Here is a 57,671-nt window from a genome sequence, read left to right on the forward strand (position 1 = left end):
GTCCAACAGAAATATGGTGTGTTGGACTATCATGAGGCAATGTAATTTTTCCGAATAAATATAAGGTCAAAGCTCCAAAAATAGCAATCCAGATTGCGATGAAAACTTCTCTTTCTAAGAAATGTAATTGTAAAACCAAATCTGCATTTGATAAGAATTTAAATGCTAATGCTAATTCTAAAAACCCTAAAACAACTTTTACCGTATTTAACCATCCTCCAGATTTTGGTAACGAATTTAACCAACCTGGGAACATGGCAAATAACATAAACGGAAGTGCTAATGCCAATGAAAAACCTAACATTCCAACAATTGGAGCAATTCCTCCGTTTGATGCCGCTTCAACTAATAAAGTTCCAACAATTGGCCCTGTACAAGAAAATGACACAATTGCCAAAGCCAGAGCCATAAATAATATTCCGATTAAACCGCCTTTATCAGCTTGTTGATCTGCTTTGTTTGCCCATGAATTAGGAAGCATGATTTCGAAAGCTCCCAAAAATGAAGTAGCAAAAATGATTAAGATAACGAAGAAAATCAAGTTAAACCAAACATCTGTAGACAAAGCGTTTAAGGCATCTGCACCAAATATTTTAGTTACAATAAGACCTAAAATTACATAAATAGCAATAATAGAAAATCCGTAGATAATCGCATTTCTAATTCCTTTTGCACGGCTTTTACTTTGTTTAGTAAAGAAACTCACTGTCATCGGGATCATCGGGAAAACGCAAGGGGTCAACAATGCCGCAAATCCTGATAAAAAAGCAATGAAAAAGATTGAAAACAAACTTCTTGCAGGCGCTGGCGCAGGAATTTCTTCTTCAGCGAGCTTCTGCTGTCTTTTCAACTTTTGGCTGAACTGTTTCTTCTTTTTTAACAGTATCAATAGCCAATCCAACCACTTTGGTTTCATCAGCTTTAGCTTCAGTTACAACTGGAATTTCATCTATTTTAAAAGTCGAAGGCACTGCAATCGAGAATTTCTTGTTCGAATTGATACATACTTCTTTACAAACCTGAAAATCAAAATCTACATCGACCGTTTTTAAGTTCGGGTTTGTGATTTTTATTTCTTGCTCAATGTGTGCTTTCCCTTCAAAGAAAGTTTCATCTACACCAAAAACATCATTATAAGCTGTTCTGGTTTTACCTTCTTTAGCTTTTCCAACTAGTTCGTAATTTCCTTTTTGATTTTTAAAAGTTATTTCTAATGCCAAAGGTCCGCCGTCTGGAGTAAATTGCGAATACATATGCCAGTCTTTTTCGATTGTTCCATCAAAAATTAAAACTGCATTGTTTCCTTTTTTCTCAATTTTAGAAGTCCATTTTACGGGTTCTAATATTTGTGCATTACCTTTTGCAAAAGCAAAGAAAAACACGAACAGTAAAATGGTTTTAGTCCAAATATTTTTTGACAAATTTGTCTGAAGATTTCGAGTAAAGTTCATTATTGTAATTCTATTTTTAGTATTTGATTTGTGGTTTTCTCTATTTTAAAACGTTCGTCCTGTCTTATTCCAACAACCCAGACGATTTCATTTTCAGAACATAAAATCCAAGTTTTTTCTTTTTCAATTAATGATAATTTTTCGTCTTTAAAAAGCTTGCTAACTTTTTTAGATTTTCCTCTCATTCCAAAAGGCTGAAAAACATCTCCTTCTTTCCATTTACGTAAAATCAAAGGAAAGCGGATTTTATCGGAATCGACAAATATAACCTTATTTGAACCGAATGTTGTGTGACCAACGTTACAAAGACTCATTTTTAAGGGAAAATTAACTTCTGTCTCGTTTTCGCCAATTTCATATTCGCTTTCTTCTGGCATTTCAGAAAATGGACTTAAGATGAGCGTTTCTCTATTTTTTAGCAATCTAAATTCCTCCGAAAGAACTTGTTTTCCTGATTGTCCTTCAACTAAATCATAAATATCATTCCATGCTGTAAAACCAAATTCATTAAGCCATTGATACAGATACGATTTATAATTCGGAAGTTTTTTTAGCTGATTTAAATCGAAATGAATGTCATCACCTGCTTCTTTTGCAACTTGTTGATAAATCATGATCGACGCATCTTCAACCATTTCTTTTGACTCTTGAAGAAATGACTGTGTCTTCTGAAAAGCATCTAAGAAATTAGGATTAATTTCTTTTAAAATCGGAACCAAATTATGACGGATTTTATTTCGCAAATATTTAGTAGAAGCATTACTGCTGTCTTCACGCCATTCTATCTTATTCTCTTCTGCATATTTCAAAATTTCTTCTCTAGAAAAAGGCAGAAGCGGACGAATAATTTTATCGTTTTGTTCTGGAATTCCAGTTAAACCTTCTAATCCTGTTCCGCGAGTTAAATTGATAATAAAAGTTTCCAAATTATCATCGGCATGATGTGCTGTGAGAATATAATCGAAGTTTTCTTTTTCCAAAAGTTCATAAAACCAACTGTAGCGAAGTTCTCTTGCGAGCAACTTGAGTTGATAATTTATAATCTTTCGCAAAAGCTTCAGTATCAAAATGAGTGGTAAAAATCGAGATATTATTCTGATCGCAATAGTTTTGAATAAATTCCTGATCTCCAAAACTTTCCAATCCGCGAAGTTGAAAATTGCAATGTAAAACAGCAATCTCAAAAGGCATTTTACTTAATAAATGTAATAAAACCATACTGTCTAACCCGCCACTCACAGCCAAAAAAAGCTTTTTCTGTGCTAAAAAGGGAAACCTTGAAACGATATGATTTTGAAATTTTGAAAACATCTGATAAAAGTAAAAAATTAAATTCGATCTATTTTTAAACGAAATGTTAAGCGAATATATTTTTGCTACGAATTCCACGAATTCCACAAATTTTTTTTTGCTAAATTCTATAAAATAGCCACAGATTAAAAGGATTAAAATGATTAAAAAATCTGTGCGAATCTTTTTAATCTGTGGCAAAAAAAAATAATTCGTGCAAATTTGTGCAATTGGTGGCGAATAAAAATTACTGCAAAACTTCGTGCATTGCTTTTGCCTTTAGCAAACATTCTTCGTATTCTTTTTCTGGAACTGAAAGCGATGTTATGGCGCTTCCAACCGAAAATGAAACATATTTATTTTCTTGATTGTATAAAATACTTCTGATTACAACATTAAAATCAAAATCGCCAACAGGTGTAAAATAGCCAACTGCGCCACTGTATAATCCTCTTTTGGTTTCTTCTAGATTCTCCACAATTTCCATTACAGAAATCTTTGGCGCACCTGTCATACTTCCCATCGGAAAGGTTGTTTTTAAGACGTCTACCGGAGAATATTGCAAATCTAATCTTGAAGTAATTGTAGAAATCATTTGGTGCACTTGCAGAAAAGAATAGATTCCGCAGAGTTCTTCAACCACAACCGAACCTTTTTGTGCTGTATGCGATAAATCATTTCGAACCAAATCAGTTATCATGATATTTTCTGCTCGTTCTTTGGCATCTGAAACTAAAATATTTTTCGACTTTTCATCTTCAATTGGATCAGAAAAACGTTTAGAAGTTCCTTTTATTGGCTGAGAAATGATCTTATCTCCTTCTTTTTTTAAATAGCGTTCTGGCGATGCAGAAAGCAGATAGTTTTTATAGTTTTTAAAGAAAACCGAAAAAGGCGGTTGTGAAATCTCATTAAGCTTCTGAAATTTTTCTAACGGATTAATAACTGCATTTTCAGCATAAAATTCCATGCAGAAATTCGCTTCATACATATCTCCAACATGTATATGTTCCAGCATTTTATTCACTTTCTGAACATATAATTCTTTAGAAATACGTTGTTGAATATTTAGCTTTTCCTTACTTTCAACTTTCGACTTTCGACTTTCGACTATTTCATTAAAATCCTCTTCAAGTTCGTCATCGCAAAACATTAAATATTGTATTTCAAGTTCATTTCCTCTCAGAATAAAAATCTTTTTAGGCTGAAAGAAAAACAAATCAGGAAAATGCAAACCATCAAAATTGCTCGATTGAAGTTTTTCGACATCATTCTTTAAATCATAAGAAAGGTATCCAAAAAGCCAGTCTTTTGTATTTTGCTGATATTGTTTTAAATCTTCAAAAGCATTGTAATAATCTGTTTGTAAAGAAGTAAATGCATCTACTGCCAATATGCAGTCAAAATTGGAATACTGCTGCGGATAAGAATTGCTGTCTAAAAAAACGACTTCGCGAAATTGCTGCGCCCAACTTAAAAGCTCGCTCTTTAAACAGTTTTGGATTAGCAATATTTTTATGAATGGAAACTCTCAAAAATGGTAATTTTAAAGGTCAAAATTACGACAAAATTCTGTCATTAGCGGAAAGCGAAAAAAATAATCTAACGATTTGAATTACATTACAAAACTGTTAAGAAGACATTTATTTTATAAGAAAAAATTCGTTATATTTGATATACAATTAGATTAATCCCAAAACAGCCCTAATTTGATTGTAAAATCCTTAAAAAAGAATCTCAAAAAAAAATAATCTGCGATTCTATTTTGAGCTTTTAGACTGCATCTTTTCCAATGACTTAATTATATTTTTTAACCCTAAAAAAATCCTAAGTATTATGAAAATTGCCACAATTATTGTCCGTGTTTTAATTGGCCTTTTGTTGCTTTTTGCCTCTATCAGTTATTTTTTCCATCTAATGCCTGAGCCAGAAACTACAGGAGATTTTAAAGCCTTTAATGTTGGTTTAATGGCTTCTACGTATTTAATGCCTCTAGCAAAATCTATCGAATTACTATGCGGAATTGCATTTGTAACTGGGCGTTATGTAACTTTAGCAAACATTTTGATCTTACCAATTACGGTAAATATTTTGTTTATCAATTATTTCCTAACACCTAACGGTCTGCCAATTGCAGCGCTACTTTTTCTAGGAAATTTATTTTTGATTTACAGATACTGGGATAATTATAAAAGTGTTTTTACTGCGTAAATCATTTTTAAATAAAAACAAAAAAGCCTGTCAAATTTTATCCGACAGGCTTTTTTGTTTTAATTCATCTTATCGTGTTTCACCCAAACTAAATCGGTTACTTTATATCCAATTTCCTGAGCTTTGATAAGAAAATCTGCTTTGATACTTTCAGGAATTGTTTTTTCTCTAGAAAGTATCCACATGTATTTTAAACTTTCTCCAGCCACAAGCGCGTATTTATAATCTGTATCGATTGCTACGACATTGTAACCAGAATAAAAAGGACCAAAAAATGAGACTTTCAGCATACCAATATTGTCCTTTTTGACAAATTTAGCTTTCCCGACACTTCGTTCCCATTTGTCTTTTTTGACATCATAGCCCTTATTATCGACTTTTATTGTATTATCCTCGTTTAAAGAATATTCGGCAGTTACATTGTTCAAATCTCTTTCCCATTTGTAATCTAATCTGGCAATTTCATACCATTTTCCGAGATATTTTTTGCTGTCAAAGTTTGTTACAGCTTTTGCATTTTTTGGAATTCCGCCTCCACAAGAGTACAATGCGATTCCTATTCCTGCTCCAATTAGAATTGGAGCGATATATTTACTTTTCATAGCACTATCTTTTTAATAATCATAAAGATAGTTCCATAAATACACATCTAATTTACAAAATTTTTGTTCAAGTTTACATTTTTAAGAAGCAAAAAAAGCAACAGGATTCGAAATTTTTAAAAAGATCCCGTTACATGAGCTACAAAGCATTAAATTTGAACGACAATCAATAACACAAAAATGAGAATCCATTTATTACTATTTTTTATTTTATTTTCTTTTACCTGCCAATCTCAAACTATACAAACAGTAGATTCTTTAAATAACGAAATATGCAAGTCATTAATTCAAAATAGAATTTTAAACGATGAGATAAGACTTAATAGCATTAACAAATCTCATGTAATGCCTTTTTTGGCAAAATTTAAAGATACGATAGCGCAACGGGAAGCCTTTGAAAAAATGATCTATCGCCTGCAAAAAAACTGTAATGAATTTAATGCAATTTTCCCTAAAGACTCTACACAAAATGGATGGGGAATGCAAAATGAAAAACCTTTGGATCACATTTCAAAAGAACAATGCAATAGTTTTGACGAATGTAAAAAATTCTATTATTGGGAGGAAAGAGAAAAAAAGTAGAAGTTACTATAAATGGAAATTTTTGGATAGAAAAATTTAGCGACAACACGTTTTCTAAACTTTTCTATAAAAAAAGAGGCAATTGTGAATTTGAACTTGAATTTATTGAAAGTAACAATTTGTCACGAAAAAACCTAAGTGTAAAGGGCGATAAATATCGATATAAAATTTATGATGAAGCAAAAAACGTTTACAGTGTTTATTCCAAAAACAAAGAAACTTATTATACTTTCAAATTAATTAAAGAATAAAAAAACCGTCAGAGTAAATTCTGACGGTTTTTCTTTATTGTTTAACGTAAAAAATTATACGTGTAAAGCTCTATTTTCTGTAGCTGCCAATGCTTGCTTCTTTTACCGCTTCCGCGAAAGTTGGGTGTGCGTGGCTCATTCTTGAAATGTCTTCAGCAGAAGCTTTAAATTCCATTGCAGTAACCGCTTCAGCAATTAAATCTGCTGTACGAGCACCAATCATGTGAACTCCTAAAACCTCATCTGTTTTTTCGTCAGCCAAGATTTTTACAAATCCATCTAAGTCAGCACTTGCTCTTGCACGTCCTAAAGCTTTGAATGGGAAACTTCCAGATTTATATTTCACTCCAGCAGCTTTCAATTGCTCCTCAGTTTGCCCAACTGCGGCAACTTCTGGCCAAGTGTAAACTACACCAGGAATTAAGTTGTAATCGATGTGTGGTTTTTGACCCGCTAAAATTTCAGCAACCATTACTCCTTCTTCTTCTGCTTTGTGCGCTAACATTGCTCCACGAACAACGTCACCAATTGCGTAGATATTTGGAGTACTAGTTTGCAAATGATCGTTTACTTCAACTTGTCCTCTTTCTGAAATTTTTACTCCAGCTTTGTCAGCATTTAATCCGTCTGTGTAAGGACGACGACCAACAGAGACTAATGAATAATCCCCTTCAAGAGTGATTGTTTCTCCTTTTGCGTTTTCAGCTTGAACTACAACAGCATCGCCGTTTCTTTCTACTGATTTTACTTTGTGAGAAACATAGAATTTCATTCCTTGTTTTTTCAATACTTTAGTTAATTCTTTAGAAAGAGCTCCGTCCATTCCTGGAATGATTCTGTCCATGAATTCAACCACAGAAACCTGAGCACCTAAACGAAGGTAAACTTGTCCAAGCTCGATCCCGATAACTCCACCACCAATGATTACTAAGTGTTTTGGAACTTCTTTTAAAGCTAAGGCTTCAGTAGAAGTGATGATTCTTTCTTTATCAATTTTAATAAACGGCAAAGAAGATGGTTTTGATCCTGTAGCAATTACAGTATATTTTGCTTCGATAGTTTCTGAAGTTCCGTCAGCTTTAGCAACAGCAATATGAGTTGCATCTACGAAAGAACCTAAACCATTGAAAACAGTAATTTTATTTTTATCCATTAAGTAGTTAATTCCACCTACGGTTTGATCTACAACAGCTTGTTTACGCGCAATCATTTTCTCTAAATTGATTTTTACATCACCAGAAACTTCGATTCCGTGATCTGCAAAATGAGCAATTTCTGAATAGTGGTGAGAAGATGATAATAATGCTTTTGAAGGAATACAACCTACGTTAAGGCAAGTTCCTCCTAATGAATTATATTTTTCTACAATAGCAGTTTTGAAACCTAATTGTGCGCAACGAATTGCTGATACATATCCGCCAGGACCTGAACCTATAATGACTACGTCAAATGAACTCATAGTTTATCTTTTTATTTTAAGCGTCACAAATTTAAGGAATAAAGTTCTTTTTGAAGTTTAATTTTCAATGTTTTTTGCGTGAAATTTTGGGTGTGGGTTTTCTGCCACGAAGGCTCGAAGACGCAAAGTTTTTTTTGAATTGTTAGTTTAACCGCAAAGTGCGCTAAGAGTCACGCAAGGTTCGCAAAGCTTATCTTTATCAATGATTATCACACAATATTGTCATTTCGACGAAGGAGAAATCCTAGCGAGAAGCTTGACAAAGATTTGGTTCTCGTTGCGGAGTTACTTGCGAGGATTTCTCCTTCGTCGAAATGACATAAAATGAGAACAAAAACCTTTGTCACTTTGAATCTTTGAACCTTCTAGTTAAGGTTTCTTTTCAGGATTTCTTGAAGTGTGAAATACAGAATAAATTACTATTTCATTTCCGATGATCTCATAAATAATAACAAAGGGAAATTTAACCAAAGTCATTTCACGATAACCTGGTTGCTTTTTAATTTCAAATAATTCTGGATTTGTTTTTAAAACCTTGAGATAAGATCTTAAATAAGTTAAAAATTGCTTTCCTAAACCTTTACTTCTGCTTTCGTAAAATTCAATAGATTCATCAATTTCTTTTTCTGCTAATGGTAAAATTTTAATTTTAAAAACCATATTTAGCATTCAAACGTTGCTCGACCTCTTCCCAACTATTTGCCTCTATTTCTCCAGACAGATATTTTTCTCTTTCTTCGGCAACTAAATTGTAATGTGAATCGGGAACAATTGACTCTTTTTCATCATGATTAATGGCATCAAAAACGCTTTCCAAAATTTCTAACTTTGAATCGTCGTCAATGAATTTACCAAAATCTTTTATAAGCTTACGTCTTAATTCCATCGTTTCCATTTTTATTTGCATTTAAACTCAAATTTAAGATTTATAATGATTCAATTATGTTAAAACTTATTTTACGATAGAAAGTCTCAGAGAAAAAACTTAGAATCTAAGAATCTTAGCATCTCAGTATCTTAGAACGAAATCACCGTCGAATTCTTCACTTCACTAATCATAAACATACTTTGTGTACTTCCTATATGCTGTAATGAAGTTAGTTTTGTGACTAAAAACTCTCTGTAAGCTTCCATATCTTTTACCAAGACTTTCAGTATATAATCATAATCTCCGCTTACGTGATGGCATTCAAGAACTTCGTTTAATTTGATGACTTCGCTTTCAAATTTCGTCAGAAATTCTTTGGTGTGTTGAATGAGTTTTAAATGACAGAAAACCACAAATCCCTTTTCGATTTTAGATTTATCAACTAAAGCCACATAGCTTTTTATTATTCCTTCTCGTTCTAGTTTTTTGATTCGTTCGTAAACTGCTGTTACTGACAAATTGAGTTTTAAAGACAATTCTTTATTGGTCTTTTTACTGTCGGTTTGAAGCAGAACGAGGAGTTTTTTATCGATTTCGTCAAGAATCATATCTATTGTTTTTGAAGATGAAAGAAAATCTACAGAATTGCATTTTACAACTCAAATTTAGATTAAAAATCAACATAAAATCATTTTTATAGTTTTAAAATCTATAAAAATAAATACTTATTGACATTTTTTCTAATTAAACTTTTCTTTGACTAAAAATCCAACAGAAACGATTTAAAACTTGAAACAAAAAACTAACTATAATGAAAGATTTTAAACCAGCAGATAAAATTCAGGATCTACAATATTTTGGCGAATTTGGCGGAGTAAATCCGTCGATTTCAGATTCTTCGACTTATACTTTTTTATCGGCAAAAACCATGTTTGATACTTTTGAAGGCAATATGGAAGGCTGTTATTTGTATTCGCGCCATTCTTCGCCAAGTAATTTATATCTGGATCAAGCTTTGGCGAGCAATGGAAGGAACAGAAACAGCAAATGTTTCAGCTTCAGGAATGGGCGCTATTACTCCTACTCTATTACAATTGTGTGGTGCCGGAGATCATATTGTTTCGAGCCGAACGATTTATGGCGGAACTTATGCTTTTTTAAAGAATTTTACACCTCGCTTCGGAATTGAAACGAGCTTTGTTGATATTACAAAACTCGATGTTGTTGAAGTCGCGATAACGTCAAAAACTAAAGTTTTGTATTGCGAAACAGTGAGCAATCCGTTATTAGAAGTGGCAGATATTAGCGGTTTGGCTAAAATTGCTAAGAAACACAATTTGAAATTGGTTGTAGATAATACTTTTTCGCCTTTATCGGTTTCTCCTGCAAAATTGGGTGCAGATATTGTAATTCATAGTTTGACAAAATATATTAATGGAAGCAGTGATACTGTTGGCGGTGTAACTTGTGCATCTAAAGAATTTATTAATTCATTGAAAAATGTAAATTCTGGCGCGAGCATGCTTCTAGGTCCAACAATGGATAGTTTGCGTTCGGCAAGTGTGATGAAAAACTTGAGAACACTTCATATTCGCATCAAACAGCATAGTCACAATGCGCATTATTTGGCTGACCAATTTGAAAAAGATGGTTTAAAAACGGTTTATCCTGGATTGAAAAGTCACCCGAGTCATGAATTGTACAAAACAATGATTAATCCAGAATATGGTTTTGGCGGAATGCTGACAATTGATGTTGGTTCTTTAGAAAAAGCCAATGAATTAATGGAGTTAATGCAAGAACGAAATCTAGGTTATCTAGCGGTAAGTTTAGGTTTTTACAAAACTTTATTTAGTGCGCCAGGAACTTCAACTTCGAGTGAAATTCCGTTAGAAGAACAAAAAGAAATGGGATTAACTGATGGTTTGATTCGCTTTTCTATTGGTTTGGATAACGATATTCAACGCACTTACGAAATGATGAAAGCTTGCATGAAAGAGCTTGGAGTCTTATAAAAACGAAACATTTCTCTATAAATAAATTTGCACGATTTTTTATTAGTTTGTTTAAATCCGCTAAAGATTTTCTTCTCTTAGCGGATTTTTTTCGTTTATAAAAAAAACCATTAAAAACTCATTTACAACAACTTAAATAGTTAAAAAATGAATTACACACTAAAAACTAACAAATTTTACGATTAATGTTTTTTAACTCATCGTTTCTAATAAAGTTGTAAACACTAAAACGTTGTAGTGATTGAATTTCAGATTATTACGTATTTCAAATGTTAATAAAATATATTTTTGTCAGAAATTTAACCACTTAACTAACTAAAATGAAATTATGAAAAAACACCTACTTTTGTTTTATGCATTGTTTGCTCCTTTTTTATTTCTGCAAGCACAAGTGCATACATCTTATTTATGGCATCTTCACCAACCGACTTATTGGGGAGATATAAGTAAGAAAAATCCAAATCGCTATCAAATCGTAAAAGAATCGCAAGACCTGAAAGTTTCTGGTGCCAACAATGACAAAAATGGTCTGGCGCATCCAACAAACAATCTTGAAGAAATTTTTGGTGCCGGAGATCGTGTTGCCGCTTATCAATTTGCACCAAAAAATGCAATTAATTCTATTCGTGATTTGAGCAAAGCAGGAGCTCAAATTACTTACGGTGGTTCTTTGATGGAAAATGTGAATGAATTAGCCCAAGCAAATCAATGGGGATATTCTAATTCTTGGACACAGAATATCAAAGATGCTAAAGCGTGGAAAACTTCTGGCGGATTTTCTCGTATGGAAGTCGTTTCTTTCACTATGCATCATGCGCTTTCGCCTTTATTGAGTGATGAAGCTTTAAAGAAAGAAATAAAAGCGCATCAATATTACAGCGCTCAATTATTTGGAAGCCATGATTCTAAAGGATATTGGCCAGCAGAATGCGCTTTTTCTGAAAGAATTATAAAAACTTTAGCAGAATGCGGTATTGAATGGTCGGTAATTGCTAACAGCCATTTATCAAGAACTTTAGCCGATTATCCTATAAAATATGGCTCTGGCGGAACCATGTGTGATCTTCCAAACAAAGCCGATCAGGTTGAAACGCTTGGAGGAACTTGGTTCTCTGCCCAAAAAGATGCTCGAGGCGGACAGTTTGCAGTACCTTATTCTTATCTTCCATATAAAGCGAAATATGTTGATCCAGAAACTGCTCAAGAATATAAAATTACTGTGGTTCCAATGGCAGATTACGAGAGTTATGAAGATGGATACGCTGCAATAGGCACTTCATTAATTGCTCCAATTGTGGCAAAAGCATCGACTTCGCCTAGACCTCCATTGGTCTTATTTGCTCATGATGGAGATAATGCTTGGGGTGGCGGATCGTCTTATTACAATGAATCGGTAACGGGATTTTCTCATGCATCTTCTGCAAATGGAAACATCGCTACTACGATTCCACAATATCTATATGATAATCCTGTTCCAGAATCGGCGGTTGTGCACGTAGAAGATGGAGCATGGGTAAACGCAGATGGAGATTTTGGACATCCGCAGTTTACCAATTGGCTTTGGCCTTTCTACGATCCTGTTAGCAAGAAATTCAATCCGAATGGCTGGACCGAAGATATGATGAATCAAGCGATAACAACTGCTGGAGAAAACCACGCAATTATGGCTGAGCAATTGGAAGGCAACAATCTTAGAATGAGCGAAATTGTAAATCCGACCTCTGCGGTAAGTCCTGCTGAAAAAGCATGGCATTTTTTAATGGCTGGATATGACAGCGGAAATGCTTATTATGGATTAGCTGAAGATTTAGAAATTAAAACAACTCTTGCTGTTAATCGATGTGTGCAATTTGCAAAACCAACTTTAGACGCCCATCCTGGAGTTGATGCAACGAAACCATCTGTATTTATTCCGCAACGTTGGCCTTATAATCCTGGTGAAAAAGGATATGGAGCTCCTTATGCTTATAAAGATTTCTTAAACTCTGCTGATTTTACGGTATATACTTTTGCTTATGATGTAAGCGGTATTGAGAAAGCCGAATTAAAATACAGAATTGATGTTGATGGAAAAAATAGTCCTAATTCTAATCAAAATGAAACTTATGCTGGAGGAAGCGAAGTAGGAAGTTGGATAACATTGCCTATGGCAGAAAGAGTTTTTCCAAAAGGAAATGTTACCAATAATCCGCAAGCCGATTTATACATGCTTCCAGATGTAATTGCAAATCAATATTCTGCCGAAATTGCAGGAATATCAGAAAAATTATTAGACTATTATGTCGAAGTAACTGATAAAAAAGGAAATACCACTAAATCTAAAATTCAACACGTTTGGGTTGGGAAAAACTTAGATGTTGCACCAAAAATAGCTTTTACGCCTGAGGCCGGAAATTCAACTACAGCCATAGATGTAACAATTACAGCAACAGACAGCACAGATCCGAAGCCAAAATTGTATTATACAATTGACGGCTCTACTCCAACAACAGCTTCGCCAGTTGTGGAGTCGACAAAAACAATCAACATTACACAGACTACAACAATTAAAGCTTTTGCGGTTGACAAAGATGGCAATCAATCTGATATTGTAACCAAAACGTATACGATTGGAGCACTTCCAGAATTTACGGTTTATTTTAAAAAACCATCCAACTGGAATTCTGCTGTAAAAATTTATTATTGGTCACCAACAGGAACTGCTCCTGCCGTAACTTATCCTGGAGTTGCAATGACTCAAGATTGTGGAGACTGGTATAAATATACTTTCCCATCAACAGTAAGCGCTTCAAATTTATTGTTTAATGATGGTTCACTAAAAACAGGCGATCTAAATTCAACTGGCGGAATCAAATTTTATGATAACGGTTGGCTAAGTGCTGAACCTGCAAACAGATGTCCTTCTGTAGCACCAGATTTTACATTCTCGCAAGCAGGAGGAAATTTCACTACAGGAACAACTTTAAATCTAACGCTAACAGCAAACGAAAGCACTTCTGTAATTTATTATACTCTTGACGGAACAGATCCTACCACAGCTTCTGCCTCTGCCATTGGTAGTAAAGCAATTACAATAACTAGCACAACAACATTAAAGGCTTTTGTTAAGAATGCCGCGGGAGTAAGTTCCGCTATAAAAACACAAACTTATACTTTTTCTACTCCTACGACATTTACGGTTTATTTTAAGAAACCATCCAATTGGAGTTCTTCGGTTAAAATTTATTATTGGTCACCAACTGGAACTGCTCCTGCAGTAACTTATCCAGGAGTTGCAATGACGCAAGATTGTGGAGATTGGTATAAATATACTTTTCCGTCAACAGTAAGTGCTTCTAATTTACTTTTTAATGATGGTAATCTAAAAACTGGAGATTTAAGTGCTACAGCAGGAATTAAGTATTATGATTCTGGTTGGCTGAATGCAGAACCTGCGAACAGATGTCCTGTTATTGCTCCAGATTTTACCAATTCTAAACCTGGAGGAACATTTACAACTGGAACTACTGTGAGTGTTGTTTTAACAGCAAACGAAACTTCTTCTACCATTTATTACACTTTAGACGGCGCAACTCCAACAACAAGCTCTGCTTCTGCAATTGGCAGTAAATCATTCGCTTTTACGTCAAATACAACTTTAAAAGCTTTTGTTGTCAATACTTCTGGAGTTGCATCAGCAGTAAAAACAGAAACTTATACTTTTACAGCCGTTCCAACGCTTACTGTATACTTTAAACCTCCTACAACTTGGACAACTACTCCAAAAATATATTATTGGAATGCTGTACCTTCAGGAAGTGCAACAAATGCTACTTGGCCTGGCGTAACAATGACAGCAGATACTAACGGTTTTTACAAATACACCATCACTGGGCCAACATCAATTAATATCATTTTCAATAATGGTTCTAGCGGTTCGGCAAATCAAACTGCCGATTTATTAAGTAAAACTGATGGCTACTCCTATACATGGGGTTCTAGCACTTCAAGAATGGCAATTACCCCAGACACCAAAGAAGAAGAAACCTATGCAGTAAGACTTTATCCAAATCCAGTAGATCATACCTTGATGGTTAATTCTACTATTGCAATTAGCCAATACACTATTGTTTCTGCACAAGGAAGCATTGTTCAGGAAGGAAAATCTAATACAAGCAGTATTGATGTTAGCCGTCTAAGTTCTGGACTGTATTTTATTACGATCCGTTTAGAAAATGGTGTAGAAACAATGCAAAAGATTGTAAAAAAATAAACTTTTTGAATCTCCATCAATTCCATAAAAAAGCCGTTCTGAATTATTAGAACGGCTTTTGAATTTTATTTGGCCTGAAAATGTCTAAATGACTGCCAATATTTATCTTTATAAAGTTCGTAGCTTATTTCGAAAACTCCGCTATATTTCTTAATTAGTTCATCGGCAATTTTAGCTGGTTTTCTAAAGTCTTTACAAGTAAAAAATATTTCTCTTTTATTGTTTGCCGTTTCTCTTCCCAAATTTAAATATCCTTCAGAATCTGGCAAACTAACGATAATTTCTTCTTCAATTTCATCTAGAAGCTTATATGTTTTTTCATCTGGCAATCCGCCATTATCACAATCATCAAAAGGAATTGCAACAATAAAAACCCACGGATGCGATGCTTTTTTATCCCATTCTAAAATTGTAGTATTAATTAAAGCCAAAACAATAGAACCATCTTCTCTTTTTCCTTCAAAATTGGCATAACCGTCATTTTCTGTATTATGTCGAGTTCCTTCATATTTTTCAACAAATTCTTTCTCTCTCCAAATTAAATAGTCTTTTAATTTTTCGATTGGAATTAATTCTTCAGAAACATTTTCTGGTCCTACAACAACCAAATTATCGATTAAGGCAACAGAATGCAATTCACCCAAATAATTGTCTAGAAAAATATACACTCCATTAGTGACATTAGATTTTTTCTCTTCAATAAAATGATCATAAACAATTACCAAATCTATTTCATCTGGGTAAGCTTCATGGATGCGAGGATAAAATTTTAAGTTTTCTTTACTAAATTCAAAATCCTGATAGGTAATTCCAATATTATTAATATCCGAAGCTGGTTTTAAAGCCGTGAATTTCCATCCATTAATTTCTGGGGCAGCATTAACTAATTCTTCAATAACATAAATGTTTTTGATTGCTCCATCTGGCGTAAGAACTAATTCGGCAGTTTGATCATCGAACATTCCAGTAAGAAAATAAATTCCTTCATGAATTTCATCTAGCTTTGGCACTAGTTTATCAAAAAAGCCTTGATGTATATTTTCCCCACTTTGAACGGTTTTAAAAAACTCTTTTTCATTTGCTAAAAACCAATTCCAGAAATCATTATAAGATTTTATTGGAGCTTCATTTTTGCCTAATATTTTATCAAGAAAACTCATGTAATAAAAAAAATAAATTAAAAATTTGAGAGTCCAAATTAGAGAAAAAACGAACTTTCGGCAAGGAAAAACCTCTTTATCTTTTTCTCAAATAAAAAAGCCATTCCAGAGATATCCAGAATGGCTTTTTTATATATTTTTTTGAACTTATATTTTTTCTACAAAGTTCAATTTACTGTTTTTTCTACTATAAGTAAAGTAAATAAGAAGCCCGATCAATAGCCAAACTGTAAAATAAATCCAGTTCCAAACGCTTAATTCGGCCATCATATACAAACAACAGATTAATCCTAAAAGAGGAATTAAAGAAAGATTTTTTCTAAAAGCCCAAACTGCCAATCCAACCAGAACAAATAAGAAAATCCACATAGGAATTTTGTGTTTGAACAACTGGAATCCTGTTTCGTATTTTAATGAATCTTTAATTGGAAGTCCTTTTACAACCTCAGCATATTTAACCTCATCATCTTGATATTGGCTTAATAAATGCTCCAAATCTGAAGTTTCAGAAGTTTTATTATTTACATCGATGCTCTTTAAATAATTGAAAACTTTTTGAGAATCTTCTTTATCTAAAGAAGTTACAATTGAAGTTGCATCAAAAGTTTGTGCCTCATTATTAATGAATGCCATAGTAGCCTTGCTGTTGAAAGCAAAAGCATAATACAAGCCAACAATAATTAAAACTGGTAAAATGTATTTTGAATTGATATAAGGCGTTTTGAATTTTCCTCTTGGAATTTCGGGTTTATTTTGAAGAACTAATACTCCTGCGCAAACCAATACAAAGGCAAATAAAGTTCCTATACTACATAAATCGGTTACCATTGTTAAGTTTAAAAACAATGCTGGAACCGCTACTACAAATCCTGTAACAATAGTAGCAAAAGAAGGAGTTTTAAATTTTGGGTGAACAGTTGAGAATTTCTTCGGAAGCAATCCATCACGGCTCATACTCATCCAGATACGAGGCTGCCCCATTTGGAACACCAATAAAACGCTCGCCATTGCCACAACTGCACTGACAGCAATAATTCCTGACATCCATTTTAAGTTTAATTTATCGAAAACAAATGCTAGCGGATCTCCAACATTTAATTCATGATATTTTACCATTCCGGTTAAAACCAAAGCAATAGCAATATATAAAATGGTACAAATGATAATTGCCCACATCATTCCGCGTGGTAAATCGCGCTGCGGATTTTTACATTCTTCTGCTGTTGTAGAAATAGCATCAAAACCAATATAAGCAAAGAAAACAGCTGATACTCCTTTTAAAACTCCACTAACTCCATTTGGAGCGAACGGATCCCAATTTGCCGTATCTACATAAAATATTCCGACAGCGATAACTAAAAGAACCACACAAAGTTTTACAACAACCATTAAATTGCTCGCATTACGAGATTCTTTCATTCCTCTATAAACCAAAGCAGTAATCAAAATAATAATGAATAATGCTGGTATATCTGTTACAAAATGGAAAGATCCGATCGTTGGCGCTGTTGTCCAAGCTGTATGCGCTTGCTGTAAAGCAACACTTAAATTTTCAAATGATTTTCCGCCTCGCATTAAAGCCTCGGCATCGTTGAAGCCGTTTGAAGCTGTTAAGTAATCCATCTGGATCCATTGCGGCAAATGAATGCCGCCACTCTGGAGAAGTCCTGTAAAATAATCACTCCACGATATGGCCACGGTTATGTTTCCAACGGCATATTCCATGATTAAAGCCCAACCAATAATCCAGGCAATGATTTCTCCGAAAGCCACGTACGAATACGTATAAGCACTTCCCGAAACGGGAACCATCGATGCAAATTCAGCATAAGCAAAAGCGGCAAAACTACAGGCAAGAGCAGTAAAAAGGAACAAAAATATTACGGCTGGTCCTCCATCTGCACTTGCTTTTCCGATCGTACTGAAAATCCCCGCACCAACAATCGCGAGCAATCCCGAAAGCAGTTAAATCTTTGGTTGTAAGGTGCTTTCCTAATGCTTCATGTCCATCTGCCTCGTTTTTTGCAACCTGTTTCAGAATATCCTGCACTGTTTTTTTCGGAATAAACTTGAAAATGCCATATATGTTTTGCTATTATAAATTGATTTAATTCAGTCGTTCTGGTTTTATTTTGCAAATAATGCAAAAATTATCCTGATTTCAAATATATAAAACGATTTTGTTTTTCTGGAGTTTTTTTTCGCCACGAATTCACGAATTAATTTTTCAAATCTTTGTCTTTAAATTTTCTCTCGCAGATTCAGCAGATTTAATTTTAAAATCTGCATAAATATTTTCATCACAGCAGAAATTTGCATTATCTGCCATCCCGATAGTTATCGGGAGCGAGAAATAAAAAATCTTTGCGAACCTTGCGTTACTCTTTGCGTCTTTGCGGTTAAATCGAAAACACGAATGTAACATTTCACAAAATGAGCTTACTAATACAAATAGCATTTAATTTTTAAAGAATCATTTTTATGGAAAAAATCACGAGACGTTCTTTTGTAAATAAATTTGGACTTGGTGTGGGAGCTTCGGTTATCATGACTTCGCTTCCTTCTTTTGTAACCGAAACAGAAAAGATTCATAAACCCTATACTGGAAAAAAAATAAATATTGCTTTGTGTGGTTTAGGAAACTATGCTTCATTATTAGCTGAAGGCCTTCAGGTTTCTGAATATTGCCAACTTAGCGGAATTGTTACAGGAACACCTTCTAAAGCTGAAACATGGAAAAAGAAATATAATATTCCAGAGAAGAATATCTATAATTACGAAAACTTCGATTCAATCATAAAAAACAAAGATATTGACCTTGTCTATGTTGTAACTCCAAACTCGCTTCATAAAGAATTTACCGTTCGTCTTGCTAAAGCTGGAAAACATGTAATTGTAGAAAAGCCAATGGCAATTACTATTGAAGATTGTGAAGAAATGATAAAAGCCTGCAACGACAATAACGTTCAATTGGCAATGGGATATCGTTTGCATTACGAACCAAATCATCTAGAAGTAAAACGATTGGGGCAAGAAAAAGTTTTGGGACAAGTTCGTTATATTGAAACTTCTCTAGGTTATAGCACTTACGATATTCACGACGTAAATAAACCTGTTGATTTAAATGCCCGAAATGAATGGAGACTTACGAAAAAGTTTGCAGGAGGCGGTGCATTAATTAATTTAGGGGTTTATTGCATTCAAGTCTCTCGTTATGTTTTAGGCGAAGAACCAATTGCTGTTACGGCGCAATTTGGAACCATAAACAACAAAAACAGATTTGCACAAGTGGAAGAAAATATCACGTGGCAAATGGAATTTCCGAGTGGTGCTGTTGCCAATTGCAGTAGTTCTTACGGTTTTGGAATCGACCGATTTCATGCTGCCGCAGATGAAGGTTTCTTCGAAATGAGTCCTGCTGTTAGTTATGGCCCATTTATAGGTAAAAGATCTGATGGAAAACCATTTAATTTCCCAGTTATAAATCAACAGCAAACCCAAATGGATGAGATTTGTAAAGTGATTTTAGCAAACCAAAAACTTCCAAATCATATTACTGGTGAAGAAGGAATTAAAGATGTAAAAATCATCAACGCTATTTATAAAGTCGCTGAAACTGGCAAAAAAATTAGTTTGAAATAGTTTTTTTTGCCACAGATTAAAAGGATTAAAATGATTTTTTTAATCTTTATCTAAATAATTTTCACGCACATTTCGCAGATTTAGGCAGATTTAATTTTAAACTAGCAATACTTAAAATCTGCGATTATCTGCTTAAATCTGTAAAATCTGCGTGAAATAAAAATCTTTTTAATCCTTTTAATCTGTGGCAAAACTTTTTCACATTTACGAGACACATCTTACTTAAGGCAATTCCTCAAAATAGTAACAGGATGCTGAGCCTCACGACTAGTTCCATCATAAATTTGATGACGACAACTTGTTCCTGCTGCTGACGATTTTCACGTTTCCTGCTGTAGCACGTACTTTTGGAAATAATGTATCCTCTCCCATTTGCATACTCACTTGATAATGTTCTTTTTCATAACCAAAAGAACCCGCCATTCCGCAACAGCCTGAGTTATAAATCGTAACCGTATTATTTTTTGGCAGATTTAGCATTGCAAAAGTCGCTTCAACAGAACTTAAAGATTTCTGATGGCAATGTCCGTGAATTTTAATTTCTTTACTTTCTTCTGAAAAAGAATCGGCTGTGATTTTACCATCTATGATTTCTTTTTTGAAGAACTCTTCAATTGTAAAAGCATTTCTCGACAACTTTTCCGCGACTTCTTTATCATCGGCTAAACGAAGATATTCATCTCTAAAAGTCAAAATTGCCGAAGGTTCAATTCCAATTAAAGGCGCATTTGCTAAAACCAGATCCTTAAAAACACTTACATTATGATTCGCAATTTTCTTGGCTTCTTCCAAAAATCCTTTTGAAAGATAAGTTCTTCCACTTTCCTCATGATCTACAACCAAAACCTGATAGCCTAATTTCGTCAATAATTCGAAAGCATCGATTCCGATATTTACATCATAATAATTCGTGAATTCATCTACAAACAGATACAATCTTCCGTTTGGAAAATCGGTTTGTGAAGGTTTATTGTTGGCGTACCATTTTCTGAAAGTCTTTTTCGCCAAAAGCGGAACTTGTCTTTCTGGCGCAATTCCCATTGTTTTTTTTACCAAAGAATGATTCGAAATAAAATTCGTAATCGCAGGGAATTTACTTCCCATTTTGTTCAATTTCGCATTGTTGGCAAAAATCTTATTTCGGGTCGTAAAACCGTTTGCTTTTTGGTATTGATATAAAAATTCTGCTTTCAAAGTCGCTACATCCACGTTACTCGGACATTCGCTTGCGCAGGCTTTACAGCTTACACACAGCTCAAAAACTTCATATAATTCTTTCTGGTCAAATTTGTTTTCTTTTTCAGAATACGTCAAATATTCTCGCAACGCATTGGCTCTCGCACGCGTCGTTTCTTTTTCATTTCTCGTTGCACGATAACTCGGACACATTGCTCCTCCGCCAGACGGCAGTTTTCTACAATCTCCAGAACCGTTACATTTTTCGGCTGCACGCAAAATTCCTAAACTATCTGAGAAATCTTGAAACGTTTTAATATCTGGTTCAACTCTTCCCGAAACTACACGATGATTCTCGTCCATTTTCAAGGCATTGACAATCTTCCCAATATTCAAAACCGAATTCGGGTCAAATGCCAATTTAATTCTTTTTAAGAGTTCGTAATTCTTATCGCCAATCATAAACGGAATAAACTCTCCGCGCACAATTCCGTCGCCATGTTCACCACTTAACGAGCCTCTATATTTTTTTACCAAATGCGCTACTTCGGTCGCAATGGTTCTGAATAATTTTAAATCTGATGTTTTCTTCAAATTCAAAACCGGACGCAAGTGCAATTCTCCAGCACCTGCATGCGCATAATAAATCGCTTCTTGTCCGTGACGCAACATCATCGCCGAAAACTCTGCAATATATGCTGGTAAATCACTTAATTCTACCGCTGTATCTTCAATCGAATCTGCTGCTTTATCGTCGCCTACAATACTTCCTAAAAGTCCAAGACCTGCTTTTCTCAATTCATTGGCTTTGTCAATATCATTTCCGTAGATTTTTACTCGAGCGTAACCAAAATTGTTTTGCTCTAAATCAGCAATCAAAGCATCGGCTTGTTTTTCGGCATCTTCTAAAGTGTGCGAGGCGACTTCAAACAACATAATTGCTTTGGGTTCTCCAACCAAAAAGAAACGGTTTTTAATGTGCTCACGATTGGTTTTGGTACAATCCAAAATCGTATCGTCAATCATTTCGCAAGTGTACAAATGATGTTTCATAGCCACCACAACCGATTCTAGAGATTCTTGAATGGTATGATAATGTCCAACAACCATAATACTGTGAGGCGGTGGCAGATCGTCCACTTTCAGCGTCACTTCGGTTGTAAAAGCCAAAGTTCCTTCGCTTCCGCAAAGCAGTTTCCCTAGATTTATGGTGGGTTCAGTTCCGCCAAATAATTCCGATTTCAACAGAATATCAACGGCATAACCCGTATTTCTTCTGTGAATTTCAGGTTTCGGAAACTCCTTTACAATTTCTTCCTGAGCTTCTTTTATAGTAAGTTCGTCGTAAATTGTTTCGTATATTTTATTTTCTAAAGAATCACCTTTTGTTTTTTCAATAAATTCAGCCGAAGTCAAATCTTTAAAAACCACTTCAGAACCGTCGCTTAAAAGTGCTTTTACCTCAGCAATTTTATCGCGTGTAACACCATATCGAATCGAAGTTGTTCCCGAAGAGTTATTTCCCACCATTCCGCCAATCATTGCGCGGTTTGATGTCGATGTAATTGGAGCAAAAAATACACCGTGAGGTTTTAAGAATAAATTCAGCTCATCGCGAATAACACCTGGCTGAACCGTAACCGTTTTCTTTTCGGCATTGTATGAAATGATTTTTGTAAAATGCTTCGATACATCAACCACCAATCCGTCTCCTACCGCTTGTCCTGCAAGTGAAGTTCCTGCGGTTCTTGGCGTAATCGACAGCTTATGTTCTGCAGCAAATTGAATCAGTTTGGCTATATCTTCAGTCGTTTTAGGAATTGCCACTGCATTTGGCCGAATTCGATACACCGAAGCATCTGTCGAATAAAGTGTTTTATGAAGCTCATCGAATAAAAGTGTGCCTTCAAGACTATTGTCTAATTGCTCTAAATGAGATTGGGTCAACATGTAAATGTGCTTTTTATAAAAATATTTCCTGAAAAAACTCAGACCACAAAGATAAAAATATCGCAGGGCAAAACGATTCTATTTTATGATTTTATCTAACAACTCCATCATATTTTATAAAATTCTGAGAGAATCCTGTAAAGCATTCGGCTTACTAAAAAGGTAATTTTAAAATTTTACTTTTTTATGCCTTTATCATTATGGAAAATTTCTTTCAAGACGTTATCAGCCATCTCGAAGGTTACTACAATAGCATTGTCGATCTTACCCCAAAATTTATTCTGGCCGTTTTGGTCGTTCTCGTTTCATGGTTTATTGCAAGCCGTGTGGGTATTTTTGCAGGAAACCGACTTAAAACAAAAATGCATGATCGTCTTCTGGCGGTTTTTATTGCACGTTTAATTAAATCGGTTTTAATTATTATCGGAATCTTGTTTATGTTCCGAATTATTGGTCTTGAAGGCGTTGCGCAAAGCATGCTGGCTGGTGCCGGAATTTCGGCTTTTGTAATTGGTTTTGCGCTTAAAGACATTGGCGAAAATTTCCTTGCCGGAATTCTGCTCGCTTTCAAACGTCCGTTTTCTATTGGAGATATCATTGAAAGCAACGGTGTAAAAGGTGAAGTCATTAATCTTAACCTCCGTGATACCGAAGTAAAAAGCGATTCTAAAATCATTTACATCCCAAATGCGCTTCTTATAAAAAACACTTTAATTAACTACAACAGCGAAGGCTTTCTCCTTCAAACTTTCACCGTCGGATTAGAATATGGTTCTGATTATAAACACGCTATCGAAATCGTAAAAGAAATTCTAGGAAACAGCGAAGACGTAACCGAAAAAGACCATGAAAACGCTGCCGTAATTACCGATGTTATTGCTGGTGGTATTATTCAGCTCAATATTCGTTATTGGGTTAAAACTGCATCAACAACCGAAAATTCAGAATGTCGTTCTAAAATTATTGCGGCGGTTTTGAATAAATTGAAGGAAAATGGGTTTGTACTTAAATAAGGCACATGCTAGCGCGAGCGTCTCGGTCGTGAACACAAAGTATCTAATTTTATATCTAGAATTAGTTTAATAATTAAATAAATTTTTAAATATGAAACATCTTTGCGGGCACGAGCGAGACGCTCGCGCTAGCGGGGGTATTATTCAACTCAACATTCGTTATTGGGTGAAAACTGCATCAACAACCGAAAATTCAGAATGTCGTTCTAAAATTATTGCGGCGGTTTTGAATAAATTGAAGGAAAATGGGTTTGTACTTAAATAAGGCACATGCGAGCGTCTCGCTCGTGAACACAAAGTATCTAATTTTATATCTAGAATTAGCTTAATAATTAAATAAATTTTTAAATATGAAACATCTTTGCAGGCACGAGCGAGACGCTCGCGCTAGCGGGGGTCGTCCAGAACGAAGCCAAAGAGTTTTTGAAAACCTACAAATCTCCCCAATCTTGTCATTTCGACGGAGGAGAAATCTTCGCAAGAAACTCGACAAAGATTGGCTTTTCTTTACAGAGTTACTTACGAAGATTTCTCCTTCGTCGAAATGACAAACTGTGTGGAAATTTAATCGAATTTATCTTTTCTCAGGATAATCGTTTTATATTTACCGCTGAAAGAAGATTTTTCTATTTCTTGTTCATTTGCCAAAGAATAAAAACATATTATTTTTCTTACTTTTTGTTATTGTTTTTTAATACTTTTACAACTCTTAAACTACAACATTAAGAACGAAATAAGATTTGCCCTTGTATTATGTGTGCGGTATCGGAAACGACCGTAAGCGCTGTTGTAGGCGTTAGAAACACTAATCTACAAGGGTTTTTTACTTCTAAAACTACAACATTTATGAGTACCAACACAATTTTAAAACAAACCGAAATCAAGCTTTTGAATTTTTTCAACGACAGAATCGATCCTGTAGAAATGGCTAAAACTTTAAGGCAAGTAAATTTTACACTCGCTTTATGCGTTTTGAGCGAACATGAAACATTTCAAAGCGAAATCATCAAATTAAGAGACAGCTTTTACTGGCTCAATGAATTGGCAGAAACTTTAAATCCTTATTTGGAGGTGGAGTAAAAAATTAAAAAGAAAACCCTCGATTATTTAAGTCGAGGGTTTTCTTTTTATCATTTAAATCGAAATCTATTAAAAGATTTTAAAAAATATTCAAAACCTTATTCCTTCCCCCAAATCCTAGTATTCAAATCTAGTTCATGAATAATGTCCTGCATAAACTGAACTATCGAAAGATCGTAAGTAAGTAAATCTGGTGCCAAAAGCGAAGAATGAATCGGTGCTTCAAAATAATTGTGCGACAGCGGAAAAGCGATATACATTTTAGAATGAATAAAAGAAATCGAAATTGTATCGTCAGATTTTCTATTTAAATCTAGAATTCTCTCCATCATTGCAGGCGTTAGAATGTATCTTGCCTCAATTTGATCTTTAGAAAAAGTTGCAAATTTATCGTCAAATTCGGTATTTTCTAGCTGTACCACTTCACTATTTCCGAAACTAAAAACGTTTTTGGAAAACCACGAACCAATGGCATCTGCAATACCTTTTGGACGTACAACAGTCGAAACATTAAAGTTTTTATTAAAATCGGCTACAAAAATAATTCCTTTAAAAATGGTATGCCAAGTTGTTTTTGTACCATTTTTATCGCGAGTTTCCGTTTTATATTCGGCATGGACTTCGGCAAACCCAAAAGAAGTTTTATCGGCTATTCCGCTTATTAAATCTTGCGTTTTATAGCGATCGGGTTCCGTTGTAAAAAGTTCCGAACTAATAAACTCATATTCTGGGAGTCCGCTTTGTGGTGCAATAGTCAACGTTTCGTTAATATCCTTTAAAGCGGTTCCAACAATGTTCATTTTATAAGCCGATTTGTATTTTTTGGCATCGTCATCTATTCTAAAATACATCACAATTCCAATAATCAAAGGAACCAAACAGCCAATAATGCCCAATGCCGCAAATCGAATAAACAACCCAACAACTAAAATCAATATTGCAAGACCAAATAATATATAGCAAGTCTGATAAGTCTCGGCTATTTTTTTTCGATCAACTTCTAAGCTATTCAGAATTTCCTGCAGATTGGCTTTCGAATTTATTCCTGAATCCATTAATTATTTAAATAGTTCTTTTGCACTAATATTTTTACGCTCTTCTTCTGGAGTTGCCAATACATCAATTTTAGTGTAACCCAACATTCCTGCAAACATATTGCCAGGAAACATCATAATTGCGTTGTTATAATCTGTTACCGAAGCATTATAAGTTCTTCTTCTTCTGCTGCAATTTGTTCTTCGCTTTCTGTCCAAGTTGTTTGAAGATTTAAGAAATTGGTATTGGCTTTCAAATCAGGATAATTTTCTACCGTTACCATCAAACCTTTTACAGCAGAACTTAATTCGGTATCCAAACTTGCTTTTTCTTCATCTGTTAAATTCCCAGAAGTTGCTCTAGCACGAAGCTCTACAATTTTAGTTAATGTGCTTTGCTCGTAATTTGTGTATTGTTTTACAACTTCAACAAGATTCGGAATTAAATCGAAACGTTTTTTCAACATTACATCAATCGCAGAGAAAGCATTCGTAACCTGATTTCTTTTTCCAATAAGTGAATTGTAGATTACGATTCCGATAATAAAAAGGAAAACAAAAAGTCCTATAATAACTAACATGATTTTATTTTTTTGAATTGGTTATGGGCAAATATATAGAAAAGGCAGTAAGTTTGGATTTTAATTTTTAAGATTTATATCACAAATTTTGATTTATTAAAATGTCGTTCAAAAATAAAAATTGTCTAAAATCTATAGCTTTATATCCGAAATAATCCCATTTTAGCGTTATCAATAAACTGACTTCTATAAAACCTCATTTTAAATGAATAAAAATATATCTGCACTCTATACTATAGCTCAAAAAGAAACCAGAAAAATACTTGGTTTAATGTCTGGAACTTCTCTCGACGGTCTTGATATTGCTTTGTGTACCGTTTCTGGTTCTGGCGAAAATACGAATGTGAAAATTCTTGAATTTGAAACCATTTCTTATTCTGAAGACATTAAAAACGAAATCAGAAAGGTATTTGCTCAGAAAACAATCGATTTTCAGCATTTGGCTTTATTAAACGAGTGGATCGGAATATTGCACAGCGACATGATTAATGATTGTCTAAAAAAATGGAATATTTCGTCAAACGAAGTGGATTTAATTGCTTCTCACGGACAGACTGTTTTACACGCTCCAAAGTTTTTACATCAGCAGGAAAAATTTCCAAACGCAACTTTGCAAATTGGAGACGGAGATCATATTGCAGTAAAAACGGGAATTATCACCATTTCAGATTTCAGACAAAAACATGTTGCGGCGGGTGGCGAAGGTGCGCCTCTTGCAGTTTATGGCGATTATTTATTATTCGGAAAAAAAGGAGAAAATAGAATCATGCTCAACATGGGCGGAATTGGGAATTACACCTATCTCCCAGCCTCTCTTAACGCCGAGGAAGTTTTTGTAACCGATACTGGAACTGCAAACACATTAATAGACATTTTTACCAAACATTATTTCCCTGAAAAAAGCTACGATAAAGATGCTGAAATTGCGCAACAAGGAACTGTAAATCAAGAACTTTTAAACGAATTGAAAAGCGATGATTTCTTCCAAAAAAGTTTTCCAAAATCAATTGGTCAGGAGTTGTTTAATTTCGATTTCGTACAGTCGGCTTTGGTAAAATGTGGTTTAGAAAATATTTCGGCATCAGATTTGCTGGCGACTTTAACACGTTTAAGTGCTGAAACTATTGCAGAAGCAATTTATTTCACCATAAAAAACACTTCAATTCCTGCAGAAGATTTTCATATTTATATGTCTGGAGGCGGAACGAATAATCCGTTGTTGGTAAAATGGTTAACGGAATTATTGCCTTGCCAGTTTCATACTAGCGACGATTTGGGCATTTTAAGCGATGCAAAAGAAGCTGTTTTATTTGCTCTTTTAGCCAATGAAACCGTTTCTGGAGGCGATTACAATTTTGGAAACAGCAAAGGAATTCCTTCTGTAACAATGGGAAAAATTTCGTTTCCTGATTAAAGAAATAAAATTGCCATGAATTGGCACAAATTAATGTTTTTTATGCCACAGATTAAAGGATTTCTGAGATTAATCATTTTAATCTTTATAATCTGTGGCTAAAAAAAATGCCACGAATTGGCACAAATTAATGTTTTTTTATGCCACAGATTAAAGGATTTCTGGGATTAATCATTTTAATCTTTATAATCTGTGGCTAAAAAAAGTTGCCACGAATTACACGAATTTTCACGAATTCTTTTTTAAAAGAATAATTAAGAACAAAAATTAGTGCGATTAGTGTAATTCGTGGCAAAAACAAACTATTTTTGATTCCTGTTAAAATAAACATTTGAAATGCATAAAAATCAGCGCTTAATATTTTTTCTTTTATTTTCATTTTTCATTACTTCGATTTCTAATGCACAGGAAAGTAACATGCATCCTAAAAACGAATTTAGAGGTGTATGGATTGCAACGGTTGTAAATATTGACTGGCCGAAAACAAGTATGGATAATGTGGAAAAAGAAAAAGCTGATTATCTTGAAATTTTAGAAGCCTACAAAAAACTAAATTATAATGCCGTAATTGTTCAGGTTAGAAGTGTTGGAGATGCTATTTATCCTTCAGAATTTGCGCCTTGGTCACGATTTTTGACCGGAAAAGAAGGTTTGGCTCCAAATCCGTATTACGATACTTTGGCTTGGATGATTGAGCAAGCACATAACAGAGGCTTTGAGTTTCATGCATGGCTGAATCCTTATCGTGCAACTTTTGATTTGAATAAAAATCTTTTAAGCCCAAATCACGATCTTTTTAAACATCCAGAATGGATGATCGAATATGGCGGAAAATATTATTACGATCCTGCTTTACCAGAAGTTCAAGCGCATTTAACCAAAGTCGTAAAAGAAGTGGTTGACAAATATGATATTGATGCCATTCATTTTGATGATTATTTCTATCCTTATGCTGTTCCTGGAAAAGTATTTAACGATAATGCTTCGTACCAAAAATATGGCGCTGGTTTAAGCCGTGCAGATTGGCGTCGTGCAAATGTAAGCAACTTTGTACATGCCATTTCGGCTACCATTAAAGAAAGCAAACCGTGGGTTCAATTTGGAATTAGTCCGTTTGGGGTTTGGAGAAATAAATCTCAAGATCCAAAAGGCTCTGAAACACAGTCGACTTCAAATTATGATGATTTATACGCTGATCCAATGTTATGGATGGATCAGAACTGGATCGATTATATCTTACCTCAATTATATTGGAGCATGAACAATACTAGAGCTTCTTACTCTAAATTGGTAAAATGGTGGTCTGAAAACGCTAATCCGAATACTGCTATTTACATCGGACATGCTACGTACAAAATTAGAGGCGACGGTGATAAAAGCTGGAATTATATGACCGAAATTCCAACCCAAATTGATTTCTTAAGAACTTTCAAAAATGTTTCTGGAAGCGCTTACTTCAGCTCAAAATGGTTTATGGGCAAAAACTTCGATGTCGTTCGTCATTTAGAAGAAAACCAATATAAATATCCTGCACTTCCTGCAGCTGTTCCAAATTTACGACATGTAATTATTGACACGCCAAAATTATTGGAGTACAAAAAAGACAGTATTAAATATGATTTCACATTCCAAAGTCCTCTAAATACAAAGGTTCGCTATATGGTAGTTTATGGAGCAGAACATATTTCGAAAATTGATACTAATGATGCAACAAAAATTATTGAGAAAGTAACGATAAAAGAAGTTGACGGAAAAATCAATTTCGCAATAGCGGCAGGAAAATTAAACCTTTACAAGGCCTGTGCAGTAACTTTTATTGATTACTATGCCAATGAAAGTACTCCAATTGCAATAGATTTAAAAAAGCCATTTAAAAACTATACACCAAATCAACCTAATGAAAACAGATAACAAACCTTGGTTTTGGATTCCGCTTCTTAACTTCGCTTCTGGATTACCGTATGCTATAATTATTTCCGTTTCGGTAATTATGTATAAAAATTTAGGGATTTCTAACGAAGATATTGGTGTTTACACCAGTTTACTTTATCTGCCTTGGGTTATCAAACCTCTTTGGAGTCCGCTTATTGAATTAATCGGAACCAAAAGAAAATGGTTTTTACTAATGCAATTAATCATTTCAATTGCTTTTCTGCTGGTCGGTTTTACCATTCCGCTCAACGGATTTTTTATAATGACCTTGTCTATATTCTGGGTTGCGGCTTTTGCTTCGGCTTCTAATGATATTGCTAGCGATGGCTTTTATTTATTGGTTCTTCCAGAAGACAAACAATCTTTCTTTATTGGTATTAGAAGTACTTTTTACAGACTTTCGATGTTAGCAGGAAACGGATTGGTAGTGCTTTTTGCAGGTTATTTAGAACATAAATTTGGAGACAATACCAAAGCTTGGTCATATACCATGATTTGTGTTGGTTTACTAATGACTTTCATTACCCTTTACAATTTCATTTTTACACCAAAGAATGAAATCAATGCTGTGACAACTAAAGAAACTGCGCATTCTCAAGATTTTGCAACTATTTTCATCAGTTTTTTCAAGAAAAAACAAATCGGATTGATTCTAACTTTTATCTTAGTTTTTAGACTAGGAGAATCTCAATTGCTTAAAATGCTAAGTCCGTTTTTATTAGATTCTAAAGAATTAGGCGGAATGGGATTAGACACTGAAGCTGTTGGAATTATTTATGGAACTTGTGGCGTTGCGGCTTTAACCATAGGAGGTATTTTAGGCGGAATTGCAATCTCAAAACAAGGACTTACGAAATGGATGTTTCCAATGTTTTTAGCAATGCACCTTCCAATTTTAGGTTTTATATTATTGGCTTTCTTTCATCCTACTTCAATTTATTACATTTATGCCGTTGTAATTGTAGAACAATTTGGTTACGGTTTTGGTTTTACTGCCTTTATGATGTATTTAATTCATGTTGCCGAAGGAGAATCAAAAACAGCACATTATGCACTGGCAACTGGTTTTATGGCATTAGGAATGATGCTTCCAGGAATGTTAAGCGGTTTTATACAAAAATATTTAGGCTATCAAAACTTCTTTATTTGGGTTTTGCTGGCTACAATTCCAGGTCTTATTTTATCACGTTTTTTAACCTTCCCAAAAGATTTTGGGAAAAAATCAGAAGAAGTTTAACACCCAAATCAAACTTTAACTATGGAAATCAATGAAAACTTGCAGAACGAACGAAATCTGAAAGGAACTGAGTTCGAGAAAAATGGAAATCTTGAAAAAGCAATTGAATTGTATGAAGAAAATGTTGCAGAAGGCTTTAAAGGAAATCACCCTTACGATCGACTAGCAACGATCTACAAAAACGAAAACGATTTGGATAATGAAATCCGCGTTTTAGAAAAAGCAATTGTGGTTTACGAAATAATCACTATTGAAGACCGATTAGAAGGATTGCCAAAGCTTTTCCGTTTCAAAAACAGATTAGAAAAAGCAATTGAAACTAAAAAGCAATTAGCCAAACAGAAAAAGGCAAAGTTGAAATAAAAAATCAAACTATATCATAATACCCAATTATCTGTTTTATAAAGAAATGGATAATAGTGTCTGTATGAAAAAGACTTTACAATAATGAAAATCACAGCCGAAGCGTTACGACAAAAAATAGGACAATTTTTCTTTCCAGCAGTATTCATCAATGATACAGAAGAAAATATTCAGGAAACAGAAAAACTTATCAGAGAATACAATATTGGAGGATTAACCTTTTTCCATAGTCGTGCGAGTGCTGCAACCAACTACGAAAGCAAGAAAAAAGTTGTTTTTAATGATGACAGTTACGAAAAAATCAAAACACTTATTTCTCGTTATCAAAAAGTCTGCTTCTACTCCTCTTTTAATTAGTATTGATGCTGAATGGGGTTTAGCAATGCGAATTGAAAAAACACCGCAATATCCGTATGCAATTACGCTTGGCGCTTTACCTTCAACTAAATCGAGTTTGGTTTACGAAGTTGGAAAACAAATTGGTTTAGATTTAAAAGCGGCTGGAATTCAGTACAATTTATCGCCTTTGGCAGACATCAACAACAATCCAAATAATCCAGTTATCGGATATCGTTCTTTTGGTGAAAACAAAGAAAAAGTAGCCGATTTTTCTATTGAATATTTAAAAGGAATGTCAGAAGTTGGCGTTTTGGGCTGTCTAAAGCATTTTCCTGGACATGGAAACACCAATGTAGATTCCCATTTAGGTTTGCCTGTTTTAAAAGAAACTTTAGATGAATTATTAGAAAACGAATTATATCCGTTTATTAAAGGAATAGAAAATAATGTCGATTCGATTATGATTGGGCATTTGGCAGTTCCAAGTTTAAATGGCGGAAAAGACACTTCTGCAACATTATCAAAAGCAGTGATTCAAGATCTTTTACGCGACAAATTAGGTTACGATGGTTTAGTAATTTCTGATGCTTTAAATATGCACAGTGTTTCTAAATTATACGAAACCAAAGGACAATTAGAATGGGAAGCTTTCAATGCAGGAAATGATGTTTTATGCTTTGCTGAAAATGTTCCAGAAGGAATTGAGGCGATCTACAAAAATGCTTCGCCAGACCGTATTTTCGAAAGCTATAATAGAATAATGAAAGCCAAAGAAAAAGCAGGGATTCTTTCTGGAAATACAGCCGTTTCGGGCGAATTAAACTTCGAAAAAACATCTCAATTAAATCTAGAAATTGCTCAAAATGCAATTACGAAAATCATTGATAACGGAATTTCAGATTTAGCTATAGAGGCTCAGAAAAACAACAAATTAGCCAAACTGAGTTTATATAAAAATACTGAAAACACATTTTTCAAAACGCTCAATGCAAAACTTGATTCACCAGAATTTGCTTTTGAAAGCTTAGAAACTTCAGATATTGTTGCAATCAAAAATGAATTAGAAAATTTTGAAACCCTCATCATTTCATTATTTGTTCCAAAAGCAAAACCTTTGAATAATTTTGAAGTAAATGACGAAGTTTTCGAACTGCTTTCTAATCTTCTTCAAACAAAAAAATGCATTATTTACGTTTTCGGAAATCCTTACGTTTTACCACTTATTCCAAATCTAAAAAAGGCTTCAGGGTTAATTCAGGCGTATCAAGATTTTGAAGAATTTCAAAAAACCGTAGGAATTCAATTTTTTGAAAAAAATAGTTTCACAGGCGTTTTACCAGTAAATATTGATATTCAATAAATTACAACCGTAAATAATCAAAATTTATCAACTTATAAGTTTTTATAATCACATCTTATTGTAAGAACCTGTACTTATGCCCTACTTTTGCACCACAAATAAATATTTAACGTAAAACGAAAATTATGTCTTTAGTAGGAAAAAAATTCCCAAGTATTGCAGTAGATGCTATCTCAGAAATGGGTGACAATTTAAAAATCAACATTTTTGAAGAAGCAGTAAACAACAATAAAAAAGTACTTTTATTCTGGTATCCAAAAGATTTTACTTTTGTATGTCCAACTGAATTACACGCCTTTCAAGCTGCTTTACCTGAATTTGAAAAAAGAAATACTATCGTAATTGGCGCTTCTTGCGACACAAACGAAGTTCACTTTGCTTGGTTAAATACTCCAAAAAACAATGGTGGAATCGAAGGTGTTACTTACCCAATCTTAGCTGATACAAACCGTAACTTAGCTAACATTTTAGGTATTCTTGATATCGAATCTACAAGCTACAGCGAAGACACTGACTCAGTTATCATCGAAGGTTCAAACGTAACTTACAGAGCTACTTACCTAATTGACGAAACTGGAAAAATCTTCCACGAAAGCGTAAACGATATGCCATTAGGACGTAACGTAAACGAATACTTAAGAATGGTTGACGCTTACACTCACATCCAAACTAAAGGTGAAGTTTGTCCAGCAAACTGGGAAGCTGGTAAAGAAGCAATGTCTGCTGACAGAATCAGTACTGCTGAATACTTAAGTGCAAACTAATTTCTAATTAGTTTCTAAGATACTAAGATGCTAAGGTTCTAAGATTTACTCTTAGACCTTAGTAACTTAGAAATCAAATCCTCTCTCAAAAAATCTCAAAATTTATAGTTGCTAAAATCCGCAAAGGTTCAAAAAACTCAGAACCTTAGAATCTTAGCACCTTAGAATCTCAAAAAACAAAACTTATGTTAATCGACTTAAACGAAGATACGTTAGCAGATTTAGTTGCTAAAAACGAAAAAGTAGTAGTACAATATTCAGCTTCATGGTGTGGAAATTGCCGTATTATGAAACCAAAATTCAAAAAATTAGCAACAGAAAATGAAGCTATCACTTTTGTTTTGGTTGATGCAGAAAACTCTCCAGAATCAAGAAAATTAGCTAATGTGAGCAACTTGCCTACTTTTGCTACTTTTGTAAACGGACAATTGGTTGGCGAAACTCAAACCAACAAACAAGAAGTTTTAATTGACTTAGTAAACGCTATTGTTTAATTGGTTATTTGTTTATTCGTTTAATCGATTAAACAAAAAAACGATTTAACGCTTAAACAAAAAAATTATGAAATTACCAGTAATTAAGCATTTAACACAATTTATCGAAGAAAACGATCAGGATTACATCATTGAAACGATCGAAGTTCTAGAAGCGATGACTGAAATTCCTTCTCTTAAAGATGAAGAATTAGACGTAATTGGCGAATTGATTTCAAATATGTACGGCGCCCTTGAAGTTCAAAAATTAGTAGCTCAAGGAACAGATAAAAAAGAAGCTTTAAATACGTTTATGAAACGTGTTTTAGGTTCTATCGATAAATAATCGAACCTCTTTTTTCAAAGAAAAAACAAAAAAACATGACGGAGAAAGCGTTTCTATTTGGAGACGCTTTTTTTATTCTCAGGTTTCAGTTCCACGCTTCACACAATCTTTGTCAGGCTGAGTTTAGTCGAAGCCCACACTAGTAACTCCACAATCTTTTAGAGTTTCTAGCGCAGCCCTCCTTCGTCGGTATAACAAACTTTGCGAATAGAACTATGGCAAAGTTGGACATAAAGATGCAAAATAAAGAAGACAATATTTTCTCAAAATAAAAGTTATTAATAGAAATAATTTGCAAAAATAAATCGCAAATTCTTGAATTTATGGCTATCAAAAAGGACTCCTTAATCTCTCCTTAAACCGTTAACAAATACTTTTACATTCAAATATTAATCCTTACTTTTGAGCCTCATTAATTTTAAACAAAAATCATGGCATCTATCACATTAGGAGGAAATCCAGTTCATACATCAGGCGAATTGCCTGCAGTTGGATCACAATTAGCTGATTTCAAATTAGTACAAAACGATTTATCAGTTGCTTCTTTAAGCACTTTCGCTGGTAAAAAATTAGTTTTAAATATCTTCCCAAGTGTTGATACAGGAACTTGCGCAACATCTGTCAGAACTTTCAATGCAAGTGCAAGCGGATTAGAAAACACAACAGTTTTATGTATTTCTAGAGATTTACCTTTCGCTCAAAAACGTTTTTGTGGTGCTGAAGGTTTAGAAAATGTAGTAAACTTATCAGATTTTCAAACTGGTGCTTTTGGAAAAGCAAACGGATTAGAAATCGTTGACGGACCTCTAGCTGGTTTACACTCAAGAGCAATCATTGTTGTTGATGCAGACGGAAAAGTCCTTCACACAGAACAAGTTGCAGAAATTGCAAATGAACCAAATTACGAAGCAGACTTTAGCAAGCACTATAATATTTACCTCTAAAATGGAGTTTCAAAAAGACAACACCTTTGTTACAGGCCGTTTAAAAAGCATGACTTATGCTTTTAACGGTGCTGTAAAATTAATTAAGACCGAACATAGTATTATGGTTCAATTTTCATTAGGAATCATAATGACTATTTTAGGTTTTTACTTTCATATTTCACAAACCGAATGGCTTTGTCAAACTTTAGCCATTGGCTTAGTTTTAGCTATCGAAGGATTAAATACAGCAGTCGAAAAAATTGCCGATTTTATCCATCCTGATTACAGCAAACGAATCGGATTTATTAAAGATATTGCTGCAGGGGCAGTATTTTTCTTCGCAATGACTGCAATAGCAATAGGCTTGATTATTTATATTCCAAAATTTATTTAGGCAAAGGAAAACGCAAGAATGGCAAAAAATAAAAAAGAAACTGTAGATAAAAAAAACGATAAACAAGAAGGAAATAAAAGATCATTTAAGATATCCAAGCAACAAAAATTTGTTCTAGGATGTCTTTTGGTTCTTTTTTCTATTGCCCTATTAGTTGCATTTATTTCTTTTTATGTTAACGGACAATGGCAAAATGATCAAAGCATTGTAAACCAGCTTGGCGATCGTTCTGAAATTGCTGAGAATTGGCTTGGCAAATTCGGAGCTTATCTTGCCGATTTGATTATCTATAGAGGTTTCGGGTTGGCGTCTTTTATTTTTGTACGTTTATTTTTCCTCACAGGAATGTTTTTAGCATTGGAGCTTTCTACTCAAAAGCTTAAAAACACTTGGTTCTGGGATATTTTTGCCATTATTATCGTTTCTGTACTTTTTGGCTTCTTCGCTACTTCTGCACCAGAATTAGGAGGAACAATTGGTTACGAACTCAATCTATTCCTTCAAGATTATATCGGAAAGACAGGTACTTTGCTTACACTACTTTTCGGTTTAATTGTATATCTAATTTTCAAAATCAAATTATCGCCAGAAAAAATTCAGTCCTATTTTGATTCTACTAAGAAAGAATTCAAATCGGAATTAGATACTTTAAAACCTGCTGTTCAACAGCCCGAAAGCGCTTATAATCTAGAAGAATTTTCTATTAAAGAAGAAGCAGAAGAAGAAAATGACCCTGAATTGGATAATATTCATCTTAAAACTGTCGATTCTCAATTTGAAATCAATAAGGAGGCTTTAAAACCAACCATTTCTCATTCATCAGAAATTGAGCTAACTCCAACTTTAAAACCAATTCAACCGCCGCCTACACAAATCACTGCCACGCCAGAAGAAGCATTTGTAATAGAAAAAGCGGAAGAAGAAGACATTATCGAAGAAAATTTGGCTTCTCGTCTAGTTGCCGATTTCGGATTATTTGATCCAACCTTGGATTTGTCAAATTACAAATTCCCAACCATCGATTTATTAAAAGAATATTCGACTGGCGGAATTACAATTAATCAGGAAGAATTAGAAGAAAACAAAAATAGAATTGTAGATACGCTTCGTAATTACAAAATTGAAATTGCACAGATTAAAGCAACCGTTGGTCCATCGGTTACTTTATATGAAATTGTGCCAGAAGCTGGAATCAGAATTTCTAAAATTAAGAGTTTAGAAGATGATATTGCTTTGTCATTATCAGCATTAGGAATTCGTATTATTGCGCCAATTCCTGGAAAAGGCACTATCGGTATTGAGGTTCCGAACAAAAACCCAACTATGGTTTCTATGAAAAGCGTTATTGGAGCAGACGAAGTTCCAAGAAGCCGAAATGGAATTACCAATTGCTTTAGGAAAAACCATTTCAAACGAAACTTTTGTTGTCGATCTTGCAAAAATGCCTCACTTATTGATGGCTGGAGCAACTGGACAAGGTAAATCTGTCGGATTAAATGCGGTTTTAACTTCATTGTTGTACAAGAAACATCCTGCAGAAGTAAAATTTGTTTTGGTCGATCCGAAAAAAGTAGAGCTTACACTTTTCAATAAAATTGAAAGACATTATTTAGCTAAACTTCCTGACACTGAAGATGCTATTATTACAGATAACGCAAAAGTTGTCAATACTTTAAATTCACTTTGTACAGAAATGGATAATCGTTATTCTTTATTAAAAGATGCGATGGTTCGTAATATTAAAGAATACAACGAAAAATTCAAGTCTAGAAAATTAAATCCTGAAGCAGGACACCGATTTCTACCATACATCGTTTTGGTTGTCGATGAATTTGCCGATTTAATTATGACTGCAGGAAAAGAAGTCGAAGTTCCAATTGCTCGTTTAGCTCAATTAGCGCGTGCTATTGGTATTCACTTAATTATCGCAACACAAAGACCTTCTGTAAACGTTATTACAGGTTTAATTAAGGCCAACTTCCCTGCCAGAATTGCGTTTAGAGTAACTTCTAAAATTGACTCTAGAACTATTTTGGATACTCAAGGTGCAGATCAGCTTATTGGACGCGGAGATTTATTATACACTAATGGAAACGACGTAATCCGTGTACAATGTGCTTTCATCGACACTCCAGAAGTAGAAAAAATTACAGATTTCATTGGCGGACAAAAAGCTTACGCTACAGCTTATTTGCTTCCAGAGTTTGTTGGAGAAGAAAGTGGCATTAATCTTGATATAGATATTTCCGAAAGAGATACTTTATTTAGAGAAGCGGCAGAGATTATTGTCAATGCACAGCAGGGTTCTGCTTCTTTATTGCAACGAAAATTAAAATTAGGATACAACAGGGCTGGTCGTTTGATCGATCAACTTGAGGCAGCAGGTATTGTTGGTCCGTTTGAAGGCAGTAAAGCACGCAGTGTAAACATCTTAGATTTAAATGCTCTTGATCAATTTTTTAATAATGAACAAAATTAATCCAATCATGAAAGCAAAAATTCAAGAAATCAACAACAATTCTATCACAAACATGACCAAAAAGTGTTTTCAAATGGCAGTTATATTGCTTTTGAGCTTCACTTCTATTCAGGCTCAAGATAAAAAAGCGAAAGATTTATTGAACGAAGTAACTTCTAAAATAAAAAGCTACGACAATATTGTTATCGATTTTAAGTATTCTTTGAACAATGCCAAAGAAAACATCAATCAAGACAGTAAAGGAAACGTAACAATGAAAGGAAACCAATACGTTTTGAATTTCATGGGCGTTACTAAAATTTTTGACGGTCAGAAAACTTACACTATTGTTCCAGAAGACGAAGAAGTTACTATTTCTAAAGTAAACGAGAAAGATGATAATGCAATCACTCCTTCAAAAATGCTTACTTTCTTTAATTCTGGCTACAAATACAACATGGACATTGTTCAGAATGTAAAAGGAAGAAAAATTCAATACATCAAATTAGTACCAACTAGCGGAAAAGACCAAAGAAAAGAAATTTTGTTAGGTGTTGACGTTCAGACAAAACACATCTACAATTTGATTGAAACTGGAAAAAACGGAACAAAAACAACTTTAACCGTTAATTCTTTTAAAACCAATCAGCCATTATCAAAAAATCAATTTACCTTTGTAGCGAGTAAATACCCGAAATACTACATCAATAAATTAGATTAATCAGAAGGTTGAAAATACTAGACAAATACTTATTAAAAACATTCTTACTTACATTTACTACGGTATTTGTAATCTTATTTTTCATATTCATACTTCAAACAGTATGGCTATTTATTTCAGAACTAGCAGGTAAAGATCTCGACTTAATATTGGTCGTGAAATTCCTGCTTTTTTCTATGCCTCGTATTATTCCTCTGGTTTTACCTTTATCGGTTTTACTAGCATCGATTATGACTTTCGGAAATCTAGCCGAAAACTACGAGTTCGCAGCCATGAAATCTTCAGGAATCTCGTCGCAAAGAGCTATGAGAATCTTGATCATTTTTATTTTCGTTTTAAGTATTGTTGCATTTTGGTTTGCAAATAACGTTATTCCGTATGCAGAATATAAATTTGTTAATTTTAGAAAAAACATCGCACAAGCCAAACCTGCAATGGCCATTGCTGAAGGCCAGTTTAACGATGTTGGCACTTATAACATTAAAGTAAATAAAAAATCTGGCGAAAATGGCAACCGTCTTACTGGCGTAACAATTCACGAGAAAGCAAATAATATGGGTGAAAACAAAACCGTAATTAAAGCTAAAACTGGTTTGTTAGTTAGTAATGAAAAATCAAGCATTTTAAAACTGGTTTTAAATGATGGTTATTATTATCAAGACGTTACTCCAAAAAAATATGAAGATCGTGCGAAAATGCCTTTTATAAAAGGAAAATTTAAAACACAGATCATCAATATTGACTTATCTGAACTAAATAAAGTTGACGACAGCAAAGAAAGCATTGCAGGAACAAATGGAATGCTTAATGTTAATGAATTACGTTATACTTTAGACTCATTAAACAAGAATTTAAACAACGAAATTATTTCCTTCTCAGAGAATATTAATCAGCGTGTCGGAATTAAAAAAATCTACAGAGATACTCAAAAAAACATCAAGAAGAAACCGCTTCCAAATGATCTTTTATCTATTTACTCTAACAAAGACAAGGTAGATATTTTAAAAATGGCTGGAAGCAATATAACGAGCAATATATACTCTATTGACACTACTCAACAAGATTTAAAGAACAAACAACGAGACATTAATAAACACCTTCTCGCATTATACGAGAAATTCGTTATTGCTTTTGCTTGCTTTTTAATGTTCTTTATTGGAGCTCCACTTGGTGCGATTATTAGAAAAGGAGGACTTGGACTTCCTATTGTATTTGCGGTTTTAATTTTTATTACTTTCCATTTCATCAATACATTCGGAAAAAGACTATCTCAAGAAGGCGGAATGACCCCTTTTTTGGGATCATGGATGTCATCTTTCATCTTGTCTCCACTCGCAGTATTATTAACCTATCGCGCCACAAATGACAATGGGCTAATTAATTTTGATGCGATTACAACTCCGATTTCAAAACTATTTCAGAAAATCTCTGAGCGGTTTTTACCTGCTCAAAAGCAAAAATAATTATGTCAACAACAAAAATACAACTGAATACCATTGAAGAAGCTATAGAAGATATTCGTCAAGGTAAAGTAATCATTGTAGTCGATGATGAGGATCGCGAAAATGAAGGAGATTTTTGGCTGCGGCCGAAAAAGTAACACCAGAAATGATCAATTTTATGGCTACTCACGGACGCGGATTAATTTGTACACCACTTACAGAAAGCCGATGCAAAGAATTAGATCTTCGCGCCATGGTGACCAATAATACAGATCATATGGAAACTGCTTTTACAGTTTCTGTTGATTTAAAAGGCCAAGGAGTTACTACAGGTATTTCTGCTGCCGATAGATCAAAAACAGTTCAATCTTTAGTTGATCCAAATACAAAACCTCACGATTTAGCTCGTCCTGGACATATTTTCCCTTTAATAGCTAAACAAGGCGGTGTTTTAAGAAGAACTGGACATACCGAAGTCGCAATTGATTTTGCACGTTTGGCAGGATTTAAACCAGCAGGTGTAATCTGCGAAATTTTGAACGAAGACGGAACAATGTCGCGTTTGCCAGAATTGATTAAAGTCGCTAAAAAGTTTGATCTAAAACTAGTTTCTATCGAAGATTTGGTTGCTTATAGAATGCGAGCATGATAGTTTGATTGTTAAAAAAGAAGATTTTGATATCGAAACTCGTTTTGGAACATTCAGATTAAGAGCTTACGAACAAACTACAAATAAGCAAATACATATTGCCTTAACCAAAGGAACTTGGAATCTTGGCGAACCTATCTTAACGAGAATCCACTCTTCTCAGGTAAATAACGACTTGCTAGGCACATTGACTAATAATGCAGAACAGCAATTGGACGATATGTTCAAAGTGATTAATGAGAACGGAAAAGGTGCTGTTATCTTCATTAATCAAGACATGACAGCTGTTAACCTTTTAAACAGAATTTCTGAACTTAAATCATTACAAGCTAACGGAACTTTAAAAGCGCCAAAAGTTATTATTGACAGCAAAGATTATGGTATTGGAGCTCAAATTCTTCATGATTTAGATATTTCTAAAATTAGATTGGTTTCAAATACAGAACAAACAAAACGAGTTGGTATGATTGGATACGGACTTGAAATTACAGAATACGTTAAATACTAATATGGGAACAGTAGAAGAAAGAATTCAAAAATCAGAAACTCGAATTTTTAAAGCCGTTTTTCCTAGCACAACCAATCATTACGACACTCTTTTTGGAGGAACGGCACTACATCTTATGGATGAAGTTGCTTTTATCTGTGCTACTCGTTTTAGCCGTAAAAAAGTTGTAACGATTTCTACAGGTCAAATTGACTTTAAAAAAGCAATTCCAGCAGGAACTTTAATCGAATTAGTGGCAAAAGTAGATAGCGTTGGAAGAACAAGCTGTAAAATTCATGTCGATATTTTTATGGAACAAATGTATTCTGAGCTTCGCGAAACGGTTGTTTCAGGAACTTTTTCGTTTGTTGCTGTCGATGAAAACAAAAAACCAACGCCAATTTTAGACGATTTGGATTAATTTTTTAAAAAATCTCTTTTTCGGAAATACTGATACTTAGACACTTGAAAATTATTTTAAAAAACTTCAAAAAAAAGTCTAAAAAAAGTTTTCAGAACCAAAAAACCGTCTTATATTTGCACCCGCAATCAGACAATGAGAGCAACATACTGGAGAAATGGCAGAGCGGTCGAATGCGGCAGTCTTGAAAACTGTTGACTGTAACAGGTCCGGGGTTCGAATCCCTCTTTCTCCGCTGAGAGCTTAAAAAGAGACTTTTCAAAGTTTACAAAAAAGGCTAAAATTCACGGGAAACCCTGCAGATCTTAAGATCAGCAGGGTTTTGTCTTTTAAGTGCATTTTCATTATTTTCAAAACCGCACAGAACTTTCGTGGCAGAATCGTGGCGCAACACAGAAAAAAATATAATAAATGCAGTATATAAGAGGAATGAGCAAAAAGTTGCTATCCCTCTTTCTCCGCTTCATGAGATTTCTAAGAAAATCTTCAAAAAACAAAAACCTTTAGATCTTACGATTTAAAGGTTTTTCTGCTTTTACAATTATGTTTTCAAGACTTCTGAAGCCACCTAAATCATAACGCCAGATCTAGCAATCATTTGGAGGTTGATTTACTACTCTAAAAGACATTAATCACTCTTTTTTTGACAATAAAATAGCATTTTGTAACAGTGACACATTTTCTTTTAAACTTTTGTTTTCAATCTCCATTTTTTTGTATAAACCAACCTTAAGTCCATTCTGGAAACTGCGTTTTATTTAAGTCAAGCTTTTCAATTTCTTTTATATCAGCACTATCAAGTTTAAAATCAAAAATGTCAAGATTTTCTATAATATGTACTTTTTGAGAAGATCTCGGAATAGCTACAATGCCACGTTGGTAATGCCATCTCAAACTTACCTGCGCAGTAGTTTTACCATGTTTTTGAGCAATTTTAGTTAATATTTCATTTGTAAAAAGACCATTACGACCTTCTGCAAAAGGAGCCCATGCTTGCATTTGGATATTATGCTGTTTTAATACCTTAAAGTCATTTGTCTGCTGAAAATAAGCGTGTGTTTCAATTTGATTTATCACAGGTTTTACCTCAGCATAAGATAAAAGAGCATCTAGTTGTACCGGATCGAAATTGCTTATGCCAATAGCTTTAATTTTTCCCGCTTTATAAAGTTCTTCCATTGCTTTCCAAGATCCTTTCACATCACCTCTTGGACGATGAATCAGATACAGATCAAGATATTCAAGTTGCAGTTTTCTTAGTGTCTCTTCAAAACCTTTTTTAGCATTTTCATAACCAGCATCATCAACCCATAGTTTTGATGTAACAAAAAGCTTTTTCCTGTCAATTCCGCTTTGTTTTATGCCTCTGCCCACTGCTTCTTCATTTCCATACACTTTTGCAGTATCAAGAAGACGATAACCTGCCGATATAGCTTCAGCAACTGATTGCTGGCACACTTCCCCACTAAGACCATATGTGCCAAATCCTAATATAGGCATTTTGACACCGTTATTCAGCTTGACATCTGGAATCTGAACATCTTTTTTATCTACGACAACATTTCCGAATAGTTCAGGCATTCCAAAAACACCTAAGTAAATTCCTGCGGCCGCGAATTTTGCACTGGTTTGTAAAAAACTGCGTCGGCTTATTTCATTTTTTTGGTTTTGAGAACTCATATTTCTGGTATTAGTCGATTCATAAAATCAATTACTAAAAGTAAATATTATATTTTAAAAATGAAGCTCATTTTTTTGAATTCCTAAGATCTTAATACTCTTAGTTTCTTTTACTAAACAGATATTATTCATTGTTATTTTTTCACGTAATAAAAAAGGCGCTTAAAAATTTTAAGCACCTCTTTTTGTAATTCATTTTACCAATCAATTATTACTTTACAAACTCAATAATAAAACCTCCTTTTGGAGCCATATTGTATTTCCACTTAGCATCAATTGGATGAGTTTCTACTTTAAAATCCATCAACGGATCTTTACCTTCAGAAATGATTCTGAATTTTGAATACCCTTTTCCGTATTTAGTCAGATCAATAAAAACAGGCAAAGATGTGTTAGTTCCGTTTATCCCAATAATATAAGAAAGATTATCTTTTTTACGTGACAACACGATTGATTTTCCTGGTTCTGCCACAATAGCCTCGGTTTTATCCCAAGTTGCCGGCATTTCTTTCAATAAGTTTTTAAGTTCATTAGGCAATGAATTAAACACTTCTTCCGAATCGGCAAAATGAATAATCCCTGAGGTATAAATCATAGCCATTGCCAATTCATGAACCGAAGTATTTAAACGTGTATATTTTCTAAAAGTTAAAGCAAATGGCGTGTAATCAGCTGGACCAGCAACGTTTCTTGTAAAAGGCAATACGGTATTTTGTTCTCTTGCTTTTTCTGGAAATCTTGGTTCATAAAAATAACTTTCTGTTCCTAAAATAGCTTCTGCGGTTACAAAATTCGGCCATGTTCTGTGCCAGCCTCTTGGAACTGTTGTCCCATGTAAGTTTACCAATAAATGTTCTTTTGTTGCATCTTCAAAAACGCCTTGCAAAGATGCCATAACTTCTTGTCTGTCTGAACACCAAAAGTCAATTTTTACTCCTTTTATTCCCATTTCAGCCAATTCTTTAAATCTCTTTTTCTTTTTTCTGAATCAAAGTATTCTGCTGAAAATCCCCAAACTAATGGCTGCACTCCTTTAGACAATGCATAATCTACAATTTTCCCTTCCTTGTTGGCTTTTTCCCAACCAGCATCAAAAAGCGTGTATTTGAAACCAAATGAAGCCGAAACATCCGTAAATTTATTATACATTTCTGGCGTAAAATCTTCTGGATGCGACCACCACGACCAAGCCGCTTTTCCAGATTGAATCCAAGAAACATCTTTAATTTTAGAAGCTGGAGCTAAATCAGTAATCATTGTAGACAATAAAATATTACCTGCATTATCTCCAATCATAATAACTCTCCAAGGCATTGTCCACGGTTCTGCAGACTCAGGATATGCATTTCCTTTATCTGGTAATGGCAAAGTAAATTTCTCATCATTTTTAGCAAAGGCAATGGTGTACATTCCGTTTTTAGAATCTGGCGCTAAATGACAGCCTGGAAATGAACCGTCTGTACCAGATTCTGCAATCAGTACCCAGTTTTTAGCATCGTTTACATTAAAAAGTGCTGGCATACACCAACCAATAGATTCGTTTCGAGCACCGCTTATTGGATCTCCTGATTTTACATTTACATAAAAATCTTCATAACCCGGTGTATAATCTCCAGCCTTATTATAAGGTTGCAACCATCCTTTTGCTTTTTGATCGATATGGAATCCCGTTAGTTCATTTTTAAGAATTTTAGATCCATTCGCTTTATTATCAAACTTATATCTAAAAGCAACGCCTTCTTCTCCTGCAATTAAGTCTATCGTCATCAAAGCACCTTGCTTGTTTTTGAAAGTGATGCTTTTGGTTTTAAAAACATGATCAGCTATTTTATTATTGGCCACTTTAAGTTCATATTTCTCACGTTTTTCTTCTATTGGAGAAACATTTACAACAGATAATCCAGTAGTAAAATCATCATTCTCGAAAGTCAATCCAAGAGGAGAATCAAGTATAACAGCTTTATCATGACGCGTAACTTTATAAGACAATTGTCCGTCTTCGCTTAAAGACAGTGAGATCTGATTGAGATTGTCCTTAGATTTTAGCGAAAGTGATGTATTCTGTGCCTTACAATTCGTCAGCAGAAAAAATACTGACGGCATCAGGACAATTAAAAATCGGTTTACAAACTTTTTTTTCATTATATAAATATTTAAAGGTGATAGTTAAATTTTGTCAGTTACTATATCAAAAGTATAAGCAATGGTTTCATCGTAGATTTGACCTGCTCCAAATAAAGTGTTAGGAAAATATTCATGATTGGGACTGTCAGGATAATACTGACATTCTAAACAAAGTCCGTCAAAAGATTGGTATAATTTAGAATGTTCACCGATTAGTGCACTGTCTAAATAATCTCCTGTATAAAGCTGCACACCCGGATATGAAGTATAAACTCGCATTATTCTACCTGATTTTTCTTCAATCAATTTACAAACAAGTTTTTCATCAACACGATTGCGATCTAAAACATAATAAAGATTTAGTCCCTTGTTTTGCATTACGTCACCCAGTTTATCATTCATAAATAAATATTCATCAGCTAGTATAATTTTTCCTGTCGGAATATAGTCGGCCGTACTTTCTAATATTTTTGATCCTTGAATGGTTAATCTATGATTGTGAATTTTATCTTGACAAGCTGATAAATTGAAATAAGAATGATTGGTAAAATTAAGCGGAGTCAATTCGCTGGCTTCCGCCAAAAACTGAATTTTCAATTCGTTTTGATCAGTCCATTTATAAATCACTTTTAGATTTACATCTCCCGGAAAACCACCTTCTCCACTCCTGTTTTCAAGTGAAAAAATCACAGCATCGTTTTCTATTTTAAAATCGAATATTTTAGAATTAAATCCTGCTGAACCGCTGTGATTGTTATTTTTTCCGTCGTTTTTATCCAGATAATACGTTTTATTCTCAATAGAAAACGAAGCATTATTTATTCGGTTTGCAAAACGCCCGATTGTCGCTCCGATATAAGCCTTGTCTTTTAAATAACCTTCTAAAGTAGGAAAACCTAAAACTACATTTTCTTTCTTCCCATTTTTATCTGGCACAACTATGGATTTTACTATGGCACCAAAATTAAGCGACTCCACATAATTTCCTTGGCTGTTTGTAATAGTAAATTTGAAAATTTCTTGGCCTGAAAACCAGCCAAAAGACTCGTATGCAATTATATTGGTAGAATTCATATTGGTTTAAAAAAGGTCAGAAAAGATTTAAGTTAGATTAGAATTTCAAATTTACTTTTGATAATTGTGCTTAAAATGGACATTTTTTTTGAAAGCATGGATTAAATTATGATATTTGAAAAACAAGATTCAGGAAAATGAAAAACGCATCGCAAAAGGAAAAAATAAAAGTTAAAGAAGGTTTTTTAGGACAGCGCATGATTGTAATTCCTAAAAACATACTTTCCAATATCAAAAAGAATCCGCTTATTTCGGGTTTGTATTTTACCGATATTGGCGTTTTTCCTAATGCGAGCCATCATTCCATGAAGCGAAAACACGGAAGCAAACAATATATCCTGATTTATTGTTATAAAGGAGAAGGCATTATTAGCCGAGAAAACAAAACCATTACACTCAAAGCCAATACCTTTTATATTATTCCGCCAGAAGTTGCGCATGATTATTATGCTTTAAAACAAAATCCGTGGAGTATTTATTGGATTCATTTTACTGGACCACAAGCACCTTATTTTTACGATAAATTCATAACCGAATATCCTGATACCGCTCCGCAATTATCGCTTGAAGAAAGACGTATCGAACTATTTGACAACATATTAGACGTTATGGAAGATGGTTACAGCTCCAGCAATCTCGAATTTGCCAATTTATCTTTATGGCAGCTACTGAATACCTTTTTGTATGAGAAATTTTTCATTCAAAAAAACCGAAAATTTTCAGAGGATAATACTATTGAGTCGGCTATTGATTACATGAAAAAGCATCTGGAACTTTCGCTAAAAATAAACGATGTTGCGACTTATTTTAATTATTCATCATCACATTTTTTTACCTTATTTAAGAAACAGACTGGTTATTCTCCTATACATTATTTCAATTATCTAAAAATGCAGAAAGCCTGTCAATACCTAAGTTTTACGACTATGAGCATAAAAGAAATCAGTTTTAATTTAGGTTTTAATGATCCGTTATATTTCTCCCGTTTATTCAAGAAAATAATGAGTACATCACCTATTCAATATCGAACAGAATATAAGCAGTAACGCAATTGTTTTCGGATTTTAAAACATGATGCCAAAAAATCAGATTATAATCCATCTATTCAAAAAAAATATCCATAAATCAAAGGTTCCGATTCCGCTAATTTTACAAAAGCTATTAAAACCTTTTTATGAAAAATTACAATTATACCTTTTTACTATCAATTAGTCTAGTTGCAGCACTGGGTGGTTTACTCTTTGGCTACGACTGGGTTGTTATTGGCGGAGCAAAACCATTTTACGAAATTTATTTTGGCATTTCAGATTCTCCAGCTCTTCAAGGCTGGGCAATGAGCAGTGCTCTTGTTGGCTGTGTGGCAGGTGCCGCTGTTGCAGGAAAACTAGCCGACACTTACGGAAGACGTCCTCTACTGATTGCTGCCGCCGTATTATTCTCCTTATCGGCAATTGGAACAGGAGCTTCAGAAACCTTCAACATATTTATTGTCTGGCGTATTATTGGAGGAATCGGAATTGGAGTTGCTTCTACCATTTCGCCTTTATATATTGCAGAAATCGCACCTCAGGAAACCCGCGGGCTTTTCGTGTCCATAAACCAACTTACCGTAGTTATCGGAATTCTTGCGAGCACAGATTACAAACATGCTAATCACAGAAGTTATTCCAACTGGTTACTCTCACGCACAGATTCTTGCTTCTTGGAACGGACAAACTGGATGGCGATGGATGTTTTGGGCAGGATTTTTCCGGCTGTTCTTTTCTTTCTATTAATGTTTCTGATTCCAGAAAGCCCAAGATATTTGGCTAAAAAAGACAATCAAAATTCGGCAGAAGACACTCTTGCTAAAATTGGAGGAATTGATTATGCTAGAGAAGAGCTTTCAAAAATTAAAGAAACTTTTACACACGAAAGCGAAAAGACCGATTTCAAAATATTATTCGACAAAAAAGCTTTTTCGATCTTAATTATCGGAATCGTATTGGCCGCTTTCCAACAATGGTGCGGTATTAATATCATTTTCAATTACGCTCAAGAAATCTTTGTTTCGGCTGGTTACAGTATAAACGATTTGTTCATGAATATTGTGATAACAGGAAGCATTAACTTGGTTTTCACTCTAGTTGCTATGGGAACTGTAGACAAATTAGGCCGTAAAAAACTAATGCTTTTTGGTTCTGGAGCACTTGCTGTAATCTATGCTTTACTAGGATATTTTTATTATACCAATGTTACCGGATTTCCATTGTTGCTATTGGTATTATTAGCCATTGCCATTTATGCAATGTCTCTTGCTCCTATTACTTGGGTTATTTTATCTGAAATTTTCCCTAACCGAATTAGAGGTGTAGCAATGTCTATTGCCACTTTTGCGCTCTGGATTGCTTCTGCAATATTAGTACAGACCTTTCCAATTTTTAACAACTATCTGGGCACGTCAGGCACTTTCTGGCTGTATGGAATTATCTGTGCCTTAGGATTTCTATTTGTTTTCAGAAAACTTCCTGAAACAAAAAACAAAAGTCTTGAAGAGATTGAGGAGCTTATGGCTGCTGATCAATCAAAACATATTCAATAATTTAAATTTCATTACATCATGCAAAAAGTAAATGTTTGGAAGGAAAAAATAATCCTGCCAACTTATGAGGTGGGCAAACCTGAAAAAAATCCTGTATTTATTGAGAAAAGAGTGTATCAGGGAAGTAACGGATCGGTATATCCTTATCCGGTTATTGAAAAAATAGCGGACGAAAAAACAGATAAAGAATATCAGGCCGTATATCTTGAAAATGAATTCCTTAAGATAATGATTCTGCCTGAACTTGGCGGAAGAGTTCATATGGCTTATGACAAAACTAAAAACCGTCATTTTGTATATTACAATCAGGTTGTAAAACCTGCATTGGTAGGACTTACAGGTCCGTGGATTTCTGGCGGAATCGAATTTAACTGGCCTCAACACCACAGACCAACTACATTTGACCCTGTAGATTTTACGATTGAAGAACATGAAGACGGAAGCGCAACGGTTTGGTGCAGCGAAGTTGAGCGTATGTTTAGAACCAAAGGTATGGCTGGTTTCAGACTATATCCTGATAAAGCGTATTTAGAAATTAAAGCGCAATTATACAACAGAACGTCATTTCCACAGACTTTTTTATGGTGGGCAAATCCTGCTGTAAAAGTAAACGACGATTATCAATCGGTTTTTCCGCCTGATGTAAATGCTGTTTTTGATCACGGAAAACGTGATGTTTCCTCTTTCCCAATTGCAAAAGGAACGTATTATAAAGTCGATTATTCGCCTGGAACAGATATTTCACGTTATAAAAACATTCCGGTTCCGACTTCTTATATGGCGATTGCTTCAAAATATAATTTTGTTGGCGGATACGAAAATGATTCAAAAGGTGGTTTATTGCACGTTGCCAATCATCATGTTTCTCCAGGAAAAAAACAATGGACTTGGGGACATGGCGATTTTGGACGTGCTTGGGACAGAAATCTTACTGATGAAGATGGTCCGTATATCGAATTGATGTGTGGTGTTTATACGGATAATCAGCCTGATTTTACTTGGATTATGCCAGGCGAGCAAAAAGATTTCACACAGTATTTTATGCCATATCGTGATTTGGGAGTAGTAAAAAATGCAACCAAAAATGCGATGGTTAACTTAGAAAACATCGGCGATCAATTAGTTATTAAAGCATACACAACTGGAGTTTATCCAAAAACGACGGTGACTTTAAAAAATAATGGCTCAGTTTTATTCCAAAAACAATATGATGCATCGCCATACAATTCATTTGAAGAAACAATTGATTTCAATACCTCATCAGGTTTAGAAGGATTGTCAATTACTGTAACAGATGCTGATGAAAAGGTTTTAGTAGATTGGAATTACGAAGCTCAAAACGAAGATGAGATTCCAGAAGCCGCAAAACCTGCTCTTGCACCTGAAGATATAGAAAATAACGAGCAATTATTCCTGACAGCGCAGCATTTAGAGCAATACAGACACGCCACTTATAGTCCGATTCCGTATTACGAAGAAGCGCTTAAACGTGATTCTGGTGATGTTCGTGCTAATAATGCAATGGGATTATGGCTGATGCGTCGAGCAAAATTTGCAGAAAGTGAGCCATATTTCAGAGTCGCTATTAAAACGCTTACACAGCGAAATCCAAATCCGTATGATGGAGAAGCGTATTTCAATTTAGGATTGTCACTTAAATATCAAAATAAAAACGAAGAAGCATACGATGCTTTTTACAAATCGACTTGGAATGCAGCTTGGCAGAATCAGGGTTATTTTTATGTAGCGCAGCTTGATGCTTTAAAAGGTGATTTCGATTCAGCTTTAACTCACATTCAAAAAGCGATTTCTAAAAATACAGAAGATCATAAAGCATTGCATTTGCAGGTGGCTTTTCTTAGAAAATTAAACCGAAAAGAGAAAGCGCTTCAGCTTGCTAATGCTTATTTAGAGAATGATTCTTTCAATTTTGGACTGCTATTCGAAAAGTATCTTCTAAGTAATGACAAACAGGATTTAACGTATTTAAATGCACTTATTCGAAACAACATTCATACGTATATCGAATATGCCTTAGATTACAATGCAGACAGGTTTGTATCAAGAAGCTTCTGCTTTATTAAGTGAAGGATTAAAAGACGAAAATACCTATCCGATGGCTTGGTATTTTGCGGGTTCGTTTTATGAAAAGCTGAATGATTTTAATCAAGCTGAAAAATGTTTCAAGATGGCTTCTCAAGCAAAACCTGATTATTGTTTCCCAAATCAGATTGAAGTCTGCTTTGGTGCTTTCAGAAGTTATCGAGAAACAGACTAACGATGCAAAAGCGCTGTATTATCTAGGAAACTTTTGGTATGCATCAAAATTTTATGATGATGCGATTTCGTGTTGGGAAAAATCGGTTTCAATTGATGATAGTTTTCCAACTGTACACCGTAATCTTTCATTGGCTTATTACAACAAATTGAACGATGAGCAAAAAGCACTAGCAAGTCTGGAAAAAGCATTTTCACTTGATTTGGAAGATGCAAGAATTCTAATGGAATTGGATCAGTTGTACAAACGTTTAAATAGAGATTTGGTTTTCAGGTTGGCCTTCTTAGAAAAACATTTAGAATTGGTTATTCAAAGAGATGACGTGTATTTAGAAAGAGTTGCTTTGTATAATCTTTTAGGGAAACACGATAAAGCACTTACGTTACTGCAAAACCGAATGTTCCATCCTTGGGAAGGCGGTGAAGGAAAAGTAAGCGGACAATATTTGATTTCTTTAACTGAAATTGCAAAACAGGAAATTACGCAAGGAAACTATGATAAAGCCATAGCGCTTTTGGAACAAGCACAAATTTATCCTGATAATTTAGGTGAAGGAAAATTACCTGGAGCACAGGAAAATGATATCCATTACTGGCTTGGTGTTGCTTATGAAAAGAAAAGCGATCTACAACAAGCTAATAATTGGTGGGAAAAAGCAACGCAAGGTTTAGAAGAACCAACAGCGGCTATTTTTTATAATGACCAACAGCCTGACAAAATTTTCTATCAGGGCTTGGCTTATCTGAAATTAAATGATTTTGCTGAAGCGAATAAACGTTTTGAAAAGCTCGTAGCATACGCAAAAAAACACGTAAACGATCATGTTACGATTGATTATTTTGCGGTATCACTTCCAGATCTTATGATTTGGGAAGATGATCTGGACAAACGAAACAAAATTCACTGCTTGTATATGCAAGGATTAGGTCTTTTAGGTCTTGATAAAAAAGCTGAAGCAGAACAAACTTTTAATAGTGTTCTAGCAGAAGAGAAAAGCCATTCAGGGGTTACGATACATTTATCTCTTCTAAAAAATGAAGAATCAGTTTTTATAGGTTAATATAAAAACAGTTTTTTGAAGAAAAAGGTTTGATGATTCATTTCATCAAACCTTTTATTTTTTCTAATATATAAAAATAGGAAAATTTAATTTGCAGGTCTATCTTCTGTTCTTATTCCCCATTTTTTATTAGGTTTTGATCCCATAACAAATTCTAAAGTTCCTCCGGAATCCAAATCTGACTGCTTAATAAAGGTTTTAGTGTAAGTCTTACCATTTAGTTTTGCGCTCTGAATGTAAACATTTTGATCTGATACATTTTTGGCAGTTACTTTAAACGTTTTTCCGCCTTGCAATTCAATTATTGCTTCTTTCAAAATTGGAGAGCCAATAACATACATTCTGTTTGCTGGATTTACAGGATAAAATCCCATTGCGCTAAAAATATACCAAGCCGAAAGTTCACCGCAATCGTCATTTCCAGAATAACCTGATGAAGTAGTATTGTACATCTTTTTCATGATATCAGCAGTATATTTTTGCGTTTTCCAAGGCTGACCTGCGTAGTTGTACAAATACGCAATATGATGGCTTGGTTCGTTTCCGTGAGCATATTGCCCAATAAAACCTGAAGCATTATCATTTACTTCTTCTGGTTTATCTTCTAAAGTAAAAAATGTATCTAGTTTTTTAGTGAACAATTGATCATTTCCAACTAAGCCAATCAGTCCTTTTACATCCTGAGGAACATACCAAAAGTATTGCCATCCATTTCCTTCTGTAAACGGATAACCGCCATTAGCGCCATATTTTAAAGGATCAAATGGACCAATCCAATTTCCTTTATCATCTTTAGCTCTAAAAAAACCAATTTCTTTATCGTATAGATTTCTATAAAACTGAGAGCGTTTTGTAAAATGATTATAGTCTTCTATTTTAACTAATTTCTTTGCTAATTCAGCCACACACCAATCATCGTAAGCCATTTCTAAAGTAAGTGAAACCGATTGTGATTTTAAGTTTTCTGGAATATATCCAAACTTTTCCCAGATACCAAACGGAGATCCAGGGTGTTCGCGCATTGCTGAGTTCTTAATAGCCTCATAAGCCAAATTGGAATCAATTCCTGGTAAATTCTTCATTACTGCATCTGCAATTACTGGAATAGCATGATTTCCAATCATACAATAATTTTCTTGTCCCCATAGTTGCCAAATTGGTAAATAGCCAAAAACTTTATAATACGCCAGCATGCTGTTTACGAAATCGGCTGAACGTTCTGGCTGAATTAAAGTGTATAACGGATGCGCTGCACGATACGTGTCCCACAAAGAAAAGGTAGAATAATAAGGTTTTGAAGCCTTTTTAACTGTAAAATCTGCCGAAGGATAATCGCCATTTACATCCGACAAAGTATTTGGCTGAATATAAGTGTGATACAAAGCAGTGTAGAAAATCTGTTTTTGCTCGTCTGTGCCATCAATTTTTATTTTACCGAGTTCTTTTTCCCAAACGGCATCTGCCTCTTTTACCTTTTTTTCAAAATCCCAAGCAGGAATTTCAGACTCTACATTCAATCGTGCATTTTCTATACTTGTTGCAGAGATTCCCACTTTTACAAAAACTTCCTGCTGTTTTGAAACATCAAAATCTAATATGGCTCTTATGGCATTTCCGTTTACTATTCTAGCATTATCATAACTATTACCGCCGTCTTTAACATGATTACGAATTATAGGTTGTGAAAACTCTGCATGAAAATATACTTTTCGCATAGGCGCCCAACCTGTAATAATGCGATATCCTTCAACTGTATGATTATTTGGAAATGATAATTGGGAGGCAATAATTCGCGTGTTCCAATCTGATTTTTTCATCGAATGATCTAAATCGATGATAATATGCGCTTCTTTATTTTTAGGAAAACTGTATTTATGAAAACCCGCTCGTGTAGTTGCCGTTAATTCTGCTTTTACCTGATAATCTAATAATTGAACACTGTAATAACCAGGTTTTGCTGTTTCATTTTTATGAGAGAATTTCGACTGATAGGCATTTTCTCCTTCAGCTTCTTTCACAATTGCACCGCTAAAAGGCATCAGCATTACATCAAATAATTCAGCTACGCCTGTTCCGCTTAAATGAGTGTGGCTAAAGCCTGCAATTGTGGTGTCATTGTAATTATAACCGCAGGCTACACTCCAATCCGGTGTACTGCGCGTATCTGGACTAAGCTGTACCATTCCAAAAGGAACTGTGGCACCAGGAAAATTATTTCCAGACAAAGGCGATCCATCTGCTGCTCCCGTTCCAATAAACGGATTTACATGTGAAGTGACTTTTTCTTTAGTTTGTGCTCCAAGAATTATGGAGCTCAAGATAGCACCACAAAGTATTATTTTATTGAGATTCATTTTGTAAAGATTTTGAAATATGATTTCATTTTTTTGAATTGCCTCCAGCTTTAGCTGTAGGTTATTGAAATTAGATTCAAATAAGGCTTTAGCCAAAACACTACGATTTTGGCTAAAGCCCTTTGTTTAATAGACTTTTATAAACCTCCAGCTAAAGCTGGAGGCAATTCAGTCACTGTTTTACTCCTGCAAGGTTTTCAAAACCTTGTAGGTATTATATTTTAAATCGAGATAAAAAAACTAAACCTACAAGGTTTTAAAAAACTTGCAGGATTACTACCCCAACTTATAATTTAGAAGAAGTAATCTCTTTCAATTCACCATTCACTTTTACTTTCACCTTTGTTGGTACAGGAGATAAAACTTCATATTTCGTCACTTTACCTTTTTCCCATTTCATGTTTATAGTAAAATTTCCTTCTGCTTTAAGTCCTTTTACTTCGCCTTCTTTTAGCCAAGCGTCTGGCATTGCCGGCAATAATTCGATAAATCCTGCATGGCTTTGTATTAGCATTTCTCCAATTCCTGCCGTAGCTCCAAAATTTCCGTCAATTTGAAAAGGCGGGCCAGCAGAAAGCAGATTCGGATAAACTCCTCCTCCGGCTCCGTAATTGATATTTGTTGCAAGAGTTGGCCTTAAAATGGTTTTCAATAATTTATAAGCTCTGTTTCCGTCTTTTAATCTAGACCAGAAAAGCATTTTATAAGCAATTGACCAACTTGGGCCGTCGTCTCCTCTAACTTCTAAAGTTTTCTTTGTCTGCTTCTGCTAAATCTGGAGTACTTTCTGGGGTTATTAAAGAGGCTGGATATAATCCGTACAAATGAGAAACGTGACGATGCTGCGGATCTGGCTCTTTATAAGGTTTCAGCCATTCCTGAATTCTTCCGTCTGGACCAATAACTCCTGAAGGCGGTAATAATTTCAGCCTTTTTTCCAAATCATTTCGCAATTCAGAATCGATTCCGAGTTTTTCAGAAGCTGTAATTACACCATTAAACAATTCACGTACAATTTGATTGTCGATTGTCGGCCCCATGCAAACATGCGCGTCCTGACCATTTGGAAGCAAAAATGAATTTTCTGGCGATACTGATGGCGAAGTTACTAGCCAACCTGTTTCTGGATCTTTTACCAACATGCTGTTGTAAAACTGAGTCGCTCCTTTGATTATCGGATAAATTTCTGCTAGATAATTTTGGTCTTTGGTATACAAATAATGATTCCATAAATTGTTGCAAAGCCAGCCTGATCCTGCTTTTGCAATTCCCCAAGAAGCGCTTTCTCCTGGTTCTGTAAATCCCCAGACGTTCGTGATTACATGCGCCACCCATCCATCAGCATTGTAATAGGCTTTTGCCGTTTTTTCTCCGTAAGGAACCATTTCTTTTACCAAGTCTTTTAGCGGAAGATTCAATTCAGATAGATTTCCTGTTTCTAATGCCCAATGATTCATCTGAACATTTACGTCAAGATGATAATCGCCATTCCACGGAGTTTGAACCTGATGCGCCCATAATCCTTGCAAATTTGGAGGCAGCAATCCGACTCTTGTACTGCTAATGCTTAAATAACGTCCGTATTGGTAAAACAAAACAGGAAGCTCAGTATCTGAATCTGGTTCTTTTAAAAACGCATCTAAACGTTCATTTGTAGGCAATGTTTTTTGAACTGGTTTTCCAAAATTTAAAGCCACGCGATTAAACAGTTTCTGATAATTTTGAATATGTATTTTCTTCTGATCGTCGTATTTTTTCTCCATCGCTACATCCAAAATTTTATCTACAGAAGACTCAAAACTTTTATCTTTAAAATCTGTTCCTGCTGAAATGTACAGAATTACTTCAGTTGCATTTTTTACTTCAATGGTATTATTGGCATAAAAAGCGCTTCCATCTGTAATTTTAGCTTTTACTTTGGCTTTATATTTCATCCCTTTTCCGTCAATTCCATTGTTCAATTGTCCTGTCATTACAAGAGAATTGTCATTTTCGTTTTCGGTTTTAAAATGTTCTGGTCTATTCAACTGAACTGTGAAATTCAATTTTCCTTTTTTGCTTGAAGTCAATTTCACAAAAAGAGCATCATCGTCAAAACCTGCAAAATATTCCCGTTTATACGTTACTCCGTCAATCGCAAATTGAGTTGAAGCGAGAGCGGTTCGAATGTTTAGATT

At 34.4% G+C, this 57,671-nt stretch carries 41 protein-coding genes, 1 tRNA gene and 8 pseudogenes (2 of these 50 only partly in view); 29 read left to right on the plus strand and 21 right to left on the minus strand.

The window, feature by feature from the left end; all coding sequences use genetic code 11:
* The 3 genes and pseudogenes from P5P87_RS10250 to P5P87_RS10260 all read right to left on the minus strand — a co-directional run.
* Nucleotides 1-1,451, minus strand: a pseudogene (locus tag P5P87_RS10250) (protein-disulfide reductase DsbD family protein); it reaches 632 nt to the left of the window's first position.
* Nucleotides 1,451-2,762 (minus strand): annotated as a pseudogene (tilS, locus tag P5P87_RS10255) (tRNA lysidine(34) synthetase TilS). The pseudogenes P5P87_RS10250 and tilS overlap by 1 nt, the downstream one beginning before the upstream one ends.
* Nucleotides 2,763-2,988: 226 nt before the next feature.
* Entirely contained in the window at nucleotides 2,989-4,251 is a 1,263-nt protein-coding gene (locus P5P87_RS10260) for an anthranilate synthase component I family protein (protein WP_278022468.1), read from the minus strand.
* Nucleotides 4,252-4,577: 326 nt separating this feature from the next.
* Between P5P87_RS10260 and P5P87_RS10265 the strand changes: the two genes are divergently transcribed.
* Nucleotides 4,578-4,952: a DoxX family membrane protein gene (locus P5P87_RS10265; RefSeq protein ID WP_198856784.1), complete on the plus strand. Its 375-nt coding sequence runs from the start codon at nucleotides 4,578-4,580 to the stop codon at nucleotides 4,950-4,952.
* Between the two features lie 59 nt (nucleotides 4,953-5,011).
* On the opposite strand, the gene P5P87_RS10270 is transcribed toward P5P87_RS10265, so the two are convergent.
* Entirely contained in the window at nucleotides 5,012-5,554 is a 543-nt protein-coding gene (locus tag P5P87_RS10270) for a lipocalin family protein (RefSeq protein ID WP_278022469.1), read from the minus strand.
* 180 nt (nucleotides 5,555-5,734) lie between these two features.
* Here P5P87_RS10270 and P5P87_RS10275 point away from each other — a divergent pair, with 180 nt between their 5' ends.
* Nucleotides 5,735-6,136: a hypothetical protein gene (locus tag P5P87_RS10275; RefSeq protein WP_278022470.1), complete on the plus strand. Its 402-nt coding sequence runs from the start codon at nucleotides 5,735-5,737 to the stop codon at nucleotides 6,134-6,136.
* A gap of 305 nt (nucleotides 6,137-6,441) precedes the next feature.
* Here the strand turns inward: P5P87_RS10275 and lpdA are convergent.
* From lpdA to P5P87_RS10295, 4 genes and pseudogenes are all read right to left on the minus strand, one after another.
* Nucleotides 6,442-7,846 (minus strand): annotated as a pseudogene (gene lpdA, locus P5P87_RS10280) (dihydrolipoyl dehydrogenase).
* Nucleotides 7,847-8,215: 369 nt separating this feature from the next.
* The gene (locus P5P87_RS10285) at nucleotides 8,216-8,506 is read right to left on the minus strand and encodes a type II toxin-antitoxin system RelE/ParE family toxin (protein WP_278022471.1); all 291 of its coding nucleotides are present in this window, start codon (nucleotides 8,504-8,506) and stop codon (nucleotides 8,216-8,218) included.
* Nucleotides 8,496-8,753, minus strand: a complete 258-nt coding sequence (locus P5P87_RS10290; protein ID WP_278022472.1) for a hypothetical protein — start codon at nucleotides 8,751-8,753, stop codon at nucleotides 8,496-8,498. The genes P5P87_RS10285 and P5P87_RS10290 overlap by 11 nt, the downstream gene beginning before the upstream one ends.
* 110 nt (nucleotides 8,754-8,863) lie before the next feature.
* The gene (locus tag P5P87_RS10295; RefSeq protein ID WP_198856780.1) at nucleotides 8,864-9,322 is read right to left on the minus strand and encodes an Lrp/AsnC family transcriptional regulator; all 459 of its coding nucleotides are present in this window, start codon (nucleotides 9,320-9,322) and stop codon (nucleotides 8,864-8,866) included.
* 203 nt (nucleotides 9,323-9,525) lie between these two features.
* Between P5P87_RS10295 and P5P87_RS10300 the strand changes: the two are divergent.
* Nucleotides 9,526-10,729, plus strand: a pseudogene (locus P5P87_RS10300) (aminotransferase class I/II-fold pyridoxal phosphate-dependent enzyme).
* 328 nt (nucleotides 10,730-11,057) lie between these two features.
* The gene (locus P5P87_RS10305; protein ID WP_278022473.1) at nucleotides 11,058-14,981 is read left to right on the plus strand and encodes a starch-binding protein; all 3,924 of its coding nucleotides are present in this window, start codon (nucleotides 11,058-11,060) and stop codon (nucleotides 14,979-14,981) included.
* A 65-nt stretch (nucleotides 14,982-15,046) separates the two neighbouring features.
* Here the strand turns inward: P5P87_RS10305 and P5P87_RS10310 are convergent, their stop codons facing one another.
* Nucleotides 15,047-16,141, minus strand: coding sequence for a DUF695 domain-containing protein (locus tag P5P87_RS10310; RefSeq protein ID WP_278022474.1), 1,095 nt, complete (start codon nucleotides 16,139-16,141; stop codon nucleotides 15,047-15,049).
* 147 nt (nucleotides 16,142-16,288) lie between these two features.
* Nucleotides 16,289-18,223: pseudogene (locus P5P87_RS10315) on the minus strand (amino acid permease).
* A 399-nt stretch (nucleotides 18,224-18,622) separates the two neighbouring features.
* Here P5P87_RS10315 and P5P87_RS10320 point away from each other — a divergent pair.
* Nucleotides 18,623-19,783, plus strand: coding sequence for a Gfo/Idh/MocA family protein (locus P5P87_RS10320; protein ID WP_278022475.1), 1,161 nt, complete (start codon nucleotides 18,623-18,625; stop codon nucleotides 19,781-19,783).
* 218 nt (nucleotides 19,784-20,001) lie between these two features.
* Here P5P87_RS10320 and P5P87_RS10325 read toward each other — a convergent pair.
* Nucleotides 20,002-22,909 (minus strand): annotated as a pseudogene (locus P5P87_RS10325) (FAD-binding and (Fe-S)-binding domain-containing protein).
* Nucleotides 22,910-23,109: 200 nt separating this feature from the next.
* Between P5P87_RS10325 and P5P87_RS10330 the strand changes: the two are divergent.
* Both P5P87_RS10330 and P5P87_RS10335 read left to right on the plus strand, forming a co-directional pair.
* Nucleotides 23,110-23,922 (plus strand): mechanosensitive ion channel family protein, encoded by an 813-nt coding sequence (locus P5P87_RS10330; RefSeq protein WP_278022476.1) that lies wholly within the window; start codon nucleotides 23,110-23,112, stop codon nucleotides 23,920-23,922.
* Nucleotides 23,923-24,768: 846 nt separating this feature from the next.
* On the plus strand, nucleotides 24,769-25,002 hold the full coding sequence (locus tag P5P87_RS10335) for a hypothetical protein (protein ID WP_278022477.1): 234 nt from the start codon (nucleotides 24,769-24,771) through the stop codon (nucleotides 25,000-25,002).
* A 98-nt stretch (nucleotides 25,003-25,100) separates the two neighbouring features.
* Here the strand turns inward: P5P87_RS10335 and P5P87_RS10340 are convergent, their stop codons facing one another.
* Genes P5P87_RS10340 through P5P87_RS10350 form a run of 3 tightly spaced genes read right to left on the minus strand, consistent with a single transcriptional unit; the run spans nucleotide 25,101 to nucleotide 26,617 of the window.
* Nucleotides 25,101-26,057 (minus strand): DUF3137 domain-containing protein, encoded by a 957-nt coding sequence (locus P5P87_RS10340; protein WP_278022478.1) that lies wholly within the window; start codon nucleotides 26,055-26,057, stop codon nucleotides 25,101-25,103.
* 3 nt (nucleotides 26,058-26,060) lie between these two features.
* Complete coding sequence (locus tag P5P87_RS10345) at nucleotides 26,061-26,174, minus strand: hypothetical protein (protein WP_278022479.1); 114 nt, start codon at nucleotides 26,172-26,174, stop codon at nucleotides 26,061-26,063.
* Between the two features lie 20 nt (nucleotides 26,175-26,194).
* Nucleotides 26,195-26,617 carry a LemA family protein gene (locus P5P87_RS10350; protein WP_278022480.1) on the minus strand — a complete coding sequence of 141 codons (423 nt, stop codon included), beginning with the start codon at nucleotides 26,615-26,617 and terminating at the stop codon, nucleotides 26,195-26,197.
* A gap of 205 nt (nucleotides 26,618-26,822) precedes the next feature.
* Between P5P87_RS10350 and P5P87_RS10355 the strand changes: the two genes are divergently transcribed.
* The 17 genes and pseudogenes from P5P87_RS10355 to P5P87_RS10435 all read left to right on the plus strand — a co-directional run bounded on the left by P5P87_RS10355 (nucleotide 26,823) and on the right by P5P87_RS10435 (nucleotide 42,578).
* Nucleotides 26,823-28,031 carry an anhydro-N-acetylmuramic acid kinase gene (locus tag P5P87_RS10355; RefSeq protein WP_278022481.1) on the plus strand — a complete coding sequence of 403 codons (1,209 nt, stop codon included), beginning with the start codon at nucleotides 26,823-26,825 and terminating at the stop codon, nucleotides 28,029-28,031.
* A gap of 336 nt (nucleotides 28,032-28,367) precedes the next feature.
* On the plus strand, nucleotides 28,368-29,942 hold the full coding sequence (locus P5P87_RS10360; protein ID WP_198856766.1) for a glycoside hydrolase family 10-like protein: 1,575 nt from the start codon (nucleotides 28,368-28,370) through the stop codon (nucleotides 29,940-29,942).
* Nucleotides 29,929-31,200 carry an MFS transporter gene (locus tag P5P87_RS10365; RefSeq protein WP_198856765.1) on the plus strand — a complete coding sequence of 424 codons (1,272 nt, stop codon included), beginning with the start codon at nucleotides 29,929-29,931 and terminating at the stop codon, nucleotides 31,198-31,200. Before P5P87_RS10360 ends, P5P87_RS10365 begins: the two co-directional genes overlap by 14 nt.
* 21 nt (nucleotides 31,201-31,221) lie before the next feature.
* Nucleotides 31,222-31,563, plus strand: coding sequence for a tetratricopeptide repeat protein (locus P5P87_RS10370; RefSeq protein WP_198856764.1), 342 nt, complete (start codon nucleotides 31,222-31,224; stop codon nucleotides 31,561-31,563).
* 84 nt (nucleotides 31,564-31,647) lie between these two features.
* On the plus strand, nucleotides 31,648-31,920 hold the full coding sequence (locus tag P5P87_RS10375) for a hypothetical protein (RefSeq protein ID WP_278022482.1): 273 nt from the start codon (nucleotides 31,648-31,650) through the stop codon (nucleotides 31,918-31,920).
* Nucleotides 31,844-33,262 (plus strand): glycoside hydrolase family 3 protein, encoded by a 1,419-nt coding sequence (locus tag P5P87_RS10380; protein WP_278022483.1) that lies wholly within the window; start codon nucleotides 31,844-31,846, stop codon nucleotides 33,260-33,262. The genes P5P87_RS10375 and P5P87_RS10380 overlap by 77 nt, the downstream gene beginning before the upstream one ends.
* Before the next feature lie 125 nt (nucleotides 33,263-33,387).
* Nucleotides 33,388-34,026: a peroxiredoxin gene (locus P5P87_RS10385; protein WP_012024184.1), complete on the plus strand. Its 639-nt coding sequence runs from the start codon at nucleotides 33,388-33,390 to the stop codon at nucleotides 34,024-34,026.
* Between the two features lie 185 nt (nucleotides 34,027-34,211).
* Nucleotides 34,212-34,520 carry a thioredoxin family protein gene (locus P5P87_RS10390; protein WP_008462030.1) on the plus strand — a complete coding sequence of 103 codons (309 nt, stop codon included), beginning with the start codon at nucleotides 34,212-34,214 and terminating at the stop codon, nucleotides 34,518-34,520.
* A 67-nt stretch (nucleotides 34,521-34,587) separates the two neighbouring features.
* Complete coding sequence (locus tag P5P87_RS10395; protein WP_008462029.1) at nucleotides 34,588-34,845, plus strand: DUF6952 family protein; 258 nt, start codon at nucleotides 34,588-34,590, stop codon at nucleotides 34,843-34,845.
* Between the two features lie 431 nt (nucleotides 34,846-35,276).
* Nucleotides 35,277-35,789, plus strand: coding sequence for a thiol peroxidase (tpx, locus tag P5P87_RS10400; RefSeq protein ID WP_278022484.1), 513 nt, complete (start codon nucleotides 35,277-35,279; stop codon nucleotides 35,787-35,789).
* A gap of 1 nt (nucleotide 35,790) precedes the next feature.
* The gene (locus P5P87_RS10405; protein ID WP_278022485.1) at nucleotides 35,791-36,165 is read left to right on the plus strand and encodes a diacylglycerol kinase family protein; all 375 of its coding nucleotides are present in this window, start codon (nucleotides 35,791-35,793) and stop codon (nucleotides 36,163-36,165) included.
* Between the two features lie 18 nt (nucleotides 36,166-36,183).
* Nucleotides 36,184-38,644: pseudogene (locus P5P87_RS10410) on the plus strand (DNA translocase FtsK).
* Nucleotides 38,645-38,717: 73 nt separating this feature from the next.
* Nucleotides 38,718-39,344, plus strand: a complete 627-nt coding sequence (lolA1, locus tag P5P87_RS10415) for an outer membrane lipoprotein periplasmic chaperone LolA1 (RefSeq protein ID WP_479724222.1) — start codon at nucleotides 38,718-38,720, stop codon at nucleotides 39,342-39,344.
* Nucleotides 39,345-39,352: 8 nt separating this feature from the next.
* On the plus strand, nucleotides 39,353-40,807 hold the full coding sequence (locus tag P5P87_RS10420) for an LptF/LptG family permease (RefSeq protein WP_278022486.1): 1,455 nt from the start codon (nucleotides 39,353-39,355) through the stop codon (nucleotides 40,805-40,807).
* 2 nt (nucleotides 40,808-40,809) lie between these two features.
* Nucleotides 40,810-41,943, plus strand: a pseudogene (gene ribB / locus P5P87_RS10425) (3,4-dihydroxy-2-butanone-4-phosphate synthase).
* 1 nt (nucleotide 41,944) lies between these two features.
* Nucleotides 41,945-42,343 carry an acyl-CoA thioesterase gene (locus P5P87_RS10430; protein WP_125721663.1) on the plus strand — a complete coding sequence of 133 codons (399 nt, stop codon included), beginning with the start codon at nucleotides 41,945-41,947 and terminating at the stop codon, nucleotides 42,341-42,343.
* Nucleotides 42,344-42,494: 151 nt separating this feature from the next.
* Nucleotides 42,495-42,578: transfer RNA gene (locus P5P87_RS10435), tRNA-Ser, on the plus strand.
* A gap of 494 nt (nucleotides 42,579-43,072) precedes the next feature.
* Here P5P87_RS10435 and P5P87_RS10440 read toward each other — a convergent pair.
* The 4 genes from P5P87_RS10440 to P5P87_RS10455 form a co-directional block, all read right to left on the minus strand.
* Nucleotides 43,073-44,023 (minus strand): aldo/keto reductase, encoded by a 951-nt coding sequence (locus P5P87_RS10440; RefSeq protein WP_278022487.1) that lies wholly within the window; start codon nucleotides 44,021-44,023, stop codon nucleotides 43,073-43,075.
* Nucleotides 44,024-44,234: 211 nt separating this feature from the next.
* Nucleotides 44,235-44,972 (minus strand): glycoside hydrolase family 97 catalytic domain-containing protein, encoded by a 738-nt coding sequence (locus tag P5P87_RS26265; protein ID WP_278022488.1) that lies wholly within the window; start codon nucleotides 44,970-44,972, stop codon nucleotides 44,235-44,237.
* The gene (locus P5P87_RS10450) at nucleotides 44,963-46,165 is read right to left on the minus strand and encodes a glycoside hydrolase family 97 N-terminal domain-containing protein (protein WP_278022489.1); all 1,203 of its coding nucleotides are present in this window, start codon (nucleotides 46,163-46,165) and stop codon (nucleotides 44,963-44,965) included. Before P5P87_RS10450 ends, P5P87_RS26265 begins: the two co-directional genes overlap by 10 nt.
* A gap of 24 nt (nucleotides 46,166-46,189) precedes the next feature.
* Nucleotides 46,190-47,221 (minus strand): aldose epimerase family protein, encoded by a 1,032-nt coding sequence (locus tag P5P87_RS10455; RefSeq protein WP_278022490.1) that lies wholly within the window; start codon nucleotides 47,219-47,221, stop codon nucleotides 46,190-46,192.
* 137 nt (nucleotides 47,222-47,358) lie between these two features.
* Between P5P87_RS10455 and P5P87_RS10460 the strand changes: the two genes are divergently transcribed.
* The 5 genes from P5P87_RS10460 (at nucleotide 47,359) to P5P87_RS10480 (ending at nucleotide 53,140) form a co-directional block, all read left to right on the plus strand.
* On the plus strand, nucleotides 47,359-48,267 hold the full coding sequence (locus P5P87_RS10460) for an AraC family transcriptional regulator (protein ID WP_278022491.1): 909 nt from the start codon (nucleotides 47,359-47,361) through the stop codon (nucleotides 48,265-48,267).
* Nucleotides 48,268-48,395: 128 nt separating this feature from the next.
* Complete coding sequence (locus tag P5P87_RS10465) at nucleotides 48,396-49,802, plus strand: sugar porter family MFS transporter (protein WP_278022492.1); 1,407 nt, start codon at nucleotides 48,396-48,398, stop codon at nucleotides 49,800-49,802.
* An 18-nt stretch (nucleotides 49,803-49,820) separates the two neighbouring features.
* Nucleotides 49,821-51,890, plus strand: a complete 2,070-nt coding sequence (locus tag P5P87_RS10470) for a DUF5107 domain-containing protein (protein WP_278022493.1) — start codon at nucleotides 49,821-49,823, stop codon at nucleotides 51,888-51,890.
* Nucleotides 51,847-52,080 (plus strand): tetratricopeptide repeat protein, encoded by a 234-nt coding sequence (locus P5P87_RS10475; RefSeq protein ID WP_278022494.1) that lies wholly within the window; start codon nucleotides 51,847-51,849, stop codon nucleotides 52,078-52,080. Before P5P87_RS10470 ends, P5P87_RS10475 begins: the two co-directional genes overlap by 44 nt.
* Nucleotides 52,034-53,140, plus strand: a complete 1,107-nt coding sequence (locus P5P87_RS10480; RefSeq protein ID WP_278022495.1) for a tetratricopeptide repeat protein — start codon at nucleotides 52,034-52,036, stop codon at nucleotides 53,138-53,140. The genes P5P87_RS10475 and P5P87_RS10480 overlap by 47 nt, the downstream gene beginning before the upstream one ends.
* 86 nt (nucleotides 53,141-53,226) lie before the next feature.
* Here P5P87_RS10480 and P5P87_RS10485 read toward each other — a convergent pair whose 3' ends face one another.
* The 3 genes from P5P87_RS10485 to P5P87_RS10495 form a co-directional block, all read right to left on the minus strand.
* A complete protein-coding gene (locus P5P87_RS10485; protein WP_278022496.1) occupies nucleotides 53,227-55,494 on the minus strand; it encodes a GH92 family glycosyl hydrolase in 2,268 nt (755 codons plus the stop codon).
* Nucleotides 55,495-55,780: 286 nt separating this feature from the next.
* Nucleotides 55,781-56,194, minus strand: a complete 414-nt coding sequence (locus P5P87_RS10490; protein ID WP_278022497.1) for a glycoside hydrolase family 95-like protein — start codon at nucleotides 56,192-56,194, stop codon at nucleotides 55,781-55,783.
* Nucleotides 56,195-56,231: 37 nt separating this feature from the next.
* Nucleotides 56,232-57,671, minus strand: the 3' portion of a protein-coding gene (locus P5P87_RS10495) for a glycoside hydrolase family 95 protein (RefSeq protein ID WP_278022498.1). The gene runs 444 nt beyond the window's last position; 1,440 of the gene's 1,884 nt are visible here — the last part of the coding sequence; the start codon falls outside the window, past its right edge — the gene reads right to left on this strand; the stop codon is at nucleotides 56,232-56,234.

It is taken from the genome of Flavobacterium ginsengisoli (genome assembly GCF_029625315.1).
In the GTDB taxonomy this organism is placed as follows: Bacteria; Bacteroidota; Bacteroidia; order Flavobacteriales; family Flavobacteriaceae; genus Flavobacterium; species Flavobacterium ginsengisoli.

Bases quoted from the DNA above. Each gene is read 5' to 3' on its own strand.
- P5P87_RS26265 (WP_278022488.1), bottom strand. From the start codon at position 44,972: ATGGGAATAAAAGGAGTAAAAATTGACTTTTGGTGTTCAGACAGACAA.
- P5P87_RS10310 (WP_278022474.1), bottom strand. From the start codon at position 16,141: ATGAGTTTTCTTGATAAAATATTAGGCAAAAATGAAGCTCCAATAAAA.
- P5P87_RS10270 (WP_278022469.1), bottom strand. From the start codon at position 5,554: ATGAAAAGTAAATATATCGCTCCAATTCTAATTGGAGCAGGAATAGGA.
- P5P87_RS10350 (WP_278022480.1), bottom strand. From the start codon at position 26,617: ATGTTAGTTATTATAGGACTTTTTGTTTTCCTTTTTATTATCGGAATC.
- P5P87_RS10335 (WP_278022477.1), top strand. From the start codon at position 24,769: ATGAGTACCAACACAATTTTAAAACAAACCGAAATCAAGCTTTTGAAT.
- P5P87_RS10380 (WP_278022483.1), top strand. From the start codon at position 31,844: ATGATGACAGTTACGAAAAAATCAAAACACTTATTTCTCGTTATCAAA.
- P5P87_RS10390 (WP_008462030.1), top strand. From the start codon at position 34,212: ATGTTAATCGACTTAAACGAAGATACGTTAGCAGATTTAGTTGCTAAA.
- P5P87_RS10455 (WP_278022490.1), bottom strand. From the start codon at position 47,221: ATGAATTCTACCAATATAATTGCATACGAGTCTTTTGGCTGGTTTTCA.
- P5P87_RS10470 (WP_278022493.1), top strand. From the start codon at position 49,821: ATGCAAAAAGTAAATGTTTGGAAGGAAAAAATAATCCTGCCAACTTAT.
- P5P87_RS10370 (WP_198856764.1), top strand. From the start codon at position 31,222: ATGGAAATCAATGAAAACTTGCAGAACGAACGAAATCTGAAAGGAACT.
- P5P87_RS10275 (WP_278022470.1), top strand. From the start codon at position 5,735: ATGAGAATCCATTTATTACTATTTTTTATTTTATTTTCTTTTACCTGC.
- P5P87_RS10320 (WP_278022475.1), top strand. From the start codon at position 18,623: ATGGAAAAAATCACGAGACGTTCTTTTGTAAATAAATTTGGACTTGGT.
- tpx (WP_278022484.1), top strand. From the start codon at position 35,277: ATGGCATCTATCACATTAGGAGGAAATCCAGTTCATACATCAGGCGAA.
- P5P87_RS10430 (WP_125721663.1), top strand. From the start codon at position 41,945: ATGGGAACAGTAGAAGAAAGAATTCAAAAATCAGAAACTCGAATTTTT.
- P5P87_RS10490 (WP_278022497.1), bottom strand. From the start codon at position 56,194: ATGCTTTTCTGGTCTAGATTAAAAGACGGAAACAGAGCTTATAAATTA.
- P5P87_RS10285 (WP_278022471.1), bottom strand. From the start codon at position 8,506: ATGGTTTTTAAAATTAAAATTTTACCATTAGCAGAAAAAGAAATTGAT.
- P5P87_RS10330 (WP_278022476.1), top strand. From the start codon at position 23,110: ATGGAAAATTTCTTTCAAGACGTTATCAGCCATCTCGAAGGTTACTAC.
- P5P87_RS10340 (WP_278022478.1), bottom strand. From the start codon at position 26,057: ATGGATTCAGGAATAAATTCGAAAGCCAATCTGCAGGAAATTCTGAAT.
- P5P87_RS10355 (WP_278022481.1), top strand. From the start codon at position 26,823: ATGAATAAAAATATATCTGCACTCTATACTATAGCTCAAAAAGAAACC.
- lolA1 (WP_479724222.1), top strand. From the start codon at position 38,718: ATGGCAGTTATATTGCTTTTGAGCTTCACTTCTATTCAGGCTCAAGAT.
- P5P87_RS10265 (WP_198856784.1), top strand. From the start codon at position 4,578: ATGAAAATTGCCACAATTATTGTCCGTGTTTTAATTGGCCTTTTGTTG.
- P5P87_RS10345 (WP_278022479.1), bottom strand. From the start codon at position 26,174: ATGATGTTTCCTGGCAATATGTTTGCAGGAATGTTGGGTTACACTAAA.
- P5P87_RS10405 (WP_278022485.1), top strand. From the start codon at position 35,791: ATGGAGTTTCAAAAAGACAACACCTTTGTTACAGGCCGTTTAAAAAGC.
- P5P87_RS10365 (WP_198856765.1), top strand. From the start codon at position 29,929: ATGAAAACAGATAACAAACCTTGGTTTTGGATTCCGCTTCTTAACTTC.
- P5P87_RS10475 (WP_278022494.1), top strand. From the start codon at position 51,847: ATGCAGACAGGTTTGTATCAAGAAGCTTCTGCTTTATTAAGTGAAGGA.
- P5P87_RS10375 (WP_278022482.1), top strand. From the start codon at position 31,648: ATGAAAATCACAGCCGAAGCGTTACGACAAAAAATAGGACAATTTTTC.
- P5P87_RS10290 (WP_278022472.1), bottom strand. From the start codon at position 8,753: ATGCAAATAAAAATGGAAACGATGGAATTAAGACGTAAGCTTATAAAA.
- P5P87_RS10305 (WP_278022473.1), top strand. From the start codon at position 11,058: ATGAAAAAACACCTACTTTTGTTTTATGCATTGTTTGCTCCTTTTTTA.
- P5P87_RS10460 (WP_278022491.1), top strand. From the start codon at position 47,359: ATGAAAAACGCATCGCAAAAGGAAAAAATAAAAGTTAAAGAAGGTTTT.
- P5P87_RS10295 (WP_198856780.1), bottom strand. From the start codon at position 9,322: ATGATTCTTGACGAAATCGATAAAAAACTCCTCGTTCTGCTTCAAACC.
- P5P87_RS10395 (WP_008462029.1), top strand. From the start codon at position 34,588: ATGAAATTACCAGTAATTAAGCATTTAACACAATTTATCGAAGAAAAC.
- P5P87_RS10385 (WP_012024184.1), top strand. From the start codon at position 33,388: ATGTCTTTAGTAGGAAAAAAATTCCCAAGTATTGCAGTAGATGCTATC.
- P5P87_RS10360 (WP_198856766.1), top strand. From the start codon at position 28,368: ATGCATAAAAATCAGCGCTTAATATTTTTTCTTTTATTTTCATTTTTC.
- P5P87_RS10450 (WP_278022489.1), bottom strand. From the start codon at position 46,165: ATGAAAAAAAAGTTTGTAAACCGATTTTTAATTGTCCTGATGCCGTCA.
- P5P87_RS10440 (WP_278022487.1), bottom strand. From the start codon at position 44,023: ATGAGTTCTCAAAACCAAAAAAATGAAATAAGCCGACGCAGTTTTTTA.
- P5P87_RS10465 (WP_278022492.1), top strand. From the start codon at position 48,396: ATGAAAAATTACAATTATACCTTTTTACTATCAATTAGTCTAGTTGCA.
- P5P87_RS10485 (WP_278022496.1), bottom strand. From the start codon at position 55,494: ATGAATCTCAATAAAATAATACTTTGTGGTGCTATCTTGAGCTCCATA.